51 protein-coding genes, 1 pseudogene and 1 riboswitch (2 of these 53 cut by a window edge) are annotated in these 56,216 nt (G+C 58.1%); of the genes and pseudogenes, 30 read left to right on the top strand and 22 right to left on the bottom strand.

Annotated elements, in window-relative coordinates; translation table 11 throughout:
* Positions 1-271, bottom strand: the 5' end (the start) of a protein-coding gene (locus tag AB4Z20_RS16065) for a KpsF/GutQ family sugar-phosphate isomerase (protein WP_018614011.1). 704 nt of this gene lie to the left of the window's left edge; the window shows 271 of its 975 coding nt (coding positions 1-271); the start codon lies at positions 269-271; the stop codon falls past the left edge of the window.
* A gap of 274 nt (positions 272-545) precedes the next feature.
* Here AB4Z20_RS16065 and AB4Z20_RS16060 point away from each other — a divergent pair, with 274 nt between their 5' ends.
* The 10 genes from AB4Z20_RS16060 (at position 546) to hisC (ending at position 8,521) form a co-directional block, all read left to right on the top strand.
* Positions 546-1,355 (top strand): ATP-binding cassette domain-containing protein, encoded by an 810-nt coding sequence (locus AB4Z20_RS16060; protein ID WP_003197859.1) that lies wholly within the window; start codon positions 546-548, stop codon positions 1,353-1,355.
* Positions 1,355-2,152 (top strand): lipid asymmetry maintenance ABC transporter permease subunit MlaE, encoded by a 798-nt coding sequence (gene mlaE, locus AB4Z20_RS16055; protein WP_046063856.1) that lies wholly within the window; start codon positions 1,355-1,357, stop codon positions 2,150-2,152. The genes AB4Z20_RS16060 and mlaE overlap by 1 nt, the downstream gene beginning before the upstream one ends.
* Positions 2,152-2,619 carry an outer membrane lipid asymmetry maintenance protein MlaD gene (gene mlaD, locus AB4Z20_RS16050; RefSeq protein WP_053118499.1) on the top strand — a complete coding sequence of 156 codons (468 nt, stop codon included), beginning with the start codon at positions 2,152-2,154 and terminating at the stop codon, positions 2,617-2,619. The genes mlaE and mlaD overlap by 1 nt, the downstream gene beginning before the upstream one ends.
* An 11-nt stretch (positions 2,620-2,630) precedes the next feature.
* Positions 2,631-3,284: an MlaC/ttg2D family ABC transporter substrate-binding protein gene (locus AB4Z20_RS16045; RefSeq protein ID WP_214511258.1), complete on the top strand. Its 654-nt coding sequence runs from the start codon at positions 2,631-2,633 to the stop codon at positions 3,282-3,284.
* An 8-nt stretch (positions 3,285-3,292) separates the two neighbouring features.
* The gene (locus AB4Z20_RS16040; protein ID WP_253471647.1) at positions 3,293-3,598 is read left to right on the top strand and encodes an STAS domain-containing protein; all 306 of its coding nucleotides are present in this window, start codon (positions 3,293-3,295) and stop codon (positions 3,596-3,598) included.
* A 115-nt stretch (positions 3,599-3,713) separates the two neighbouring features.
* On the top strand, positions 3,714-3,953 hold the full coding sequence (locus AB4Z20_RS16035; protein WP_018614022.1) for a BolA family protein: 240 nt from the start codon (positions 3,714-3,716) through the stop codon (positions 3,951-3,953).
* Positions 3,954-3,975: 22 nt separating this feature from the next.
* Positions 3,976-5,241: a UDP-N-acetylglucosamine 1-carboxyvinyltransferase gene (gene murA, locus AB4Z20_RS16030; RefSeq protein ID WP_018614024.1), complete on the top strand. Its 1,266-nt coding sequence runs from the start codon at positions 3,976-3,978 to the stop codon at positions 5,239-5,241.
* A 129-nt stretch (positions 5,242-5,370) separates the two neighbouring features.
* Positions 5,371-6,006, top strand: a complete 636-nt coding sequence (hisG, locus tag AB4Z20_RS16025) for an ATP phosphoribosyltransferase (RefSeq protein ID WP_003197870.1) — start codon at positions 5,371-5,373, stop codon at positions 6,004-6,006.
* 123 nt (positions 6,007-6,129) lie between these two features.
* A complete protein-coding gene (gene hisD, locus AB4Z20_RS16020) occupies positions 6,130-7,467 on the top strand; it encodes a histidinol dehydrogenase (protein ID WP_212797519.1) in 1,338 nt (445 codons plus the stop codon).
* A 1-nt stretch (position 7,468) separates the two neighbouring features.
* On the top strand, positions 7,469-8,521 hold the full coding sequence (gene hisC / locus AB4Z20_RS16015) for a histidinol-phosphate transaminase (protein ID WP_253471649.1): 1,053 nt from the start codon (positions 7,469-7,471) through the stop codon (positions 8,519-8,521).
* A gap of 321 nt (positions 8,522-8,842) precedes the next feature.
* On the opposite strand, the gene AB4Z20_RS16010 is transcribed toward hisC, so the two are convergent.
* Positions 8,843-9,586, bottom strand: a complete 744-nt coding sequence (locus AB4Z20_RS16010) for a methyl-accepting chemotaxis protein (protein WP_375538592.1) — start codon at positions 9,584-9,586, stop codon at positions 8,843-8,845.
* A 114-nt stretch (positions 9,587-9,700) separates the two neighbouring features.
* Positions 9,701-9,901 (bottom strand): annotated as a pseudogene (locus AB4Z20_RS16005) (HAMP domain-containing protein); the annotation flags it as partial.
* Positions 9,902-11,199: 1,298 nt separating this feature from the next.
* Here AB4Z20_RS16005 and AB4Z20_RS16000 point away from each other — a divergent pair.
* Entirely contained in the window at positions 11,200-12,015 is an 816-nt protein-coding gene (locus AB4Z20_RS16000) for a M48 family metallopeptidase (RefSeq protein ID WP_214511263.1), read from the top strand.
* Positions 12,016-12,141: 126 nt separating this feature from the next.
* Here the strand turns inward: AB4Z20_RS16000 and AB4Z20_RS15995 are convergent, their stop codons facing one another.
* From AB4Z20_RS15995 to AB4Z20_RS15985, 3 genes are all read right to left on the bottom strand, one after another.
* Entirely contained in the window at positions 12,142-12,726 is a 585-nt protein-coding gene (locus AB4Z20_RS15995) for a TMEM165/GDT1 family protein (protein WP_003197879.1), read from the bottom strand.
* An 88-nt stretch (positions 12,727-12,814) separates the two neighbouring features.
* A riboswitch (yybP-ykoY riboswitch) is annotated at positions 12,815-12,937 on the bottom strand.
* Between the two features lie 49 nt (positions 12,938-12,986).
* Positions 12,987-13,985: a class I SAM-dependent methyltransferase gene (locus AB4Z20_RS15990; RefSeq protein ID WP_253471654.1), complete on the bottom strand. Its 999-nt coding sequence runs from the start codon at positions 13,983-13,985 to the stop codon at positions 12,987-12,989.
* Positions 13,986-14,018: 33 nt separating this feature from the next.
* Positions 14,019-14,984: a 2-hydroxyacid dehydrogenase gene (locus AB4Z20_RS15985; RefSeq protein WP_253471656.1), complete on the bottom strand. Its 966-nt coding sequence runs from the start codon at positions 14,982-14,984 to the stop codon at positions 14,019-14,021.
* Between the two features lie 278 nt (positions 14,985-15,262).
* On the opposite strand from AB4Z20_RS15985, the gene AB4Z20_RS15980 reads away from it, so the two are divergent.
* Positions 15,263-15,892 carry a LysE family translocator gene (locus AB4Z20_RS15980; protein WP_072346960.1) on the top strand — a complete coding sequence of 210 codons (630 nt, stop codon included), beginning with the start codon at positions 15,263-15,265 and terminating at the stop codon, positions 15,890-15,892.
* 44 nt (positions 15,893-15,936) lie between these two features.
* Here the strand turns inward: AB4Z20_RS15980 and AB4Z20_RS15975 are convergent, their stop codons facing one another.
* A complete protein-coding gene (locus AB4Z20_RS15975; RefSeq protein WP_258690380.1) occupies positions 15,937-16,563 on the bottom strand; it encodes a CatB-related O-acetyltransferase in 627 nt (208 codons plus the stop codon).
* Entirely contained in the window at positions 16,560-17,474 is a 915-nt protein-coding gene (locus tag AB4Z20_RS15970) for a glycosyltransferase family 2 protein (protein WP_253471661.1), read from the bottom strand. Before AB4Z20_RS15970 ends, AB4Z20_RS15975 begins: the two co-directional genes overlap by 4 nt.
* A 269-nt stretch (positions 17,475-17,743) precedes the next feature.
* Between AB4Z20_RS15970 and AB4Z20_RS15965 the strand changes: the two genes are divergently transcribed.
* From AB4Z20_RS15965 to AB4Z20_RS15945, 5 genes are all read left to right on the top strand, one after another.
* Positions 17,744-19,426, top strand: coding sequence for a fatty acid--CoA ligase (locus AB4Z20_RS15965; protein WP_253471663.1), 1,683 nt, complete (start codon positions 17,744-17,746; stop codon positions 19,424-19,426).
* Positions 19,427-19,757: 331 nt separating this feature from the next.
* The gene (locus AB4Z20_RS15960; RefSeq protein ID WP_253471664.1) at positions 19,758-21,629 is read left to right on the top strand and encodes a DUF1302 domain-containing protein; all 1,872 of its coding nucleotides are present in this window, start codon (positions 19,758-19,760) and stop codon (positions 21,627-21,629) included.
* 25 nt (positions 21,630-21,654) lie between these two features.
* Positions 21,655-23,019 (top strand): DUF1329 domain-containing protein, encoded by a 1,365-nt coding sequence (locus tag AB4Z20_RS15955; RefSeq protein ID WP_214511270.1) that lies wholly within the window; start codon positions 21,655-21,657, stop codon positions 23,017-23,019.
* Between the two features lie 407 nt (positions 23,020-23,426).
* On the top strand, positions 23,427-26,162 hold the full coding sequence (locus AB4Z20_RS15950) for a LuxR C-terminal-related transcriptional regulator (RefSeq protein ID WP_442090222.1): 2,736 nt from the start codon (positions 23,427-23,429) through the stop codon (positions 26,160-26,162).
* Positions 26,163-26,336: 174 nt separating this feature from the next.
* Positions 26,337-26,837 carry a methylated-DNA--[protein]-cysteine S-methyltransferase gene (locus tag AB4Z20_RS15945; RefSeq protein ID WP_442090221.1) on the top strand — a complete coding sequence of 167 codons (501 nt, stop codon included), beginning with the start codon at positions 26,337-26,339 and terminating at the stop codon, positions 26,835-26,837.
* Between the two features lie 108 nt (positions 26,838-26,945).
* On the opposite strand, the gene AB4Z20_RS15940 is transcribed toward AB4Z20_RS15945, so the two are convergent.
* The 3 genes from AB4Z20_RS15940 to AB4Z20_RS15930 form a co-directional block, all read right to left on the bottom strand.
* On the bottom strand, positions 26,946-28,850 hold the full coding sequence (locus AB4Z20_RS15940) for an alkaline phosphatase D family protein (RefSeq protein ID WP_442090220.1): 1,905 nt from the start codon (positions 28,848-28,850) through the stop codon (positions 26,946-26,948).
* Positions 28,851-29,111: 261 nt separating this feature from the next.
* Positions 29,112-30,107 (bottom strand): TRAP transporter substrate-binding protein, encoded by a 996-nt coding sequence (locus AB4Z20_RS15935; RefSeq protein ID WP_253471671.1) that lies wholly within the window; start codon positions 30,105-30,107, stop codon positions 29,112-29,114.
* A gap of 450 nt (positions 30,108-30,557) precedes the next feature.
* Entirely contained in the window at positions 30,558-31,607 is a 1,050-nt protein-coding gene (locus tag AB4Z20_RS15930) for a hypothetical protein (protein ID WP_442090219.1), read from the bottom strand.
* Positions 31,608-31,724: 117 nt separating this feature from the next.
* Here AB4Z20_RS15930 and AB4Z20_RS15925 point away from each other — a divergent pair, with 117 nt between their 5' ends.
* Complete coding sequence (locus AB4Z20_RS15925) at positions 31,725-32,096, top strand: PH domain-containing protein (protein WP_024777581.1); 372 nt, start codon at positions 31,725-31,727, stop codon at positions 32,094-32,096.
* Between the two features lie 239 nt (positions 32,097-32,335).
* Here the strand turns inward: AB4Z20_RS15925 and aceE are convergent, their stop codons facing one another.
* On the bottom strand, positions 32,336-35,005 hold the full coding sequence (aceE, locus tag AB4Z20_RS15920) for a pyruvate dehydrogenase (acetyl-transferring), homodimeric type (protein ID WP_442090218.1): 2,670 nt from the start codon (positions 35,003-35,005) through the stop codon (positions 32,336-32,338).
* A 174-nt stretch (positions 35,006-35,179) separates the two neighbouring features.
* Here aceE and AB4Z20_RS15915 point away from each other — a divergent pair, with 174 nt between their 5' ends.
* Positions 35,180-35,632 (top strand): MarR family winged helix-turn-helix transcriptional regulator, encoded by a 453-nt coding sequence (locus AB4Z20_RS15915; RefSeq protein ID WP_442090217.1) that lies wholly within the window; start codon positions 35,180-35,182, stop codon positions 35,630-35,632.
* A gap of 11 nt (positions 35,633-35,643) precedes the next feature.
* Here AB4Z20_RS15915 and AB4Z20_RS15910 read toward each other — a convergent pair whose 3' ends face one another.
* Positions 35,644-36,726 (bottom strand): transketolase-like TK C-terminal-containing protein, encoded by a 1,083-nt coding sequence (locus tag AB4Z20_RS15910; protein WP_442090216.1) that lies wholly within the window; start codon positions 36,724-36,726, stop codon positions 35,644-35,646.
* A gap of 131 nt (positions 36,727-36,857) precedes the next feature.
* Positions 36,858-37,274, bottom strand: a complete 417-nt coding sequence (locus AB4Z20_RS15905) for a VOC family protein (RefSeq protein WP_024616242.1) — start codon at positions 37,272-37,274, stop codon at positions 36,858-36,860.
* 108 nt (positions 37,275-37,382) lie between these two features.
* Between AB4Z20_RS15905 and AB4Z20_RS15900 the strand changes: the two genes are divergently transcribed.
* Together AB4Z20_RS15900 and AB4Z20_RS15895 are read left to right on the top strand one after the other, a co-directional pair.
* Positions 37,383-38,036 (top strand): aspartate/glutamate racemase family protein, encoded by a 654-nt coding sequence (locus AB4Z20_RS15900; RefSeq protein ID WP_442090215.1) that lies wholly within the window; start codon positions 37,383-37,385, stop codon positions 38,034-38,036.
* Between the two features lie 41 nt (positions 38,037-38,077).
* Entirely contained in the window at positions 38,078-38,827 is a 750-nt protein-coding gene (locus AB4Z20_RS15895) for a hydroxypyruvate isomerase family protein (RefSeq protein ID WP_442090214.1), read from the top strand.
* A gap of 237 nt (positions 38,828-39,064) precedes the next feature.
* Here AB4Z20_RS15895 and AB4Z20_RS15890 read toward each other — a convergent pair whose 3' ends face one another.
* Positions 39,065-39,592, bottom strand: coding sequence for a GNAT family N-acetyltransferase (locus AB4Z20_RS15890; protein WP_258690388.1), 528 nt, complete (start codon positions 39,590-39,592; stop codon positions 39,065-39,067).
* Between the two features lie 69 nt (positions 39,593-39,661).
* On the opposite strand from AB4Z20_RS15890, the gene AB4Z20_RS15885 reads away from it, so the two are divergent.
* A complete protein-coding gene (locus AB4Z20_RS15885) occupies positions 39,662-40,207 on the top strand; it encodes a DUF4256 domain-containing protein (RefSeq protein WP_442090213.1) in 546 nt (181 codons plus the stop codon).
* 216 nt (positions 40,208-40,423) lie between these two features.
* Here AB4Z20_RS15885 and AB4Z20_RS15880 read toward each other — a convergent pair whose 3' ends face one another.
* Complete coding sequence (locus AB4Z20_RS15880) at positions 40,424-41,926, bottom strand: DUF6630 family protein (protein WP_442090212.1); 1,503 nt, start codon at positions 41,924-41,926, stop codon at positions 40,424-40,426.
* Between the two features lie 314 nt (positions 41,927-42,240).
* Here AB4Z20_RS15880 and AB4Z20_RS15875 point away from each other — a divergent pair, with 314 nt between their 5' ends.
* Together AB4Z20_RS15875 and AB4Z20_RS15870 are read left to right on the top strand one after the other, a co-directional pair.
* Entirely contained in the window at positions 42,241-42,666 is a 426-nt protein-coding gene (locus AB4Z20_RS15875; RefSeq protein WP_442090211.1) for a hypothetical protein, read from the top strand.
* Positions 42,667-42,851: 185 nt separating this feature from the next.
* Positions 42,852-43,478, top strand: coding sequence for a YopT-type cysteine protease domain-containing protein (locus tag AB4Z20_RS15870; protein ID WP_442090210.1), 627 nt, complete (start codon positions 42,852-42,854; stop codon positions 43,476-43,478).
* Between the two features lie 22 nt (positions 43,479-43,500).
* On the opposite strand, the gene AB4Z20_RS15865 is transcribed toward AB4Z20_RS15870, so the two are convergent.
* Positions 43,501-43,905: a DUF488 domain-containing protein gene (locus AB4Z20_RS15865; protein WP_442090209.1), complete on the bottom strand. Its 405-nt coding sequence runs from the start codon at positions 43,903-43,905 to the stop codon at positions 43,501-43,503.
* A 52-nt stretch (positions 43,906-43,957) separates the two neighbouring features.
* Entirely contained in the window at positions 43,958-45,601 is a 1,644-nt protein-coding gene (locus tag AB4Z20_RS15860) for an alkaline phosphatase D family protein (protein ID WP_442090208.1), read from the bottom strand.
* 355 nt (positions 45,602-45,956) lie between these two features.
* On the opposite strand from AB4Z20_RS15860, the gene AB4Z20_RS15855 reads away from it, so the two are divergent.
* The 3 genes from AB4Z20_RS15855 (at position 45,957) to AB4Z20_RS15845 (ending at position 47,581) form a co-directional block, all read left to right on the top strand.
* Positions 45,957-46,442, top strand: coding sequence for a hypothetical protein (locus AB4Z20_RS15855; RefSeq protein WP_442090207.1), 486 nt, complete (start codon positions 45,957-45,959; stop codon positions 46,440-46,442).
* Positions 46,443-46,503: 61 nt separating this feature from the next.
* Positions 46,504-47,199: a hypothetical protein gene (locus AB4Z20_RS15850; RefSeq protein WP_442090206.1), complete on the top strand. Its 696-nt coding sequence runs from the start codon at positions 46,504-46,506 to the stop codon at positions 47,197-47,199.
* Positions 47,200-47,347: 148 nt separating this feature from the next.
* A complete protein-coding gene (locus AB4Z20_RS15845) occupies positions 47,348-47,581 on the top strand; it encodes a hypothetical protein (protein ID WP_442090205.1) in 234 nt (77 codons plus the stop codon).
* A gap of 37 nt (positions 47,582-47,618) precedes the next feature.
* Here AB4Z20_RS15845 and AB4Z20_RS15840 read toward each other — a convergent pair whose 3' ends face one another.
* A complete protein-coding gene (locus AB4Z20_RS15840; RefSeq protein ID WP_442090204.1) occupies positions 47,619-47,873 on the bottom strand; it encodes a colicin E3-like toxin immunity protein in 255 nt (84 codons plus the stop codon).
* A 7-nt stretch (positions 47,874-47,880) separates the two neighbouring features.
* Entirely contained in the window at positions 47,881-49,110 is a 1,230-nt protein-coding gene (locus AB4Z20_RS15835; protein ID WP_442090203.1) for a colicin E3/pyocin S6 family cytotoxin, read from the bottom strand.
* A gap of 490 nt (positions 49,111-49,600) precedes the next feature.
* On the opposite strand from AB4Z20_RS15835, the gene AB4Z20_RS15830 reads away from it, so the two are divergent.
* Positions 49,601-49,960 (top strand): DUF6124 family protein, encoded by a 360-nt coding sequence (locus AB4Z20_RS15830; RefSeq protein WP_442090202.1) that lies wholly within the window; start codon positions 49,601-49,603, stop codon positions 49,958-49,960.
* Between the two features lie 371 nt (positions 49,961-50,331).
* Here AB4Z20_RS15830 and AB4Z20_RS15825 read toward each other — a convergent pair whose 3' ends face one another.
* Together AB4Z20_RS15825 and AB4Z20_RS15820 are read right to left on the bottom strand one after the other, a co-directional pair.
* Positions 50,332-52,845, bottom strand: coding sequence for a DEAD/DEAH box helicase (locus AB4Z20_RS15825; RefSeq protein ID WP_442090201.1), 2,514 nt, complete (start codon positions 52,843-52,845; stop codon positions 50,332-50,334).
* Positions 52,845-53,768: a HamA C-terminal domain-containing protein gene (locus AB4Z20_RS15820; RefSeq protein WP_442090200.1), complete on the bottom strand. Its 924-nt coding sequence runs from the start codon at positions 53,766-53,768 to the stop codon at positions 52,845-52,847. Before AB4Z20_RS15820 ends, AB4Z20_RS15825 begins: the two co-directional genes overlap by 1 nt.
* A gap of 465 nt (positions 53,769-54,233) precedes the next feature.
* Between AB4Z20_RS15820 and AB4Z20_RS15815 the strand changes: the two genes are divergently transcribed.
* On the top strand, positions 54,234-56,216 hold the full coding sequence (locus tag AB4Z20_RS15815; protein ID WP_442090199.1) for a DEAD/DEAH box helicase: 1,983 nt from the start codon (positions 54,234-54,236) through the stop codon (positions 56,214-56,216).
* Positions 56,213-56,216, top strand: the 5' end (the start) of a protein-coding gene (locus AB4Z20_RS15810; protein ID WP_442090198.1) for a hypothetical protein. Its footprint extends 641 nt past the window's final position; only the first 4 of its 645 coding nucleotides appear in the window; its start codon is at positions 56,213-56,215; the stop codon falls past the right edge of the window. Before AB4Z20_RS15815 ends, AB4Z20_RS15810 begins: the two co-directional genes overlap by 4 nt.

Here is a 56,216-nt window from a genome sequence, read left to right as displayed (position 1 = left end):
GGGTGATCATGCCCATGTCCCCGTGGCTGGCTTCGGCCGGATGAACAAAAAAGGCCGTGGTGCCGGTGCTGGCGAGGGTCGCGGCGATCTTGTTGCCGATGTGCCCGGACTTGCCCATGCCGACCACGACCACGCGGCCTTTGCTGGCCAGAATCATCTCGCAGGCGCGTACGAAATCAGCGTCGATATGGGGCAGCAAGCCTTGCACGGCTTCGAGCTCGAGGCGGATGGTACGTTGTGCCGATTGAATCAGGTCGCTGGATTGGCTCATGTCAGAAATCGTATAGCCCGATGAAAAGGCGGCGATTATAGCGGCAATGAACAATTCCCTCACGTAAGTTCGTCATGCTTTGTTCAAGGGGCCGCAAGGTTCGACATAAAATGTGGCTTTTTACCTTAAACCAGGCTTAACAGGCGGGGCGTTGGCCTTGGGCGCTTGGCTGTTGCAGTGATATAGTTCGCCGCCGGTTCGCGTGCCCGGCGGTACCGGCGCTTGTCGGCTGCCCAGGGCATTCGAATGTGAGGCTGCATCGCAAGGAGTTTAGATGAGTGCCGACAACGCCTACGCGGTCGAGCTGAAGGGACTGTCCTTCAAGCGAGGGACGCGCAGCATTTTCAATGACATCGATATTCGCATTCCGCGCGGCAAGGTCACCGGCATCATGGGGCCTTCCGGGTGTGGCAAGACCACGCTGCTGCGGCTGATCGGGGCACAACTGCGCCCCAGCGCCGGCGAAGTCTGGGTCAATGGTCAGAATCTTCCCGAGTTGTCTCGCAGCGACCTGTTCGATGCGCGCAAGCACATGGGCGTGCTGTTCCAGAGTGGCGCGCTGTTTACCGATCTTGATGTGTTCGAGAACGTGGCGTTCCCGTTGCGGGTCCATACCGAGCTGCCGGAAGAGATGATCCGCGACATCGTCCTGCTCAAGTTGCAGGCCGTCGGGCTGCGGGGTGCCCTCGACCTGATGCCCGACGAGCTGTCCGGCGGCATGAAGCGTCGGGTCGCGTTGGCGCGGGCGATTGCCCTCGATCCGAAGATCCTCATGTACGACGAGCCCTTCGTCGGGCAGGACCCGATCGCCATGGGCGTGCTCGTGCGCCTGATCCGCCTGCTCAACGATGCGCTGGGCATCACCAGCATCGTGGTCTCCCACGACCTGGCCGAAACCGCGAGCATTGCCGACTATATCTATGTGGTTGGCGATAGCCAGGTGCTGGGGCAGGGCACGCCCCAGGAACTGGCGGATTCTGATAATCCGCGCATTCGCCAATTCATGAAGGGTGATCCGGACGGGCCGGTGGCGTTCCATTTCCCGGCCACGGATTACCGTACCGATCTGCTGGGGAAGCGCTGATGCGCAAGAAATCACTGTTGGAAAGAATTCGCCTGTTTGGCCGCTCCGGCATCGATGTGGTGGCGGTACTGGGCCGTTCCTCGCTGTTCCTGATGCACGCCTTGCTCGGTCGCAACTCGACGGGCGGCGGTTTTGGCCTGCTGGTCAAGCAGTTGCACTCGGTGGGCGTGATGTCCCTGGTGATCATCGTGGTCTCCGGGATCTTCATTGGCATGGTGCTGGCGCTGCAAGGCTTCAGCATTTTGTCCAGCTACGGTTCGGAGCAGGCGGTCGGGCAGATGGTTGCGTTGACGCTGCTGCGTGAGCTCGGCCCCGTGGTCACGGCGCTGCTGTTTGCCGGGCGTGCCGGTTCGGCGCTGACGGCCGAAATCGGTAACATGAAGTCCACCGAGCAGTTGTCCAGCCTGGAAATGATCGGTGTCGACCCGCTCAAGTACATCATTGCCCCGCGCCTGTGGGCCGGTTTCATTTCCCTGCCGGTGCTGGCGATGATTTTCAGCGTCGTGGGGATCTGGGGCGGCTCGTGGGTGGCTGTCGACTGGTTGGGGGTCTATGAGGGTTCCTACTGGTCGAACATGCAAAACAGCGTCGACTTCCTCGACGATGTCCTCAATGGCGTGATCAAAAGTGCCGTATTCGCTTTCGTCGTGACCTGGATCGCCGTGTTTCAAGGCTATGACTGTGAGCCCACGTCAGAGGGGATCAGCCGTGCCACAACCAAGACCGTGGTGTACGCCTCGCTGGCGGTCCTGGGCCTCGACTTTATTCTGACCGCCTTGATGTTTGGAGATTTCTGATGCAAAACCGCACCCTGGAAATCGGTGTCGGCCTTTTCTTGCTGGCTGGCATCCTGGCTTTGCTGCTGCTGGCCCTGCGGGTCAGTGGACTGGCGCCGACGGCAAGCACCGATACTTATAAACTTTATGCCAACTTTGACAATATCGCCGGTTTGACGGTCAGAGCAAAGGTGACCATGGCCGGTGTCACTATCGGCAAGGTCACGGCAATCGATCTGAATCGCGAGGATTTCACCGGTCGGGTGACGCTGCAGTTGGAAAAGCGCGTGGATAACCTGCCGACTGATTCCACTGCATCTATCCTCACGGCTGGGCTGCTGGGTGAGAAGTACATTGGCATCAGCGTGGGTGGGGAAGACGCCGTGCTCAAGGACGGTGGTGTCATCCACGATACGCAGTCGTCCCTGGTGCTCGAGGACCTGATTGGTAAATTCCTGCTCAATACCGTTAGCAAAGACGCCAAATGAGGAGCTTTTGAATGATCTCTATCTTGCGACGTGGCCTGTTGGTGCTGCTCGCCGCGCTGCCGTTGATGGCTAACGCCGTGGCTGCGCCTTCGGCCCATGACATCATCCAGGACACGACGACCCGGCTGTTGGCGGACCTTTCCGCCAACAAAGAGAAATACAAGCAGGACCCAAGTGCGTTCTATGACGCGTTGAACGGCATCGTCGGCCCCGTGGTGGACGCCGACGGCATCTCCAGGAGCATCATGACCGTCAAGTACTCGCGCAAGGCGAGCCCGGCGCAGATGACCCGTTTCCAGGAGAACTTCAAGCGCAGCCTGATGCAGTTCTATGGCAACGCCTTGCTTGAGTACAACAACCAGGGCATCACCGTTTCGCCGGCCAAGGACGAAAGCGGCACCCGCACCAGCGTCGACATGCAGGTCAAGGGTAACAACGGCGCGATCTACCCTGTCTCCTACACACTCGAGAAAATCAACGACGAGTGGAAGGTGCGCAACGTGATCATCAATGGCATCAACATTGGCAAGCTGTTCCGCGATCAGTTCGCCGACGCGATGCAACGCAATGGCAACGATCTGGACAAGACCATCAACGGTTGGGCCGGTGAGGTCGCCAAGGCCAAGGAAGTGGCCGAAGAAGCCAAAGAGAAGCAGGCGCAATGATCGAGTCGGTGAGTGAGTCCGCCGTTCGTCTGGGTGAGGCTGGCGTGCTGATGCTCAGTGGCGTGCTGGATTACCGCACCGGCCCGGCCCTGCGCAAGGAGGGTCGGGCGCTGATCAAGTCCATCAGTGCCGCCGAGGTGGTCATTGACTGCTCGGCGGTACAGAAGTCCAGCAGCGTCGGGCTGTCGCTGCTGCTGTGCTTCATGCGGGACGCCAAGGCTGCCGGCAAAACGTGGAGCATCCGTGGGATGCCCGAAGACATGCGCGAAATAGCTCAGGTCAGCGAGCTGACCGAGTTGTTGGCGCACCCCTGACCCACATTGTTGGAAACGTCCCCCCGTCAGAGTCCTGCTTCGCGGGGTTCGCAGGCGCGGGGCTTTTTTGTATGATGTGCGACCCGCGCGCACAGGGCGCCGATTGAGGTTGAGCATGCAGGCTGTAGAAGTGAAGAGCTTCCTAGAAGGAAAGCTGCCTGGTACGAAGGTGGAAGTTGAAGGCGAAGGCTGCAACTTCCAGCTGAACGTGATCAGCGATGAACTGGCGACGTTGAGCCCAGTGAAGCGTCAGCAGAGCATCTATGCCCATTTGAACCCATGGATCGCCGATGGCAGCATCCACGCGGTCACGATGAAATTTTTCAGCAGCGCGGCCTGGGCCGAGCGCACCTGAGCCCAAGGGCCTCGAGATTCTTATGGATAAACTGATTATTACCGGCGGCGTTCGTCTTGATGGCGAAATCCGTATTTCCGGGGCAAAGAACTCCGCCCTGCCGATCCTGGCTGCGACCCTGCTGTGCGATGGCCCGGTGACCGTGGCCAACCTGCCGCACCTGCACGACATCACCACGATGATCGAGCTGTTCGGTCGCATGGGCATTGAGCCGGTGATCGACGAGAAGCTCAGCGTCGAGATCGACCCGCGCACCATCAAGACCCTGATCGCCCCGTACGAACTGGTGAAAACCATGCGTGCGTCGATCCTGGTGCTGGGCCCGATGGTCGCGCGCTTTGGTGAAGCCGAAGTTGCCTTGCCTGGCGGTTGCGCCATTGGCTCGCGTCCGGTGGACCTGCACATTCGCGGCCTGGAAGCCATGGGCGCGGTGATCGACGTCGAAGGCGGCTACATCAAGGCCAAGGCGCCGGAAGGCGGCTTGCGCGGCGCGCACTTCTTCTTCGATACCGTCAGCGTGACCGGTACCGAGAACATCATGATGGCCGCCGCACTGGCCAAGGGCCGCAGCGTGCTGCAAAACGCCGCGCGCGAGCCTGAAGTGGTCGACCTGGCGAACTTCCTGATCGCCATGGGCGCCAAGATCAGCGGCGCTGGCACCGACACCATCACCATCGATGGCGTCGAGCGCCTGCATTCGGCCACCTACAAAGTGATGCCGGATCGGATCGAAACCGGCACCTACCTGGTCGCCGCTGCCGTCACCGGTGGCCGCGTCAAGGTCAAGGACACCGATCCGACCATCCTTGAAGCCGTCCTGGAGAAACTCAAGGAAGCCGGTGCCGAAGTCACCTGCGGCGAAGACTGGATCGAAGTGAACATGCACGGCAAGCGGCCAAAAGCCGTCAACGTGCGGACCGCTCCGTACCCGGCGTTCCCGACCGACATGCAGGCGCAGTTCATCTCCCTCAACGCCATTGCCGAAGGCACGGGCGCTGTGATCGAGACGATCTTCGAAAACCGTTTCATGCACGTCTACGAACTGCACCGCATGGGCGCCAAGATTCAGGTCGAAGGCAACACCGCCATCGTTACTGGCACCGAGAAACTCAAGGGCGCGCCAGTGATGGCCACCGACCTGCGGGCCTCGGCCAGCCTGGTGATCTCGGCCCTGGTTGCCGAAGGCGATACCCTGATCGATCGCATCTACCACATCGACCGTGGCTATGAGTGCATCGAAGAAAAACTGCAGATGCTCGGCGCCAAGATCCGCCGCGTACCGGGCTAGTTCCGGTTGCATAGGCACAAGGATGTGCCCGTTGATTTCGTTTCAGGTCGAGGGTGTTTGCACCCTCGATGTGTGTCCGGCGCCGCTTGCGACCGGGCATGAGTACCTTGATAAGGACTGACGTTTCCCATGTTGACCATCGCACTGTCCAAGGGCCGCATCCTTGACGACACCCTGCCGCTTCTGGCTGAAGCGGGCATCGTGCCGACCGAGAATCCGGACAAGAGCCGCAAGCTGATCATCCCCACGACCCAGGCCGATGTGCGCTTGCTGATCGTGCGTGCCACCGATGTGCCGACCTACGTGGAACATGGCGCCGCCGACCTGGGCGTTGCCGGCAAGGACGTGCTGATGGAATACGGCGGCCAGGGCCTGTACGAGCCCCTGGACCTGCAGATCGCCCGCTGCAAGCTGATGACCGCCGGTAAAGTCGGCGCGCCGGAGCCCAAGGGGCGTTTGCGCGTGGCGACCAAGTTCGTCAACATTGCCAAGCGTTACTACGCCGAGCAGGGTCGTCAGGTCGACATCATCAAGTTGTACGGTTCGATGGAGCTGGCGCCGCTGATTGGCCTGGCGGACAAGATCATCGACGTGGTCGACACCGGCAACACCCTGCGGGCCAATGGCCTGGAACCCCAGGACTTCATCGCTGACATCACCTCCCGGCTGATCGTCAACAAGGCTTCGATGAAAATGCAGCACGCCCGTATCCAGGCTCTGATCGATACCCTGCGCAAGGCAGTGGAATCGCGACACCGCGGCTGATTCACCTGCGCGACCTTGAGTCGCGCCCGTCTATCCGTGTCATAGCCAATTTTCTCAGGTGCCCACGCGAATGGACTGGTAGCTTAGGGCGCCTGAGCATTTGCCATTAATGAGGCCCTCGCTATGACCGCTCCCACTTCGATTCGCCGTCTCAACGCTGCCGACCCGGATTTCGCACATCATCTGGATCATCTGCTGAGCTGGGAAAGCGTGTCTGACGACTCGGTCAATCAGCGGGTGCTGGACATCATCAAGGCTGTGCGCGAGCGTGGCGATGCGGCCCTGGTGGAATTCACCCAGAAGTTCGACGGCCTGCAAGTGGCGTCCATGGCCGACCTGATCCTGCCGCGCGAGCGCCTGGAACTGGCCCTGACCCGGATCACCGTGCCCCAGCGCGAAGCCCTGGAAAAAGCCGCGTCCCGGGTGCGCGACTATCACGAAAGGCAGAAACAGGACTCCTGGAGCTACACCGAAGCCGACGGCACCGTGCTGGGCCAGAAGGTCACGCCGCTGGACCGCGCCGGCCTGTACGTGCCGGGCGGCAAGGCGTCCTATCCGTCCTCGGTGCTGATGAACGCCATCCCGGCCAAGGTCGCCGGCGTGACCGAAGTGGTCATGGTCGTCCCCACCCCGCGCGGTGAAATCAACGAACTGGTGCTGGCCGCCGCCTGTATCGCCGGCGTGGACCGGGTGTTCACCATCGGCGGTGCCCAGGCCGTGGCTGCGCTGGCCTATGGCACCGAAAGCGTGCCGCGGGTCGACAAGGTGGTCGGGCCGGGCAACATCTATGTCGCTACCGCCAAGCGCCACGTGTTTGGCCAGGTCGGCATCGACATGATCGCCGGCCCTTCGGAAATCCTCGTGGTGTGCGACGGCCAGACTGACCCGGACTGGATCGCCATGGACCTGTTTTCCCAGGCCGAGCACGACGAAGACGCCCAGGCGATCCTGGTCAGCCCGGACGCCGAGTTCCTCGACAAGGTCGCCGCCAGCATCGACAAGCTGCTGCCGACCATGGACCGCGCCGAGATCATCAACACCTCGATCAACGGTCGTGGTGCGCTGATCAAGGTCCGCGACATGGAGCAGGCCATCGAAGTCGCCAACCGCATCGCGCCGGAACACCTGGAATTGTCGGTCGCCGACCCGCAGGCCTGGTTGCCGCAGATCCGTCACGCCGGTGCGATCTTCATGGGTCGCCACACCAGTGAGGCCCTGGGTGACTACTGCGCAGGCCCCAATCACGTGCTGCCGACTTCCGGCACCGCGCGCTTCTCGTCGCCGCTGGGGGTGTATGACTTCCAGAAACGTTCGTCGATCATCTTCTGCTCCGAGCAGGGCGCATCCGAACTGGGCAAGACCGCTTCGGTGCTGGCCCGTGGCGAATCGCTGAGCGCCCACGCGCGCAGTGCCGAGTACCGCATTCTTGACGAGCCATCCATTGAAGGGCAGGGGAACTGAAATGAGTAAATTCTGGAGCCCGTTCGTCAAGAACCTGGTGCCCTACGTGCCGGGTGAACAGCCGAAGCTGACCCGGCTGGTCAAGCTCAACACCAACGAAAACCCCTACGGCCCGTCGCCCAAGGCCCTGGCGGCGATGCAGACCGAGCTGAACGACAACCTGCGCCTGTATCCGGACCCCAACAGCGACCTGCTGAAAGGCGCCGTGGCCCGCTATTACGGCGTGCAGAGCAACCAGGTGTTCCTGGGTAACGGCTCGGATGAAGTGCTGGCGCACATTTTTCACGGTTTGTTGCAACACGACCAACCGCTGTTGTTCCCGGACATCAGCTACAGCTTCTATCCGGTGTATTGCGGGCTGTACGGCATCCAGTTCGATGCGGTGCCGCTGGATGCGCAATTCCAGATCGACCCGGCAGACTACGCCAAACCCAATGGCGGGATCATTTTCCCCAACCCGAACGCGCCGACCGGTTGCCTGCTGGCGCTGGAAGCGGTCGAGCAGATCCTCAAGGCCAGCCCGGATTCGGTGGTGGTGGTCGACGAGGCCTATGTCGACTTCGGCGGCGAGACGGCCATCAGCCTGGTGGATCGCTATCCGAACCTGCTGGTGACCCAGACCCTGTCCAAGTCCCGTTCCCTGGCGGGGCTGCGCGTGGGCCTGGCGGTGGGCCATCCGGACCTGATCGAAGCGCTGGAGCGGATCAAGAACAGCTTCAACTCCTACCCGCTGGATCGCCTGGCGAATGTCGGCGGCGCGGCGGCGTTCGATGATCGTGAGCATTTCGACCGGACCTGCCAGTTGGTCATCGAGCACCGTGAATGGGTCGTGGCCCAACTGCAAGCCAAGGGCTTTGAAGTGCTGCCCTCGGCGGCCAACTTCATCTTCGCCCGCCACCCCCGACACGATGCGGCAGGATTGGCGGCGAAACTGCGCGAGCAGGGTGTGATCGTGCGGCACTTCAAACAGGAGAGGATTGCCCAGTTCCTGCGGATCAGCATCGGCACACCGGAGCAGAACCAAGCGCTGGTAGAAGCCCTCGGCGAACTCTAAACCCTGCGTTGAACCTGTGGGAGTCTGTGGGAGCAAAGCTTGCTCGCGATAGCGGTTTTGTTGTCCGTGACGACGCCATCGCGAGCAAGCTTTGCTCCCACAGTTGTTCTGCTGTGTTCGCAAGATCGGCATTCCTCCGCCGATCCCCCTGTGGGAGCGAGCTTGCTCGCGAAGGCGGTGTGTCAGTTACTTCAATGTTGGCTGATCCGACGCTATCGCGAGCAAGCTCGCTCCCACAGTTGTTTTGGGGTGTTCACAAGATCGGCGTTCCAGTGCACTTCCCCCTGTGGGAGCGAGCTTGCTCGCGATTGGGCCTTTGGATCAGACCCTGAACTGATTGATCAACCGCCGCTGCTGCTCCGCCAGTTTGGTCAACCCGGCGCTGGCCGCGCTGGATTCGTCGGCGCCGCTGGCGACTTCGTTCGCCACTTGCCCAATGTTGATCACGTTACGGTTGATGTCGTCGGCTACGGCGCTTTGTTCCTCGGCGGCGCTGGCGATCTGGGTGTTCATGTCGTTGATCACCGACACGGCCTGGGTGATCGTTTCCAGGGCCTGGGCCGCTTTCGCCGCATGCTGCACGCTTTCGTCGGTGCGGTTCTGACTGTCTTCCATCACCCGCACCACGTCCCGGGTGCCTTGTTGCAACTGTTGGATCATCGTCTGGATTTCTTCGGTCGCCTGTTGCGTCTTCTGCGCCAGGTTGCGCACTTCATCGGCGACTACCGCGAAACCACGGCCCTGTTCACCGGCTCGGGCGGCTTCGATGGCCGCGTTGAGGGCCAGCAGGTTGGTCTGCTCGGCAATTCCGCGGATGGCGGTGAGGATCGCGTTGATGTTCTCGCTGTCCTTGGCCAGGGTCTGTACCACGCCCACCGCCTTGCCGATTTCCACAGCCAGGGCACCAATGGAGGTGGAGGTGTCCCGCACGATCTGCATGCCCTGGCTGGCAGCCTGGTCTGCATGGCTGGCGGCCTGGGCGGCTTGGGTCGCATTACGGGCCACGTCCTGGGCGGTGGCGGTCATTTCGTGCACGGCAGTGGCGACTTGATCGATCTCCGACATCTGCTTGTGCACGCCCTGGTTGGTGCGGATCGCGATATCGGCGGTGTGCTCCGACGAATCGCTGACGCTCTGCACCGAGGTCACCACCTGGGTGATCATGCCCTGCAACTTGCTCAGGAAGGTGTTGAAGCCCCTGGCGATCGCCCCCAGTTCATCGGCGCGGTCGCTGACCAGGCGACGGGTCAAGTCGCCTTCGCCCTGGGCGATGTCATCGAGCATCGCCACCATTTGCTTGAGCGGTCGGGCAATGCCGTGGCCCACCAGCCAGATCACCAGCAGACCGATGCCGGCAATCACCAGGCCGACTATCGCCATGCCGAAGATGTCGGCCTGGCGCTGATGGTCGAGGTCTTTTTGCAGCGCTTGCAGGTCGGCCATGACCGCGTTCAGCGGCAGCTGCAACATCAGCGTCCAGCGGGCGTTGGTCTCGCCGATGCCGAACGGCATGTACACCTCGATATGCCCGTGTTCTTCGTCGATGTCATAGCGCACTTCACCGGGGCCCAGCTTGGCGAGATTATCCAGTGCACTGGCGTCCAGCAGGTCGCTGGCCTTTTCTCCGAGTTTGCTCGGGTCCTTGGTGAAGGCCACCAGTCGATTGTTGCTGGAGAGCAAGGCCATCTCCCCTGCGCCGTCGTACAACTTGCCATCGGCGGCCACGAGCATGTCCTGGATGAAGTTCACTGACAGGTCGGCGCCGACGATGCCCTGGAACTTGCCATCGATCATGATCGGCTCGATGAACGAGGCGAGCATGGTCATCGTGCTGCCAACGCGATAGGGTGCCGGGTCGATCACGCAGGCTTTCTTGCTGTCCTGCGAGCACAGGTAGTACTCACTGGCGCGGATGCCGGTGGAAAGCAGTTTCTGGTCGGTCACGTCGGCGAGTTTTTCCAGGCCCAGGGAGCCGTCCTGGTTACGGAACCACCACGGCAGGAAACGCCCATTGGTTTCCATGCCCACCACCTGGCTGTTCACATAGTTGGCGTCGTCATGGTCGATGGCGTTCGGTTCCCAGGCGATGTAGGCACCGAGGATCTTCGGGTTGCGCACCACGGTTTCGCGCAACAGGCTGATCATTTGCTCGCGGGGCACCTTCAATTGCGGGTTGCCGTCCGTGCCGTTCATGCCCATCAAGGCGTTGCTGGTGGCCAGGCCACGGGCGAGCAGCAGCGGGGCTTCCAGTTCCCGCTGGATCAGGCTCGCCTGGGTGCGGGCCAGGGCAGTGAGGCGTTGTTCGATGAGTTGTTCGAACTGCGCCTTGGTCCGCTGTTGCACCATGTCCTGGGTGCGCGCGCCGGCAAACAGCGCGTACAGCACCAGGGCGCCCACCACGCTGAGCACGATGGCACCGGCCAGGGCGGCTACGGAAAACTGGATCGATCTGAATTTCATAAAGGCTCCGGACGCGAAAGTGACGTCTGGAGCCGTTATCGGCGTTTCTATGGCGCGGCATGAGGCGTTGTTCGTCGGGTGACTGTTTTAGCTGCGTAGGTGTCGCAAATGGACTGTGTGGGGTCTGTCCGAAAAATCTGTAATCCTTCGTTATGTATCTGGCGCCGATACAAATCAAGGCCTAGGATACGCCCACGTTTCCAGGGAGCTTTTTTTACATGAACAAGACATTGATGGTGAGTGCTCTGAGCGCGGCTCTGCTGCTCACCGGTTGCCAGTCGGTCAATACCACCAGCGGCGGAGCCGTGGGCGTGGAACGCAAGCAGTACATGTTCAGCATGCTGTCGACCGATGAGGTCAACCAGATGTACGCCCAGTCCTATCAAAAGACGATGGGTGAGGCGAGCGCCCAGGGCGCGCTGGACAAGACCAGCAACGAAGCCAAGCGCATCCAGGCCATTGCCGACCGCTTGATTGCCCAGGCGCCCGTGTTTCGCCCGGATTCGGCGCAGTGGAAATGGGAAGTGAACCTGATCAAGAGCGATGAGCTCAACGCCAATTGCGGTCCTGGCGGCAAGATCATGTTCTATACCGGCCTGATCGACAAGTTGAAGCTGACCGACGCTGAAATCGCCGCGGTCATGGGCCACGAAATCGCCCACGCCCTGCGCGAGCACGGGCGCGAAGCGATGTCCAAGGCCTATGGCATCGAGATGGCCAAGCAGGGCGCTGGTGCCTTGTTCGGCCTGGGCCAGGACAGCCTGGCGTTGGCCGACACCGTCGCCAACTATGGCATGACCTTGCCCAACAGCCGTGGCAACGAGAACGAAGCCGACCTGATCGGCCTCGAACTGGCCGCCCGCGCCGGCTACGACCCGAACGCGGCGATCACCTTGTGGAACAAGATGGCCAAGGCCTCGGAAGGCGCGCCGCCGGAATTCATGAGCACCCACCCGTCGTCGAGCAGCCGTATCGCTTCGTTGCAGGCGGCGATTCCGAAGGTGATGCCGCTTTATCAGCAGGCCAAGAAGTAAGCCTCATCATGCGGTGAAACTGTTTTTGTGGCGAGGGAGCTTGCTCCCGCTGGGCTGCGAAGCGGCCCCAAAATCTTGCGGTCGCTGCGCAACCGAGCGGGAGCAAGCTCCCTCGCCACAACAGCCTCAAACCCACCCACTGCTCTGCATCGCCTTGTACACCGCCACGATCGCCAGGACGAAGAATGCCGAGGCGGCCAGGCGGCGGATCAGGGTCAGGGGCAGCTTCTCGGCGGCGAAATTGCCCGCCAGGACCACCGGCACGTTGGCAATCAACATGCCCACGGTGGTGCCGATGATCACCAACCACAACTCCGGGTATTGCGCGGCGAGCATCACCGTGGCGATCTGCGTCTTGTCGCCGATTTCCGCCAGGAAGAACGCAATCAGCGTGGTCAGGAACGGCCCGAACTTGCGGGCCGTGTTCGCTTCCTCATCGTCCAGTTTGTCCGGGACCAGGGTCCACAGCGCCGTGGCCGTGAAGCTTGCCGCCAGTATCCAGTGCAGCACCGCATTGGAGAAAAATCCGCTGACCCAGGCCCCTACTGCCCCGGCGGCTGCGTGGTTGGCGAGTGTTGCGGCAATGATGCCGGCGATGATCGGCCAGGGTTTGCGAAAGCGAGCGGCCAGGATAAGTGCGAGCAATTGCGTCTTGTCGCCGATTTCGGCCAGCGCAACGATAGCGGTAGGTACGAGGAGTGAGTCCAGCATCAGGAATTCCTAAAGGGGCGGGTCGACACGGCTATGACACGTACAGCCTTCCCGCCCCGGGTAAGGTGTGCGTGTCATAGGTCTTGTCAAACCCAGCGACCATCTGCGTGGACGCTTGGGCCGCATACGCCATGGTCTGCTGACCAAGTATGTTGACGTATGCCGGGCGAGCATGGCGCTCGCGGGAGACTACTCCCCTAGGACGGAGCGGATTCTGCCTAGGCAAATCCGATTGAGCAAGTGCTGTTGCCTAAAAGATTTCAACCGCGCTTGGCCCGGTAGATGCGAAAGCCCTGGCCTTCGGCCTTGATGGCGCAGACGCCCAGATGCTCCTCGATCAGTGGCTGGTACTTGAGGAAACTATTGGCAACCAGCCGCAGTTCACCACCGTTTTTCAGATGTTTGGCGGCTTTTCGCAGCAGGTTTTCCGTGGCGTGGTAATCGGTGTGCACGCCGACATGGAACGGTGGGTTGCTCAGGATCGCGCTCAAGCCCATCGGCGCGGCGTCGATGCCGTCACCCGTCAGCACCTCGGCCTCCAGGCCGTTGGCGGCCAGGGTCAGGCGACTGCTGGCGGCGGCAAATGCGTCCACGTCCAACAGGGTGACGGTGTTGTGCGGATAGCGTCGCTTGACCGCGGCCCCCAGCACCCCGGCACCGCAGCCGAAGTCCAGCAAATGCCCGCTGGGCAGTTTATCCAGGTGTTCCAACAGCAGCGCACTGCCGCGGTCCAGGCGACCATGGCTGAACACCCCCGGCAGGCTGATGACCTTCAACGGGCCTTCGGCCAGGGGCAATTCGTAGGTCTGGGCCAGACTTTCCAGGGACTTGGCCTCGGGCGCGTTGGCGACGGTGACCTGCCACAGTTGGCAATGCCGCGCACTGTCGAGCTTGCGTGGCTTGCCGAACGGGTTGAGCTGCTTGGACGCGCCTTCGATGCCGCTGCGCTTTTCCCCCACCAGGTACACCTCGCGCCCGGCCAGGCGCGCCGCCACGGCATTGAGGATGTAGTCGGTCAGGTCCTTGGCCTTGGGCAGGAACACCACGGCCGTGTCGAACCCACGCTCGGGTATGTTCACGCCAAAGTGGCTGCGCTCGGGGAAGCGAGCGTCCAGCGCGGCCTGATCACCAGCGTGCCAGCACCAGCCATGGGCCTCTGGCAAACGGCCGAGCAGGTCATCGGCGGGCAGGCCGGCCAGCAAGACCGAACCCTGGAATAACTCGGCCTGACGAAGCAGTACTTCACTGCGCGGATCCATGGTCTGCTCCTTGAAAAAAAGTGCGGCAGTTTATCAACTGACGACACGCCGCGCTGTACCGCTGAAAAAGCCCTGGGCGTTTTCGCTCATTTGCCCGACGATCCGTTGCCGTGCCTCGCGGCTGCCCCAGGCGTTGTGCGGTGTGACGATCAAGCGTGGAATATCGCCGGCCAGCAGCGGGTTGCCTTGGGCCGGCGGCTCCACGCTGAGCACGTCGGTGGCGGCGCCCCCCAAGTGACCGTTGCGCAGGGCTTCGGCCAGGGCCTGTTCGTCGATCAGGCCGCCACGGGCGGTGTTGACCACGAAGGCACCGGGCTTGAGCTGCGCCAGTTCGCGGGCGCCGATGAAGTTCCGAGTGTGCTCGTTGAGCGGGCAGTGCAGGGTCAAGGCATCGACTTGCGGCAACAACTGCTCCAGCGGCAAGCGGTCGGGGCGGGCCGGGCGCCCGGGGATCTGCCCCAGCAGCACACGCATGCCAAAGGCTTCGGCCAGCCGCCCGACGGCACTGCCCAATTCACCATGGCCCAGCAAGCCCAGGGTCTTGCCTTCCAGTTCGACAATCGGATAATCCAGCAGGCAGAACTGCGAAGCCTCTTGCCAGCGACCTTCACCCACCGCTTTTTGATAATCGGCCAGGCGCGTCGCCAGGTTCAGCAACAGCATGATGGTGTGCTGGGCCACCGACGGTGTGCCGTAACCCTGGCAATTGCACACCGTGATGCCATGGCTGCGGGCGGCGGCCAGGTCGACATTGTTGGTGCCGGTGGCGCTGATCAGGATCAGCTTCAGTTCGGGGCTGGCCGCCATGGCCTGTGCGTCGATCACGATTTTGTTGGTGATCGCCACGGTGGCGCCTTTGAGCCGCTCGATGACCTGGTCCGGCGTGGTCCGGGCGAACAGTTGCAGGTCACTGAAGCAGTTACGCAGCGGGCCCAGGTCCAGGTCGCCGAGGTCCAGGGAAGGGTGGTCGAGGAAAACTGCACGAGCGGTGTTCGTCATCAGCTGTACCTTTTATGTGAAGAACCGAAGGCGTAATGTGACGAGCCTATCAGATGAAATGTGGCCATGGCGGCGTATACCTGTGGCGAGGGCGCAAGCGCTGGGCTCTGTAGGAGCTGGCGAAGCCTGCGATCTTTTGATCTTCGCTTGAGATTCAAGTGTCTGGGGAAAGATCGCAGCCTCGTTGCACTCGTCAGCTCCTACACGCAGTCGAGCGGGAGCAAGCTCCCTCGCCACGGGATTTCATCCAACAAAAGCTTGTCGCAAGGAGCTCCACCATGTACCTCACCGAATTCCTCACCGTCGCCCTGATCCACCTGCTGGCCGTTGCCAGCCCCGGGCCGGATTTTGCCGTGGTGGTGCGCGAAAGCGTGACCCATGGCCGGCGTGCCGGGACCTGGACGGCGCTGGGCGTCGGCACGGCGATTTTCCTGCATGTAGGGTATTCGCTGTTGGGTATCGGCCTGATCGTGTCGCAATCGATCGTGCTATTCAACGCGCTGAAATGGGCCGCCGCCGCGTACCTGCTGTACATCGGCTTCAAGGCACTGCGGGCGCAACCGGCCAAGCCCACCGAGGACAACCTGCACAAAGAGGCCGGTGAGCGTACCCCTCGCGGCGCGTTCACCTCGGGCTTCGTCACCAATGGCCTGAACCCCAAGGCGACGCTGTTTTTCCTGTCGCTGTTCACCGTGGTGATCAACCCACACACGCCGTTGGCCGTCCAGGCCGGTTACGGTGTGTACCTGGCGGTTGCGACGGCTGCCTGGTTCTGCCTGGTGGCGCTGCTGTTCAGCCAGCAACGGGTGCGCGCCGGTTTTGCGCGCATGGGCCACTGGTTCGACCGGACCATGGGCGCGGTGCTCGTCGCCATTGGGGTGAAGCTGGCGTTTACCGAGGCGCATTGACCGTTTCGCCTTTCCTGCGATCGCCCCATGCGGATGTGGGGCGATCAATGCCGTTGGCGGACGTAATCCATGAAAGCGTCGATGTTGTCATTGCATAGCAGTGGCGACACCGCCTTGACTTCCTCCGTCGGCCACGCCCACCAGGCCGACTCAAGCAGGGCCTGACGCACGGGTTCCTCGAAGCGCCAGCGAATGAACCGGCACGGGTTGCCACCCACCATGGCATAAGGCTCGACATCGCGTGTCACTACCGCCCCGGCCGCGACCACGGCGCCATGGCCGATGGTCACGCCCGACAGGATCATCGCTCCAGCGCAGATCCAGCAGTCGCTGCCAATCACCACGTCGCCCTTGGTCGGATTGCTGCCGGGAATGTCCCGGGCTTCGTCGATCATCAGTGGAAATGGAAACGTGCTGATCCAGTCCGTGCGATGCCCTCCGCCCAACAGGATCTTCACCCCTTGGGCGATCGACGTATAAGAGCCGATCTTGAGCGTCGTGTCGTCGCCGAACTCCATCACCTCGGGAATGCCATACGTGCCCACCCCGACCTGGTATTTGGGATAGCGCAGACGGATCTTTTCCGGCGCTCTTTCGAGTTTCTCCAGACGCCTGAGGTGCTTTCGCTCCTTTCGCTCCTTTCGCTCCTTGAGTTTCTGCAAGAATTTCATGATTGGAACCTTGTCATCGGCCATCGCAAGACCAGTCGCTTGAAGCGCTTGAAACTGGTTTTGTTCCAGTGACGCCACGGGATGCTGCGCAACAGTTGCCAGGCTTCCTTCCGGTCTTCGACTACGGCGTACTTCAGCGCTTTGTGCACCAGCACCGTGCGGGCCGACTCGTAGGCGGGGTGGTCCCGATAGGGCTCGATGGCCTGCAGGTCCGACTTGAGCATCAAGCGGTATTTCCTTGACAGGTTATTGGGGTGGCGCCGATAGCGCGTGACGCTGATCGGTAATTCATGGATTGCATACCCCAGGCGGGCGATCCGCAGGGTGATCTGGAAATCCTGGACCCTTAGCTGCGGATCATAAAAATCGGCGTGCTGCAGGGTGCTCATGCGATACAGGGCCGTGGGTGCGCCGATGACCGTGGCGTCGCGCAGCAGATCATCGAAGGTATGCACCTTGATGTGGTCGCGCTGTTGCTCCTTGATGGTCCGGCCCTCGCTGTCCATGTAGATGACCAGCGCGCCGACACAGCCCACCTGCGGATGCTCGTCCAGGTATTGGGCACGGACCCGGATCGAATGGGGCAACATCACATCGTCAAGGTCCGGGGTTGCGACATAAGTGCCCTTGGCATACTTCAGCCCGTGGTTGAGTGCCGCACTGACGCCCTGGTTCTCCTGAGAGTAGAGCTGGAAATCGTAGGTTTGCTGCAACTGCCGCAGCATGACGAGGCTGTTGTCGGTGGAGCCGTCGTCGACCACGATGACCTCAAGGTTCCGGTAATCCTGGGCAAAGAGGCTGTGGATCGCTTCTTCCAGGTATTTCTCGGCGTTGTAGCAAGGGGCCACGATCGACACAAGTGGCGCACCCTGAGGCTCGGTGGCCTGGGATGAGGTCGGTTCGTTGTTCATTATTCTCTGCCAAAAAGTGGTGGCATGCTGGAAACCTGCCAGGGCATTTTTCCCACAGGTTTTTGTAACTAGCCTGATACCTATGCTCGCTGTTGGATCCCGATCTGACAAGGTTTGGCTCCGCAAGGTTTGCGAAACCCTGCGAGGGATGGCCCAAGGCTAGTATTTGCGTGCCAATCAAATCATTCCTTTGGCTGATTTGATCGGTGTATAAGCGCTCTAGAGTGCTAACTTCCAGCCAAGACCGTGCAGTCAGAAAAGGGACTCTTATGTTGCAGACTCGCGTTATTCCTCCAGCCGAAGGCGCCTATCAATACCCGCTGCTGATCAAGCGGCTGCTGATGTCCGGCACGCGTTACGAGAAAACCCGCGAGATCATCTACCGTGACCAGTTGCGCTACAGCTATCCGACGCTGATCGAACGGGTCGCGCGGCTGGCCAACGTGTTGACCGAGGCGGGGGTCAAGGCCGGTGATACCGTGGCGGTGATGGACTGGGACAGCCATCGCTACCTGGAATGCATGTTCGCGATCCCGATGATCGGTGCGGTGATCCACACCATCAATGTGCGCCTGTCACCGGAACAGATCCTCTACACCATGAACCACGCCGAGGACCGCTTCGTGCTGGTCAACAGCGAGTTCGTCGGCTTGTACCAGGCGATTGCCGGGCACCTGACCACGGTGGACAAGACCCTGCTGCTGACCGACCTGCCGGAAAAAACCGCCGACTTGCCGAACCTGGTGGGTGAATACGAGCAACTGCTGGCCGCCGCCGCCCCTACCTACGACTTCCAGGATTTCGACGAAAACTCCGTCGCCACCACGTTCTATACCACCGGCACCACCGGCAACCCCAAGGGCGTGTACTTCACCCATCGGCAACTGGTGCTGCACACCATGGGCGTGGCGACCATCATGGGGTCTATCGACAGCGTGCGGTTGCTGGGCACCAACGACGTGTACATGCCCATCACGCCGATGTTCCATGTCCACGCCTGGGGCCTGCCCTATGTCGCGACCATGCTCGGGCTCAAGCAGGTTTACCCGGGGCGCTACGATCCCGAATTCCTGGTCCAGCTGTGGCGCAAGGAAAAGGTCACCTTTTCCCATTGCGTGCCGACCATCCTGCAAATGGTCCTCAATTCCAAGGGGGCTCAGGACACCGATTTCGGCGGTTGGAAAATCGTCATCGGTGGCAGCGCCCTGAATCGCAGCCTGTACGAAGCGGCCAAGGCCCGGGGCATCCAGCTCACTGCCGCCTATGGCATGTCGGAAACCGGCCCGCTGGTGTCCTGTGCCCACCTCAACGATGAACTGATGGCCGGCAGCGAAGACGAACGCACCACCTACCGGATCAAGGCCGGTGTGCCGGGCCCGCTGGTGGAAGCGGCGATCGTCGACACCGAGGGGCGTTTCCTGCCGGCCGACGGCGAGACCCAGGGCGAACTGGTACTGCGCGCGCCGTGGCTCACCGAGGGCTATTTCAACGAGCCGCAGAAGGGCGCCGAGCTCTGGGCCGGAGGCTGGCTGCACACCGGTGACGTCGCCACGCTGGATAACATGGGCTTCATCGACATCCGTGATCGCATCAAGGACGTGATCAAGACCGGTGGCGAATGGATCTCGTCCCTGGACCTGGAAGACCTCATCAGCCGTCACGTGGCGGTACGCGAAGTAGCAGTGGTCGGCATTCCCGATCCGCAGTGGGGCGAGCGGCCGTTTGCCCTGCTGGTGATTCGCGAAGGGCATCAGATCGGGGCTCGTGAACTCAAGGAACACCTCAAGCCGTTCGTCGAGCTGGGGCACTTGAGCAAGTGGGCGATCCCGAGCCAGATAGCCCTTGTTACGGAAATTCCCAAGACCAGCGTCGGCAAGCTCGACAAAAAGCGCATCCGCGTCGACATCACCGAATGGCAGAGCAACAACAGCACCTTCCTCTCCACGCTTTAGGCCTTTTTGCCGTGCCCGAAAGGGCACGGCAGCCCCACCAAGCAAGCGCTTGACTTGTCAAACCGCAAATTTCAGCCATCCTTGCCGTGCCGACACCTGTCGGCCTGGCGAAAGGACTGTTCCAGAGTGGTTGAGGGCTGCAAATCACACTTTAGAGGGATCAAGCCGTACTACCTGCTGGCTATAGTCCGCTCACGGATTCTCAGGAACGGGGCGCACGCACGAAAGGGCGATGCGACCTTGATGGATGTCGGGACGCTGCCGCTCCCAGCCATCGAGGTGTTCTTGAAATGTCCACTGCCATAACAATAATGCACATGGAGTAGCGTCGATGACCTCAGCAACCACGTTCTGGCGCCGGGCAAAACTGCCTCTGGCGGTCAGTCTCGCCTCTTCGCTCGCCGGGCCAGCATTCGGCGTCAGTTTCAACATCGGTGAAATCGAAGGCCAGTTCGACTCGTCCCTGTCGGTCGGCGCGAGCTGGTCCACGGCCAACGCCAACAAGGACCTGATCGGTGTCAACAATGGCGGCAAGGGTTTGTCGCAGACCTCCGATGACGGCCACTTGAACTTCAAGCGCGGGGAAACCTTCTCGAAGATCTTCAAGGGCATCCATGACCTGGAACTGAAGTACGGCGATACCGGCGTGTTCGTGCGCGGCAAGTACTGGTACGACTTCGAACTCAAGGACGAAAACCGCCTGTACAAGGACATCAGCGACAACAACCGCAAGGAAGGCGCCAAGTCCTCCGGCGGACAGATTCTCGATGCATTCGTCTACCACAACTACGCCATCGCCGATCAGCCGGGTTCGGTCCGCCTGGGCAAACAAGTGGTCAGCTGGGGTGAAAGTACCTTCATCCAGGGCGGCATCAACTCCATCAACCCGGTCGACGTGTCCGCGTTCCGTCGCCCTGGTGCCGAGATCAAGGAAGGCCTGATCCCGGTCAACATGTTCTATGTGTCCCAGAGCCTGACCGATAATTTGTCGGCTGAAGCTTTCTACCAGTTGGAGTGGGACCAGACCGTTGTGGATAACTGCGGTACGTTCTTTTCCCAGCCGGATGTGATTGCTGATGGGTGTACCGATAATTTGCGGGTGTTGAGCAAGCGTTCCACGCTCCCAGCCGCCGCGTTGGGCCCAGCGGCCGCACTGGGTGTCGACGTCAACGAAGAAGGCGTACTGGTACGCCGCGGGCCGGATCGCGACGCCCGTGACAGTGGTCAGTGGGGCGCTTCGTTGAAGTACATGTTCGAGCCGCTGGACACCGAGTTCGGTGCCTACTTCATGAACTACCACAGTCGTGCGCCGATTTTCAGTGCCACGGGTGCCTCGCAGTCGGTCTACAACATAGCTGCAGGATTGCCCCCTCCGTTTGCCGGACTGGCGCCTCTGCTGGTTGCAGGCAACTCGCAATATTTCGTCGAATATCCGGAAGACATTCGCCTCTACGGCCTGAGCTTCTCCACGACGCTGCCTACCGGTACGGCGTGGAGCGGTGAATTGAGCTATCGCCCGAATGCACCGGTGCAATTGAGCACCACCGATATCCTGTTCGCCGGCGTTCGCCCGCTCGGTGGTCCTACGTTGGGCAATGCGTCGCTGCTCACGGGTGTGCCAGGCCAGGATCTGCATGGTTATCGCCGCAAGGAAATCACTCAGTTCCAGACCACCTTCACCCACTTCTTGGATCAGGTCATGGGCGCCAGTCGCCTCACACTGGTAGGTGAAGTCGGCGTTACTCATGTTGGAGGCTTGGAAAGCAAGTCGGACGTTCGCTACGGTCGTGACCCTGTCTTTGGTCCGGGTCAACTGCCCGCCGGAGCCTGTGACAGGCTCAACGGCGCTACCGCCGCAGGTGGCGGCCAGACCATCAACGACGTGAACAGCAACTGCAACAACGACGGCTTCACCACCTCCACCTCCTGGGGCTACCGCGCGCGCGCCATCTGGGAATACCCGGACGTCTTCGCGGGTGTGAACCTCAAGCCCAACGTGGCCTGGTCCCATGACGTCAAAGGCTACTCGCCAGGCCCTGGTGGCAACTTCGAAGAAGGCCGCAAAGCCGTCAGCCTCGGGCTGGATGCCGAGTACCAGAACACCTACAACGCCAGCCTGGCCTACACCAACTTCTTTGGTGGCGACTTCAGCACCGTGGACGATCGCGACTTCCTGGCGCTCAGCGTCGGCGTGACCTTCTAAGCACCGTATTTCAGGACGACACACTATGAAAATAACAAAGAATCTGTTGCAGGCCGGTGTTCTGGGGCTCTCCCTGCTGGCCGCCAGCGTCATGGCGGCAGTGCCTGCGGCCGAGGCCGATAAACTCGGCAAGAGCCTGACACCGATGGGCGCCGAGATGGCCGGCAATGCCGACGGCTCGATCTCGGCCTGGAAAGCCATGGCCAAGAATGCCGGCTCCGTGGACAGCAAGGGCTTTCTCGCCGACCCATACGCCAGTGAAAAACCGCTGTTCACCATCACCGCGCAGAACGTCGACCAGTACAAGGACAAGCTCGCGCCGGGCCAGTACGCGATGTTCAAGCGTTACCCGGAAACCTTCAAGATGCCGGTCTATCCGACCCATCGCGGTGCCACCGTGCCGGACGAGGTGTTCGCCTCCATCAAGAAAAACGCGGTCAACACCAAGCTGGTCTCCGGCGGCAACGGCCTGGAGAACTTCGAGACGGCCGTGCCGTTCCCGATTCCCCAGAGCGGCGTGGAAGTCATCTGGAACCACATCACCCGCTATCGTGGCGGCAGCGTGACGCGCCTGGTCACCCAGGCCACTCCACAGCCCAACGGTTCGTACAGCCTGGTGTACTTCCGCGACCAGTTCGTGTTCCGCGACAAGATGAAGGATTTCGATCCGGCCAACCCGGGCAACATCCTGTTCTACTTCAAGCAGCAAGTGACCGCGCCGGCGCGCCTGGCCGGTGGTGTGCTGCTGGTGCACGAAACCCTCGACCAGGTGAAGGAACCGCGTTCGGCGTGGGTCTACAACGCTGGTCAGCGCCGTGTGCGCCGTGCCCCGCAAGTGTCCTACGACGGCCCGGGTACCGCCGCCGACGGCCTGCGTACCTCCGATAACCTGGACATGTACAACGGCGCGCCGGACCGCTACGACTGGAAGCTGGAAGGCAAGAAAGAGCTGTACATCGCCTCCAACAGCTACAAGATCGATTCGCCGCAACTCAAGTACGCCGACATCCTCAAGGCCGGCCACATCAACCAGGACCTGGCACGCTACGAGCTGCGTCGTGTCTGGCACGTGACCGCGACGCTGAAGGAAGGCCAGCGCCACATCTACGCCAAGCGTGACTTCTTTATCGATGAAGACACCTGGCAAGCTGCGGTGATCGACCACTACGACGGCCGTGGCCAACTGTGGCGCGTGGCCGAGGCCCATGCCGAGAACTACTACGACAAGCAAGTGCCGTGGTACGCCCTGGAAACCCTCTACGACCTGCAGTCCGGCCGCTACCTGGCACTGGGCATGAAGAACGAAGAGAAATCGGCCTACGACTTCGGCTTCACCGCCACCACCGCCGATTTCACCCCGAACGCCCTGCGTCAGGACGGCATCCGCTAAACCGCTTTACCCGAGGCCGCATCCTCGAAGAAACGCCCCGACTGGTTCGGGGCTTTTTTTTGTTCGATCAGTCAACACAAAACCCTGTGGCGAGGGAGCTTGCTCCCGCTGGATTCTGTAGGAGCTGGCGAAGGCTCGGGCCGCGTTCGGACGATCTTTTGATCCTGATCTTTCGCTTTGAGATTCAAGTGTCTGGGGAAAGATCGCAGCCTCGTTGCACTCGACAGCTCCTACACAGCTCCTACAACCCAGCGGGAGCAAGAGCGGTGGCTGCCTGAGTTTTTTCAAATCGGTCGGCTTGTAGTCTTTTTGTAGCCATTTGTAGCACTCCCTTCAATACCTCCTCGTTTACCGCTAGTCTGCGGACATCTGCAACGCCGCCACCCGCCTTTCAACAAGAGCCGGCCATGACTGATTTGTCTTCACTTCCGGATTCTGCCCGCGCAGCCATCGCGGTACAGGACGGGCGTTTCTACCGCCCGCCCTTGCCCGACGGCCATGTCGTGCGGCCGCGGTTGTGCGAGCGTTTGAGCGCAGGGCTCGGAGGCCGGTTGCTGTTGGTCAGTGCCCCGGCGGGGTTCGGTAAAAGCTCCCTGGCGGTGGAGTTCTGCCAGAGCCTGCCGGCCCATTGGCAAAGCCTCTGGCTGGGGCTCAGCGCCCGGGACAACGATCCAGGCCGCTTCCTTGAACGGTTGCTCGAAGGGCTACAGGCCTTTTTCCCGCAACTGGGCGGTCGGGCGCTGGGGCTGCTGAAAATGCGCCAACGTCATCAACCCTTTGCCTTCGAAGAATGGCTCGACGGCCTGCTGGACGAACTGTCCACGCACTTATCGCCCCACGAGCCCTTGCTGCTGGTGCTCGACGATTACCACCTGGCCCAAAGCCCGGTGCTGGATCGCTGCCTGCAATTTTTCCTCAATCACCTGCCCGACGGGTTGCTGGTCCTCGTCACCAGCCGCCAGCGCCCGGACTGGCATCTGGCGCGCCTGCGCCTGTCGCGGCAACTGCTCGAACTCAATGAGCAGGACCTGCGCCTGACCCATGACGAAGCCTCGACGCTGCTTCAGCATCACAGCAGTTCGTTGCGCGGTGAGGCGCTGGAAAATCTTATCCGGCGCAGCGAAGGTTGGGTGGCCGGGTTGCGTTTCTGGTTGCTGGCCGCCTCCGAAGCCGGTCCCGAAGGCCTGCTGCCCCAGGCCTTGCACGGCGGCGAAGGGCTGATTCGCGATTATCTGCTTGAAGAGGTCATCGACTGCCTGCCCGCCGAGGTGCAGGCATTTCTCTACGACACGGCGCCTCAGGAGCGCTTTTGCAGCGAACTGTGCGACGCGGTGCGCGAGGCCCATGACAGCGCCGAAATCCTCCGCTACCTGGCGGCCCACCAGGTGTTCCTGGTACCGCTGGACGAGCACGGCCATTGGTACCGATACCACCACCTGTTTTCCGACCTGCTGCGCAGTCGCCCCAGCGCGCCGGCCATGGTCCCGGCCGCGACCCTGCACCTGCGGGCCTGTCGCTGGTTCAACGCCCAGGGCCTGATCGACGAAGCCGTGGAGCAGGCGCTGCGGGCCGGGCACCTGGACGTGGCGGCGAACCTGGTGCAGAACCTCTCGGAGGAGCAACTGCTGGCCGAGCAGAACGTCGGCATGTTGCTACGCTGGAAAATGGACTTGCCCGACAGCCTGCTCATCAGCACCCCGCGGCTGATCGTGCTCTACAGCTGGGCGTTGGGGCTGGCCTGCCAGTTGGACGCTGCCGAAGAGCTGGCGGCGCACTTGAGTCGTTTCCTGCCGGCTCCCTCGGCCACTGCGCAAAAATCCATGCTCGCCCAATGGCTGGCCCTGAGTGGGATCGTCGCCCGTGGCCGGGGGGATCGCGAGGCCACCGTGCGGTATTGCAGCGAAGCTTTGGAGAGCCTGCCGCAAAAACGCTACGGCCAGCGCCTGATGTGCCTGTCCACACTGTCGAACCTGGCGATTGCCGACGGCGACCTGTGGCGCGCCCGGAACCTGAACCGCGATTCCCTGGAGCTGGCGCAACGGGTCGGTAATCCACTGTTCGAGGCCCTGGCCCATTACGATCGTGCCCGCGTCCTGCAGGCGCGGGGAGAGATCCTGCGGGCGCTGGATGAAGTGCACCAGGGCCTGCAACGTTTGCACAAGCTGTCGCCCCAGCGGCTTTATGCGGTGCGGGCGCGCTTGATCATGTACGAAGGTTTTTTGCTGACCTTGCGCATGCAGCCCCAGGTTGGCCTTGCGCGGCTACAGGCGGGTCTCACCGAAGCCCGCGCCTGCCGCGACATCAGCGTGCTGATCGGCCATTGCGTGATCGCGCGTATCGAAGGCTACAGCGGCGAGTTCGCCCGGGCCTTCGCCGAACTGGCGGAAGCCGAGCGGCTGATGCATATCTGGGACGTTCCGCCGATCTACTATCTGGCGATGATCACCCTGGTCAAGTGCGAACTCTGGTTGGCCCAAGGCCGCACCGACCTGGCCGAAGCCTGGCTGGCCCGGCTGGGCCAGACCTACACGGGCGAACGGGCCGCCGCACCACCGGAATTCCACCCGCAACTGCCGCTGCATGTCGAGTTGCAACAGGCGGTGCTGGAGTCCATCCGAGGCCAACCGATACTCGCGCAAGGACGGCTCGATGCCTTGCTTGAACACGGTCAGCAAAGTGGCCGGCAGATGCTCAGCGTGATGGCGCTCAATCAGAAAGTCGCCTTGCTGCTGAGCATAGGGCGTGAACCCGAAGCCCGTCGCACCCTGGCCCAGGCTTTCGAAGCTGCCAGCGGCGGAGTATTGCAGCCCTTCGAGTGGTTGTTCGGCGAGCACCGTGAATGGTTGCGCGAACAGCTGCTGCAAGCACCGCCCAGTACCTTGCGCGAGCACCTGCTCGAACGCCTGCCCTCGACGGTGGCCCAGCCTGCCGACCCGGCGGCGCCGGTCGAAACCCTCAGCAGTCGCGAGCGGGCGGTGTTGCAGTTGATTGCCCAAGGGTGCTCGAACCAGGAAATCAGCGAGCAGTTGTTTATCTCGCTGCACACCGTCAAGACCCATGCCAGCCACATCAACAGCAAACTCGGCGTCGAGCGCCGCACCCAGGCGGTGGCGCGGGCGAAGGCGTTGGGGTTGTTGGGCTGAGCAAGATTTGGGAGCGGTGAGAAAAATCTGTGGCGAGGGAGCTTGCTCCCGCTGGGCTGCGAAGCAACCCCCCAACTAATAACCTGACACACCGCGGTGCCAAGTGTAGGGTCGCCTCGCAACCCAACGGGAGCAAGCTCCCTCGCCACAAAGGCTTTGACAAGGAATCCCTCGATGTTGCCCCAGTACAAAACCATCCAATCCCCCGTTGGCCAACTGATCCTCGTCGCCCGGAAGACACGGCTGGCGGCCATCCTCTGGGAAAACGAGCGGCTCAATCGGGTGCGGCTGGGGCCTTTGGAGGAGGACACCCAGCATCCGGTCCTCAAGGAAACCGAGCGTCAGTTGCTGGAATACTTCGCCGGCCAGCGCCGTCGTTTCGAGCTGGAGCTGGACTTCGCGGGCACTGATTTCCAGGTGCGGGTCTGGCAAGCCCTGTTGACGATCCCCTTTGGCGAAACCCGCAGCTACCGCGACATCGCCATCCAGATTGGCCAACCGACGGCGGTCCGGGCGGTCGGCGCCGCCAATGGCCGCAACCCCATCTCGATCATCGCCCCGTGTCACCGCGTCATCGGCAGTTCCGGCAGCCTTACCGGCTTCGCTGGCGGCCTGGCGGCGAAACAGTTGCTGCTCAGCCTTGAAGGCCAGCAGAGCCTGCAATTGGCGTTCTGACCTGCCACCTCCCCTGTGGGAGCGAGCTTGCTCGCGATAGCGGAGTGTCAGCTTGCGAAAATACTGATCATGCCGCCGTCATCGCGAGCAAGCTCGCTCCCACAGATTTCAGGCTGATGGGGATTTGGGCGGCCGCATCCGCGTGGGCGGTTGGCCGTTGGCGTTGTGCTGGTAGATCTTCGCGGGCTGCCCTTGTTCATTGAAGAACACCTGGCCAATGCCGGCGCTGTTCCACAGCCGCTCACCGGCCTCGGCGTGTTCCGGGGTGTGAGGGACGATGCGCATGCTGCGGCGCTTGGTGAACCAGTTCAGGGGCGAGCGCGGCGAATAGAGCCAGCGGTTCAGGCGATCGAACCATTCCAGCAGCGCAGGGGGAAATTCATTCTTGATGCCACTGCTGGTGATCTGCCAAATGCGCGGACCGCCCTTGCGGTGTGGGATCAATACTTCGTAAACGAAGGAATAATGCACGTCCCCGGACAGCACCACGTAATTACCAGGCGTACGCGAGTGGCGGAAAATGTTCAGGATCACCTGGGCAGCGCCGCGATGGGCCATCCAGTTTTCCGCATCCACCAGCAGCGGATAACCGCACCAACTGAACACCCGCTGCACAGTCTCGATCAGCTTCACACCGAAGATCGGCGCCGGTGAGACGATAATCGCCGACGGGTGATCCAGCAATTCCTGCTGCAACTCGCTCAGGGCTTCCCAATCCAGCAGGCCGGAAGGTTGCTTGAGGTTGTTCTCGCTGCGCCAGCGGCGGGTGCGGGTGTCGAGCACCACCAGGGCCGGGGTGCTCGGCAGCACGTAATGCCATTGCTGGAAACCCAGCAGGGTGTCGATCAGTTGGTCCTGGGGTTCGCTGTCGAGGTAACGGTCCCGGGCGGTGTCGCTCAGGGCCAAGGTTTGCGGGAGCACGTCAGCGAAGGCATCCGGGTTGTTGCCCCAGCCCTGGCAGAGCATGTAGGCGATCAACGCATTGCCGATGATGCGTTTGGAGAACGGATGGCCGTAGGCCGTTTCCTCCCACTGCGCAGACAGGTTCCAGTCATCGGTAATGTCGTGGTCGTCGAAAATCATCAGGCACGACAGGTGTGCAAACACTCGCGCCACGCCGCCCAGCCCGGTCTTGAACGCCACGATGCGCTGCTGTTCCAGGTCGTAGCGCTGGCGCCGTTCCACGGTCAGTTCGGGCGGTTGCACCGCGATCAACGTCCAGGGCACGGGCGACCACACCAGCAGGTACATCGCCATGACCTCGGCGAAGGTCACCAGGTGATTGTCGGCGCTGCTGCTGGTGAAAATCGGCTTGCGGGCCCCGCCGAAAAATCGTTCGCGCAGGGTTTCGTTACTCTCATGTGCGGGCAACAAATCGGCACGATGGTAATAACTGGCCGGGTGCTGATAGAGCTTGGCGCTGTCTTCCACCACGGCACCGTCCAGGCATTCCTCGAACAGCCCCAAGCATTCGATCAGCGCATGAATCGCCCGCAACATGGGCCCGGCAACGTCGTCGGCATAGACCTGGTCGCCGCTCATCATCAGCAATGCCGGGCGTTGCTCAGGGGCTTGCGCCAACAGCCGATCGACGCATAGCAGGCCGTCGTTGGCTGGGTAATGGGGTTTGCGGCAAGAGCCGTGGACCAGTTGCTCGATGCGCGAATGCAGCATGAAATTCGGGCACTGTGCGCCGTCATACAGCAGGTGCGGCGCCCATTCGGCGATGGGCGCGCCGTTCACCAGCAAGTCGTAGTCAATCGTCACGTCCCGGGGCAGGGGGCTGTCGAGCCGCACATCGATCAAGTGTACAAACGCCCGCTGCCCCACCGGCACCACGGTGCAGCGCGTCGCATCCAGTGCAAGATCGCCCACGCCGGCCACGCGCAACGTCAACGCCAATGCTCGCGTGCCCACCAGCCACATCACCAGCCGCGTGGGCTCCAGCCGTCGCAACAGTGGACCGACCAGGACGGCGGGCAGGGTGGGGGTGTCGGAGGTGGACGGTAGCATTCGTGGGTAAAAGCTCTGTTCAGGGAGAGGCGGGGATCATAACGCAATGTGCTGGGTTGCTGGGGACGGGGAGGCATTGTGGCAACCCTGCTTTTGTGGCGAGGGAGCTTGCTCCCGCTGGGGCGCGCAGCGCCCCTAAAACCTGACAACGCGGTGTGTCAGGCAAATATTTGGGGGCTGCTGCGCAGCCAGCGGGAGCAAGCTCCCTCGCCACAGATAGTGTTCAGCCAGGGGCACCAAGTTACCCCCGGCCTTGTTACATCATTGGACCTTGTTTGAAGCCTCCGCCGCCTTGATCAAATCCGGCCCGATTTGAGTTTCAAACTTGGCCCATACCGGCTTCATCTTCTCGCGCCAGGCATTTCGCTGCTCCGGTGTGAGGGTAATGATTTCGGTGGTCTTGGCATCGAGTACATGCTGCTTATCCAGCTGGTTGAACCGCTCCGCTTCCTGGTTGGCATGGGCGGTGGACTCGACCACGATCTTGTCCAGTTCGCTGCGAATATCCGGCGGCAGGCCGTTCCAGAAGTCCGAGGTGGTGATCAACATGTAGTCGAGTATGCCGTGGTTGGACTCGGTGACGTATTTCTGCACTTCATTGAGTTTCTGGTTGTAGAAGTTCGAATAGGTGTTTTCCGTGCCGTTGACCAAACCGGTGCGCAAACCCTGGTACACCACTGAGAAAATCATCGGTTTAGCCTTGGCGTCCACCGCCTTGAACTGTTCCTCCAGCACTGCGGAGGTCTGGATCCGGAACGTCAGGCTGCGGGCATCCTCGGGTGTGCGCAGGGGCTTGTTGGCCGATAGCTGCTTCATGCCGTTGTGCCAATAGGCCAGGCCGGTGATGTTCTTGCTTTCCATGGACTTGAGCAGCTTCTGGCCCTCGGGGCTCTGCTGAAAACGGTCCACGGCGGCGATGTCGTCGAATAAAAACGGTAAGTCGAACAACTGCACGGTCTTGGTGTACTGATCGAACTTGGCCAGCGACCGCGCAATGATCTGCACTTCCCCGAGGAGCAAGGCTTCCAACTCCTTGTCATCGCCATACAGCGTGGAGTTGGGGTACACCTCGACCTTCACCTTGCCCGGCAGCCGCTCTTCCGCCAGCTTCTTGAACATCAACGCGCCCTGGCCCTTGGGCGTTTGGTCACCTACCACGTGGGAGAATTTGATGACGATCGGCTCGGCCGCCACCACCGTGCCCCACGCCCCAAAAGCCAGCGTGCAGGCAAGCGCTTTCCACATAGGTTTGAGCATTGCGAAGTTCCCTTTGCATTTTATATTTATCGTACGGGTCTCTTCGAAACCCGACGTACAGCAAACAGCGATAAGTCTAGGAGAAAAATCACCCGTCGCAGGGTTCACAGATCTTATGCCCGCCGCAATCCTCTTGTGGGAGCGAGCCTGCTCGCGAAGACGGCGGCACATTCAGCATCACCGGCCCGGGCAGACCGCTATCGCGAGCAAGCTCGCTCCCACAATTTTGATCTCGGCTGTTCACTGATCCTGGGCCCACCGCAATCCCCTGTGGGAGCGAGCTTGCTCGCGATGACGGCGGTACATTCAGCATCACCGGCCCGGGCAGACCGCTATCGCGAGCAAGCTCGCTCCCACAGTTTTTGATCTCGGGTGTTTGCAAATGCTGCGTCCAGCACCAACCCCCTGTGGGAGCGAGCTTGCTCGCGAAGACGGTGGCCCATCCTCTTGCTAGTTGCGCTTCCAGCACTCCGCAAACCGCGCACATACCCCGTAACGCTCATCCATCTGCGCCATCCTCTCCAGGTGATGACCTACCGCTTCGACCATCACCCCATTCCCGATCCGGAAGTACTCCACCATCATCGCGACGTCCAGGTCGACCTCGGCTTTTTCCGGTTTGGCGTTGGCGGTTTTGGGCAACGCCCACTGCTCCAACTGCTCGTCCTTCAACTGCCGCAGGCGGGTCTGGTATTCGTCCTTGAAGCGTTCCATCGAGTGCGCCTTGTTCTGCGCCATGTCATCGCCAAACGTCTTCAGGTTTTCCCGGTACAGCGTCCAGTAGTCAGCCGGCAGCTCGAAGCCGAGCTTGGCCTTGCGTTCGCTGATCAGGGTGTCCAGCTTCTCTGGCGAATAAGGCTCGACTTTTTCCTTGGCCGGATCGCTCTTCACCGTGACGACCAGGCTTTTATCGATGACTCGGTTCATCAGCTCCAAGCGATGGGGCGTGTCCGGGTAGATCTTGGGGAACAGCGCATTGCGACCAGCGCAGGCGGGAAAGTCTTTTTTCAGGAGCGGGATCGGTGTGCGCACGTCCTTGCCGTCGATCCGTTGCAAGCGTTGCAACCGAGTCAGGCAGAAGTTCTTCTCGGACTTGAACGTCACCTCGTACTCGGCATTGGCCTCGGGCGTAAAATTGAAGCCCTTGCCGCACACGGCATAACCGCTGTTCATGTTGGTGCGCAGGTGAATCTGCTCACCGGGCTTGAGCTTGACCTCCAAATAACCCCTGGCATCCTTGGGTGCCGGAACGCTCATCCCCACCCGCCGCGCGGTATCGCTCAGCAGCATATTGTTGAGAATGCCGGTGGTTTGCCCGTCGCAATGGGCCGCGTCGAAATAATCCAGCGTGGCGTTGCTGGTATTGGCGACGAACCGCAACTTGGCGGCGTCTGGTTCGATGGCATCGGGATAAGTGCCATTGACGCTGCAGCCGCCGAGCAATACAAACAACGCGGACAATGCTAACAACGGGGCAGGACAGTGAGGCAGGGCGAGCATAGGTCAACCTTGAAGGATCGATAAAGTCGGCGAATGCTACTAAAGTGCCACTATTGCGTCCATCACCTGCCGCCGGGCTGTAGGCAATACCCTCTTCTTCTCGACAAGGACTTATGGATGATCGACTTCAACAACAAAGGCTTCTTCAAGCTCAAGCAAAACGACGAATACGCCGAACGTGTCACGGCCCTGCTACTGGACGGTGAACAGGTCATCGACGCTTATAAATCCATGCGCGACGGTGTGGTTTTCACCAACAAACGCATCATCGCGGTGAACGTACAGGGCATCACCGGCAGCAAAAAAGACTTCACCTCCTTGCCCTACAAAAACATCGTCGCCTACTCGGTCGAAACCTCCGGCACCTTCGACCTGGACTCTGAACTGGAGATCTACTTTTCATCCCTGGGCAAAGTGAAATTCGAATTCACCGGCAAGACCGGCATTGTGGAAATCTCCAAGGTGATCTCCAAACACCTCCTGGCCTGATCGGCAAACTCAGTGTCCACCGCCAATCCCCTGTGGGAGCGGGTGTTTGCAAATGCAGCGTTCACCACCGCCCCTCCTGTGGGAGCGAGCTTGCTCGCGATGACGGCGGCACAGCCAACATCACCGTCTCAGACAGACCGCCTTCGCGAGCAGGCTCGCTCCCACAGTTTTGATCTCGGATGCTTGCAAATACGGCGTTCACCACCGACCCCGGGGACGCCGCTGCAAGCGGGAAGGGCTCAAACCGCTGTCGGGTTCTGTTTCTCCGGGTCAATGCCATAAAGCACAATCGCCTCGGCGACTTTTTCCCGCGCTATCGCCCCGTCATCGGCCAGCGCCTTCAAGGCCGCCAATACGATGAAATGGCGATCCACTTCGAAGAACCTGCGCAGCGATTCACGGGTGTCCGACTGGCCAAAGCCGTCGGTGCCCAAGGCCACGAAGCGGCGTTTGGGCACGAACGGGCGGATCTGGTCAGCGAATATCTTCATGTAGTCGGTCGCGACCACCACCGGCCCCTGCTTATCCAGCAAGCAGCTTTCAACATGGCTGATACGAGGTACCTGCTGTGGATGGAGCAGGTTCCAGCGTTCGGCATCCTGGCCGTCCCGACGCAGTTCGGTCAGGCTGGTGACGCTCCACACTTCGCTGCTGACGCCGAAGTCCTGCTCCAGCAACTGCGCGGCGGCGGCGACTTCGCGCAGGATCGAACCGCAGCCCATGAGTTGCACATGCTTGCCTTCGTTGGGCTGCGCAGGGGCTGAGAGCCGGTACATGCCTTTCAGAATATCTTGCTCGACCCCTTCGGGCATGGGCGGATGGGCATAGTTTTCGTTGAGCAGGGTGATGTAGTAATAAATGTCCTCGTTGTCGACATACATTCGCCGCATGCCGTCCTGGATGATCACCGCCAGTTCATAGGCGTAGGTCGGGTCGTAGGACACGCAGCAGGGGATGGTGGAGGACAGCACATGGCTGTGGCCGTCGTCATGTTGCAGGCCTTCGCCCATCAATGTGGTTCGGCCGGACGTGGCGCCGAGCAGGAACCCCCGGGCGCGGGCATCGCCAGCGGCCCAGGCGAGGTCGCCGACGCGCTGGAAGCCGAACATCGAGTAGAAAATGTAGAAGGGCACCGTCATCACGCCATGGGTGCTGTAGGAAGTGCTCGCGGCAATCCACGAAGAAATCCCGCCGGACTCGTTCAACCCCTCCTGCATGATCTGGCCATCCCGGGCTTCCTTGTAATAGCTCAACTGGCCGGCGTCTTGCGGCGTATACAGCTGGCCGACGTGGGAGTGGATACCGATCTGGCGGAACAGGCTTTCCATACCGAAAGTGCGTGATTCGTCCGGGACGATCGGCACGATCAGCTTGCCGATGTTCGGGTCCTTGAGCAGCGTGCCGAGGATGCGCACGAAGGCCATGGTGGTGGAGATCGCCCGCTCGCCGGTGCCTTTGAGCTGGGTGTCCAAGGTCGATAATGGCGGGATCTGCAAAGGCTCCACCGCACTGAAGCGCGCAGGCACGTAGCCGCCCAACTGAGTGCGCCGGGCTTGCAGGTAAAGCGCTTCGACGCTGTCCGCTGCCGGCTTGAGATAGGGCATGTCGCCCAGTTGATCATCCGTGAGGTCCAGGCCGAAACGATCACGGAACGCCTTGACCGCGTCCTCGCCCATCTTCTTGAGTTGGTGGTTGATGTTCTGGCCTTCGCCCGCTTCGCCCATGCCGAAGCCTTTCACGGTTTTCGCCAGGATGACCGTAGGCCCGCCGGTGTGGCGCATGGCGGCGGCGTAGGCGTTGTAGACCTTCTCCGGGTCATGGCCGCCGCGCGACAGCTTCCAGATGTCGTCATCGCTCAGGTCACTGACCAGCGCCTGCAACTCGGGGTATTTGCCGAAGAAATGCTCTCGCACATAGGCGCCGTTCTGGGACTTGTAGTTCTGATAGTCGCCGTCGACGCACTCCATCATCCGCTGGCGTAGCAGGCCGGTCTTGTCCTTTTCCAACAGCGCATCCCAACCGCTGCCCCAGATCACCTTGATGACGTTCCAGCCGGCTGCGCGGTACAGGCTTTCGAATTCCTGGATCACCTTGCTGTTGCCGCGCACCGGTCCGTCGAGGCGCTGCAAGTTGCAGTTGACGACAAAAATGATGTTGTCGAGCTTCTCCCTGCCCGCGAGGGAAATTGCCGCCAGCGATTCCGGCTGGTCCATTTCACCGTCACCGAGGAACGCCCAGACTTTACGCCCCTGATGTTCCTTCAGCCCGCGATCTTCCAGGTAACGCATGAACCGCGCCTGGTAGGCGGCGGTGATCGGCCCGAGCCCCATGGACACCGTGGGGAACTGCCAGAAATCCGGCATGAGCCTTGGGTGCGGATAGGACGAAACACCGTCGCGGTCGGCCTCGCGGCGGAAGTTGTCCAGCTGTGCTTCGTCCAGGCGACCTTCCAGATAGGCGCGCCCGTAGATGCCCGGCGAGGAGTGGCCCTGGATGTACACCATGTCGCCACCGAACTGCTCGGTGCGGCCACGGAAGAAGTGCTCGAAGCCCACATCGTAGAGAACGGCCGCCGAGGCATAGGAGGCGATGTGCCCACCCACGTTCGAATGCTTGCCGGCGCGCAACACCATGGCCAGTGCGTTCCAGCGGATATAGGCATTGATCCGACGCTCCACGGCCAGGTCGCCGGGGTAGGGCTGTTGACGCTCGACCGGGATCGTATTGACGTAAGGCGTCGTCACGCGCCCGTAGAAATTACCGTGGCGGTTGGCGTCGAAATCCAGCATCTGGTCAATCAGGTAGTGGGCGCGAGACCGCCCCTCGACGCTCGCCACCGATTCAATGGATTCGAGCCATTCGCGAGTCTCTTGTGGATCCTCGTCGAGAAACATGGATTGTTGTGCCATCGTTGTCGTCTCCTGGACAGTGCTGCAGCACCGAGTCGTTTGGTGCCTGACTAAGGGGCGTGGGTCGACGCCAACCTTCGAGAATTTTGTAGTTGCACTTGCAACTACGTGCGAGAACTTAGCCTGCCGCGCGCTACAATTGCAACTAAATCGATTTCTTGAGAAAGGTGCTGCATGTCTTCCAGCGAGCCGGATACCTGGTTCAGATTCGTCAGGGCCCACCGTTGCCTGATCCGCGAAATCGAGCGTCGGCTGGCGGCCGCCGGGCTGCCGGCCTACGCGTGGTACGACGCGTTATGGGGCCTGGAGAGCGGTCCCGACGGCGCACGGCGCATGAGCGAACTGGCCGATGTCATGGCCATCGAACGCTACAACCTCACCCGCCTGGTGGACCGCCTGGAGGCCGAAGGCCTGGTCACCCGCAGCCGTGCCAGCGATGACGGTCGAGGTGCGTACGCCGCCATCACCGAGAGCGGGAAGGTATTGCGCAAAAAGATGTGGAACATTTACGAAGGGGCGGTGGACGAATTGTTCTTGGCGCAATTCGATGACGCACAGCAGCGCGTCTTCAGCGACGCGCTGGAGCGAGCGGCCAGTGCCGCGCGCAACAGCGGACGAGCGCGCTGACGCCGGCCTGCTCATCCCAACTGATACCGCGCCATGGCCTGTTCGACATGTGCCTGGGTGATGGCGCCCTCCTGAACCAAGGCTTGCAGGGCCAGTACCACGATCCAGTGCTTATCCACCTTGCCCATGGCCGGGCCGGTCGAGTCAGCGCCGAGCGCCACGAACCGTGATCTGACATGGGCTCCGATCTGCTCGGCGACATGCTGGGCATACCCGGTCACGGCCACCACCGGCCAGTCTTCGGTGTCGAGGCAATCGAGCAAATGCGCCGACCGTCGCGGCATCCCCGGATGCAAGCGATTCCAACGTTGTGTTTTGTCTGCGTCGCGGGCCAGGCGGGTGTAGCTGGGGCAACTCCACAACTCGCTGGCGACGCCCCAGTCGTCGCGCAACATGTGCGCCGCCGCTATCACCGACTGCAAGGCCAACCCTGCACCCAGCAAGCGCACCCGAGGAAGCGCTGAATCGGTATCGATCCCGGCGAGCCTGTACATGCCCTTGAGGGCCTGGCTCGCGCAGAGGTGCTCGGTGGGCGCGATGAAGTCATCAGGTTGGTCGTGAAGCGCCATGTAGTAAAAGCCGTCATTGCCTTCCACATACAAACTTTGCAAAGCCGCCAGCGCAATGGCGTGCGCCTCGGCACCACTGGCGGGGTCGAACGGCAGGCATTGCGGGTTGGCGACCAACCAGAGCGGTACCCAGGGATGGGCGCCCTTGGGCCAGCGCGAAGGCGAGGTCTCTATGTCATTGCACAAAATGCCCCGGTTGGCCGATTCATTGGACAGTGCGCAAAGCTCGGCCGACGTCGCGGAACGGGTCAGGTACAGCAGTGGTTTTTCACTGGCGCGGGCCGTGGCGCTGAAGCGCAGGGGCCAGGCGCTGATAAGCGATTGCTTGATGTCGTCCGACCGCAGGTGGGGGCGTATGACCCAGATATTTTGGGCGGCGCCCGAATCACTTTCCAATCGGTTGGCAATATCGATCATGGTGCAGAGCGGAGATGCGCAAGCCGTGTACGTTCGGATTTTTTCGATGCAGACCTGAGCCGCTCGCCCTGTGTCAGGTGTTTTTTTGAAAGTGGAAAAACCGATCATGAACCAAGGCGCTCCGTGCATTGGGTAATGCCGGGACCATACTGCACTCTTCAATGTAATTGCAAATGCAATGGTTTTTCCTTGGTGCCAGTGTTCGCAGCAAGCGCGAGCGGGCACCGAGTCTGTTGAACTCAGGGCTCCAACGCCGGCCCCTTCAACTCGATCTGGTTGCCATCCGGATCGAAGCAGTAGATCGACCAGCCCTTGCCCTCCGCGCCATAGCGCATCTGCGCTTTCTCAACGGACAGGCCGGCCGAGGCCAAATGCGCGAGGAGGGCCTGTTCATCAAACGGCTCGATACGCAGGCAGAGGTGATCGACGTTGTGCCCTTGCTTACCGGGCGCCGGTCCACCTTGGCGACCGAGAGGCCCGTCGACGGCCACCAGGTCAATCATCGAAACACCGGTGCCCAGATGAAGCATGCCAAGATCGTCCCGGCGCTTCTTGAGCTCGCAACCAAGCACCGACGTGTAGAAAGCGAGGCTGCGCTCGAGGTCTTTTACGCGCAGGACGATGTGGTCGATACGTTGAATCGTGAAGTTCTTCATACAGGCCTCATGTGCTCAGTGCCGCATTGTTTTTTGCCACAGGAATTCCGCACGCTATCGGGGCTTCTGATACCGTGCAAAAAACATGATCTGGAGAATGGCATAAGCATGAAGGCTCCACGAATTTTTATGATCCACGCAACCCCTTTGGCAATCGAGCCCATCACGGCAGCCTTTGCCCGGCATTGGCCGCAGGCGCGGATCATCAATCTGCTTGAGGACTCGCTGCCCCAGGACCGGGTGGAAGAGGGCGAGTTGACCACGAGCATGAAGGCGCGCTTCCTGACGCTGTCCCACTACGCCGTACAAAGCGCGGCGGATGCCATTCTGTTTACCTGCTCGGCGTTTGGCGATGCCATCGACCTGGTGAAACCCGAAGTGGCCATTCCCGTGCTCAAGCCGAACGAAGCCATGATCGACCAGGCGCTGAGCCAGGCATCGCGCATTGCTGTGCTGGCAACGTTCGAACCCACCATTACCTCGATGATGCCCGAGTTCAAGCAAGCGGTAGAGCGCAGTGGTCGCGCGGTGGAAGTGGTGCCCTACTTCGTTCCGGGTGCATTGCAGGCGTTGAAAGACGGCAACCCGCAAGCCCACGATGCCGCCATCGTGGAAATGGCCGCTCAGGTTAAGGATTGCGACTTGATCTGCTTCGCCCAGTTTTCGATGACCGGTGCTGCCGAACAGGCCCAGGCTCGCTCCGGTCTGCCAGTACTGACCACACCCGACAGTGCCGTGCTGGCGCTGCGCAAGTTGCTCTAAACGGACGATTTCGTTTCTTCCCAGGATGGATGATTTACCCCATGCCCAAGTTCAACGCTCACCTCGGTTTTCAATTCAATGAAGTGCCTTTTCTACAACGCATCGAAGCCGCCGCCGCTGCCGGGTTTCGCGCGGTGGAATTCCCGTCGCCCTACGAGTTCGACGCCAGTCTCCTGGCCGATCACCTGACTCAACACAACCTGCCACTGATCCAGTTCGCCGCACCGGCTGGCGTGACCAAAGGCATCGCAGCCTTGCACGGCCAGGAAGAGGCGTTTCGCAGCGGCTTGCTCCAGGCTGCTCGCTATGCCAAGGCGCTGGCGTGTTCGGATGTCCACATCATGTCGGGCGTTACGACCCAGGAAGACGCCGCGCTGATCTATGGGCGCAACCTGGAGTACGCCGTCAAATTCCTTGAGGACCAGGGGCTGCGGCCGCTGATTGAAGTCATCTGCGTGCAGGAAATGCCGGACTACTACATGTCCGACTTCAGCAAGGCGCAACAGGTGCTGGAGACGTTCCCGAGTGTTGGGCTGATCCTCGATCTTTACCACGCCCAACGGTTGACCGGGGACGCGGCGGATATCCTGGCTCGCTTCTATGACCGAACCGTCCATGTGCAAATTGCCGACTGCCCGGGGCGTCATGAACCGGGGACGGGGAATATGGATTTTGCGGCTTTGTTCGCAGACCTGGAGCTGCGCGGCTATCAAGGCTGGATCGGCTGTGAATACCGTCCCACCGACTCTACCGTGGCAGGCCTTGATTGGATCAAGCAGTTCAGCGCCTGACAAACAGCTAAGCAGGCCTCCAACCCCCTGTGGGAGCGAGCTTGCTCGCGATAGCGGATTTACAGTCAACCAATCTGCTGGCTGATACGCCGCCATCGCGAGCAAGCTCGTTCCCACAGGGGCTGCGTTCGATGTCTTTTACCCGCAGGACGATGTGGTCAATACGTTGAATCGTGAAGTTCTTCATAGGGGTCTCATGTGTTCAGTGATGGACGCTACGGGTGACTTCATCTTAGGTCATACGGTTGCCGCCACCGCCGAGCTAATGGGCTTTTCCATCAAGCGCAGCTCTGGCTTATCTTGCCTGGGTCCGATATCAGCCCAGCCATGGTGACGATAAAACCGCGCCGCCCTTTGGTTCGTTTCGCTCACCGACAATCTCATCCGCTCGCAGCCCAGCCCTGCAAGAAAGTGGGTCGCGTAAGCCAGCAACAACTTTCCTGCACCGCGGGATCGCCACTCAGGGGTGAGATAGAAGAAGTGGATGTAGCCCACTGCAGGTTCTGTCTTCAGCAGCGACATCTCTATCTGCCCCACGATCCGTGTTTCATCCCAGGCATGGACAACGCTGCCAGGAGCCTCGGCTGCTGTTTCTTGCAGCGACTGAAGGTATCGCTGCCTACCATCGGGGCCGTGAAGCTGTTGTGCAGAACCAAACGCACACAGCAGCATGTCCTCAAAGAAGCGCACGCAAACATCGCTGTCCTGGTTGAGGTTAACCGGACGAAAGCTCAGCAGAGCGTCTGACGCATTTCCTATAACCATTTGGGCATGACTCAGCGTCTCTAGAAGTCACTATCATTGATCAACCGATCACCGGCGGACACCCGAACCATGAAAAAACAAGAACAAGACAACCTCATCCAAATCCTGAAAACCCGCTTCGAAAAAAACCTGAACCGTCACCCAGACATCCTCTGGGCCGACGTCCAGGTCAAGCTCGAAACCAACCCCAATGCCCTGAAGTCCCTCCAGGCCATGGAAGCCACCGGAGGCGAGCCAGACGTGATCGGCCTCGATCCGAAAACCGCTGCTGTCACCTTCTGCGATTGCGCCAAAGAAAGCCCAACCGGTCGCCGAAGCCTCTGCTACGACCGCGCCGCCCTGGACGCACGCAAGGAGAACAAGCCCAAAGGCAGTGCCGTCGAAATGGCCGAAGAGATGGGTATCGCCCTGCTGACGGAAGAGCAGTACCGAGCCCTGCAAACGCTCGGCGAGTTTGATGCAAAAACGTCCAGTTGGCTGGCAACCCCTCCAGCGCTTCGCTCCCTCGATGGGGCGATTTTTGGCGACTATCGTTATGGCCGGGTGTTCATCTACCACAATGGCGTGCAGTCGTATTACGCGGCGCGTGGGTTTCGTGGGGTGCTAAGCATCTAAGCAAATCTGTGGCGAGGGAGCTTGCTCCCGCTGGGTTGTGTGTAGGAGCTGTCGAGTGCAACGAGGCTGCGATCTTTCATTGCCCGTTGAGTCTGGAGCGAACGCTCAAGATCAAAAGATCGCAGCCTCCGGCAGCTCCTACAGAGCCGAGCGGGAGCAAGCTCCCTCGCCACAAAAGCTGATGTGTTCGAAGGATCGCGGTGAGGCAAAACCGCCTCACTCAAACACCAGAATCTCACACCCCTTGGCTTCAACCATCTCACTGAACTCCGGCAACCGCGCCACAAACTCCGTCTCAAACGCCAGATAGCGATCCTGCGCCGGCACATAACGAACATCCGGCTTAATACGCGGGATGTCCTTGCTCGACAGCTTCACCACCTCATCACTGCCCTGATTCCAAAACCACGCCAGCGTCTGCGACCCAAACGTATTGGCGCGATAACTCCACACCCACCAATCCCCATGCCCCCGGGACACATGAAGCTGCCCATGAAACGTGCGCAAGGTAATGACCTGCTTGGGCTGCGTGACAAGCAGGCGCGTGTCCTGGCGTAGCTCACTGCCGAAACCATCCAATGTCGCCTTCGTCGCAGTGCCGGTCATGAAGTTGAAGCGCCACGCCAACAGCACCGTCTCCTGATAACCCGAATGCTCGACGTTCTGCCGCGCGCCTTCACTGAACAGCAGAACCTCGTTCCCCCCCAGGTACACGGTTGACGCCCGCAGCTTGTAAGCCTCAGCGGGCATCGGTTTGGCGGCGATGGCTTGGTGCGGCGATTCTTGACTCCAAGTCCAGCAGCGCGGGCCGTTGTGCTGCATGAACAGCAAGCGACCAGGGCCGACGGGCAGGATCGTCAGTTCATCCGCGTACTCGAAAATCACCTCGCTGCTGTCCGCCGTGATCAGCCAGATCCGCGTCAAATGCTCGGGTTCGTAAATACGCTGGCGTTCGAATATCTCCGAGCCCACCACCACGCAAGGCTGTTCAAAATCCGGCCACTGCACCCCGGCAGGCCCGAATGCCGCGATCTCATCGCCTTGCCGAATTTCGTATTGGTAACGGTCGTCCGCACTGTAGTCGCCGCGTATCACCCGACGTTTCCACAGGCTGCGCTGGGCGTCGGCATCGATGAGCTGCAAGTCCGCGCCGTCCACGCCATCGGTCCGGTGTTCGAGCATGTCCTGCTCGGCGGGCGGCCATTGGTTGTAATCGATCAGAAAGCACAACCACTGGTCTTCGTCCTGCTCGGTGATGGCAGCCCAACCGTTGCGGTAGTTGTATTCATGCACATAGGTGGCGCCGGGATAGTCATGGACTTCCTGCAGCCAGTTCAACTTGCTGCGCTTGGGTTTGGCCGGCTTGCGTGCTTTCACCGCAGTGGGCTCGATCAACGTTGCCGTGAACCTCAGCTCCCCGCGCGGGCTTTGCCAGTGCTTGGCAAACGCCTCGCGCTGATCCGAGGGAAAAACCACCGGCCGATAATCATCGCCACCGGCATCCAGGTTCCACAAGTCATAACCCTGAGCCGCCAACACCGGCGCCAGCGCCTCGAAGCAGACCTCGGGCATCTCGTTGGACAACTCATCCAACAGCGCCTCGAACCCCGGGCCGGCAAACACGCCGATGTCGGGATAGTAATGCTGCAACAGAGCCAGCAACTCGCCGCCGGGTGTTTTCCAATCGATATGAACCAACGGATCAAAACGAGCTGCCATCACGCCTGCCTTTCCCTGTGATTTTTACCTGCGCCATCTTAGCCGTTCCTCAGCGACATCACCCAGCCCAAGCAAACAAACCCAGTGTGGCGAGGGGATTTAGCGAAGCGTCGCACCGTCCCGCTGGGCCGCGTAGCAGCCCCAAAAAATTATCCAGCGCCGCGATCCACTGCCGATGCTCAAAGGCAGGCACTGAGACAGTGTGAGCGTCGTCTATTCAGACTCTTCCACCCACCCAGCCTGCGCTCTAAACTGCGCGGGCCCAGTTGGGCAAAACAACGCCGGTTCGTTCCGGCCAATCAGGGAAGAGAGTGATGAGAGTTGTTTTTGTGGTGCTGTGGATGCTTAGCGGTTATGCCTTTGCTAGCTGCGGCAGCATAACCGACAGCGACCAGCGTTATTACTGTGATGCCAAGAACGGCAATGGCAGCTGCGGCTCGATCTCCAACAGCGACCTGCGTTACGCCTGCGAGGCCGAGACCGGCAACGGCAGTTGCGGCAGCATCCGCGACAGTGACCAACGTTATTACTGCGATGCCAAGACCGGCAACGGTAGCTGCGGTTCGATCTCCAACAGCAACCTGCGTTACGCCTGCGAGGCCGAGACCGGCAACGGCAGTTGCGGCGGCATCACCGACAGTGACCAGCGCTATCTCTGTGAAGCCAAGACCGGCAATGGCAACTGCGGCTCGATCTCCAACAGCGACCTGCGCGCTCAATGTGATGCCTTGAAGCACTGACTGAACGACTCGCTGAATGAAGCTGCCCCCCCTTCAACAATGCTCAACAAAACCGTGGCGAGGGAGCTTGCTCCCGCTGGGCTGCGCAGCAGCCCCAAACCCTCCAACACAACACACCCGAAAAATGGCGCCCAGGCTACCCCTCGTCTACCGTTGACGGAAACCGCCCCCTGGAGAAAACCCCCATGTTCACCTTCCCCCGAGCGCATCAGAGCACCAGATGGGAAGGACAAGGCGCTCTATTCGGCGGGGCGATTCCCTGGTTTGGCGGGGACGGCCTGGGCGTGTGCTTCGGTTTCAGTACGCTCTGGGTCGCGATCGGTGCGCCTTATGACTGTGTCGATGCGTTGCGGGCCAGAAGGGGGGAGATCACCGAGGCTCAGCAGGTGCTGACTGCCAATATGTTTCTCGGCGTGATCATGGCACTGGACATCACCGCCGAGGCGATCATCGAACGAGGCTCGACCAGAGACGCGAGCTACCTCGACGGGGTCGCCAGCCACATCATCCTCGACATCCTCCAGCGGCCCGGGGCCCATCACTTCATTATTTCGTTCTACTACGTCGATGGCCCGGAGGGCGGCGGTGGTCACGCCGTCGCAGCGTCCTTTGACGACGGCCAGACGGGGCGACTCTTCGATCCCAACTACGGCGTCGGCGCCTACCAATCGCGAACCGACCTGTGTAACGACCTGCACGCACTGCTGGCGAGCTACGTCGCTCCCGGCGGGCATGTGACCGAGAGCTACCTGTTGGAGTTTGATCACGATGATGGATTCGGTGCGTTCCAAGGAGCCGCAGCACCGCACTGATCGGCGATGAATTCAGTTGACATCAATGGCCGGGGAACTCGGATCGATAGCAAACCGGTGAACTCGCGTCTGCCCGTTTCTCCACCTCATCCTCCAACCATTCAGCCAACACCACGGCATTGTTCTCGACCGTGGACTTAGCGGCATACACCAGGGTGAGGTGGCCGCCCTGGGCAACATCCACCAACCGCCACCAACACTGCGGCTGCGCGGCCAGCTCTTTGCGGTAGGCGACTTTGAACTGCTCGAACGAAACAGCCCCCGCCTTGAATGCCTTGCGCAACTCATGGGAAGGCCCGACCTCCGGCAGCCACTCGGCTATGGCGAGTTCGTCCTTGCGACAATTGCGTGGCCATAGGCGATCCACCAAAACGCGCACGCCATCCTCGGGGCTGGCTGTTTCATAGGCGCGTTTGCACTGGATCATGGAGGCTTGCCTGTGGAAGAGGGGACTGCGTCAGAATAGGTGATCGATTCGGCTATCGAAGTCGGAGTGTCTTCACCACCGCCTCTCCTTGGGTGCCACCAGGCCAACACAGGTCTACAGAAGCTGAAGCACCGCCCGTCACATGGAAAATCGCAAAGTTTTTATCTTCCGAGTGACTGAAAAGATGCTCGAAATAGATCGAGTCATGGCCGCTGATCTTTCCAGAATTTGCGATCCCGGTTCCGGCGAACTGCCCGGCGGGCATTCGGGAAATAGCGCTGGAGGTCACCTGATAAATACTGGCTTTACGATATTTATCATGACTCAGTCGAAACGCAGCGGCACAGTGAACGTCGCCACTGATGAACACAAGTGTCTTGCCGCCTTTGTCCAGCGCTGGAAAGATGGAGTCGAGCAGGATGTTTCGCTCTGCATGGTTGCTGCTATGGTCCCACTCATCCATGCAATCATCTTTGGCGGAGTCAAGCCAGGATCCAGCCGTCAAGAGCACCGATTTCCAGTGAACGAATGGCACCGGGCTAACCACAAATAACAAGGGGGAGGATGAGTTCGCGCTACTTTTCAACCATCCTTGGAATCGTTCGATTTGTTTTGTGCCGAGAAGAAAGTTCTTCTTTTCTGGGGTTTCGACGTCGTGATGTCCACGCATGTCAAGCATATAAAATGGAATGCCTCCTTTTTCAAAACCGTAATCCCAGATACAGGTCTCTGGTTTTTTCAAGGAGTCTTTGGAAACGCCAGTCTCGGGATTGTGGCTGTGCGCATATTCAAAGTAAGCCGTCCGCGCCGCCGTCCACATTGAATTAACCAATTTTCTATCTATTACCTTGTCATCGCGTTCGAAGTATCTGGAAATTATTGCGATTCGCTCTTCGTCGGTACGAGAACCCCAGCCATCCATGATTTCATGATCATCCCAGATCATGTATTGCGGGTATTTGGAGAACGCTTCCTGGAGGTGTGGGAATTTCCAATACACTCGATAGTACCAGCGATACAGATTGAGCAGGTACGCGTCGAGCTTTTTAAGGTCAAGCTTACCTTTTGTGGAACACTCTGCGATCAAGTCGTCCTTGTTGTCCTTCAACCACTCCCAGATGTCAGGAAAGTGCTTGCTTTCCTGACAATCGACATACACCTGATCGCCACCGCCTATAGCGAATCTAGCGCTTGAAACATCCATTTTTTCCAGAAATAGAGGCCAGGCGCCATAACTCCCATTGGCATTAAACGGATCATGGCAACTATAGAACCCAAAGCTGAAATCAAGCATCTCGTCAGCCATGGTCCTGAAGGCGAGTGACTTATGACAACCGATTTCGGTCCTGCGGAATGTGTCCGTACCGTCCGTCTCGTCGGTCATTAGATAGTAGAAATAAGCCGTGTCTTGATCCAGGCCCTGAAGGTCGAAGGTGTGGGTCAGATCATCTTCCCAGCTGAATGCATATGACTCATAAGCGCAGTTATACGGTTTCAAAAACTCGGCCAGCGGTTTGCCATCCAGCTTTACCAAATCTCCTTCGATTGCTTTCTTTGACCAAACCAAGCTCCAGTTTCCTGGTGTATAGACGCGAATCCAAATGCGTGCAGACTGAGTGGTAACGTGTCCGATAATGCTTGCACTTTGTAGTTTGGAAACGTCGTACTCGTTATTTCTAGGGTCGACCAATGCCATGGGGAATTCCTTTGTCCGAGCATAGTTATCTCAGAACAGGAGATGAGTCCGGTTCGGATGCTTACGTCCCTCCGGCAGGATCTACAGCGAAGGATTCAAATCCAATCAGGATGGAGGCATTGTGAATATAGCCGCGCCGCTTCGCTTGTCGAATCGACTCGCCTGTTTTTGGCGATAATGGAAAGAGCTAACGGCGTGCTGTTAAGTAAATGAAACACTTGGTAGGATAACAATCCATTGAAGCCTGCTTATCGACAAGCCGACAGCAACGAACGGGTCGTGGCCTCAATAAAAATTCAAGTCGCTCGGTCGAGCGCCGATAGGCTTGCGGAAGATTTTACGCGAAGGATCGAGTATGTTTTACCCACGCGAAGCTGAAAAAGACCACCTGTATAACCGAATCGTCCTGCTTACCGTAGCTTGCTGCGTGCTGTTGCTTCTAGCCTCCCTGGCAAAACACTCAGGGTCCATTTATGGGGCCATTCGGTGGAGCGCTGTCGAGGTGAACGGCACCGTGACGCAACTGGAAAGCATCCCGATGAATGAAAACGGCATCATCATTTATTACCGGTATACCGACGGTGATCAACAGGTCCATGAAGATGAATACGTGGACCAACGCTATAACGAACATGCTCAGTACGAGGTAGGGGGTGACGTTCCCCTGCTGTACTCACGCTGGTTCCCCCAGATCAGCAGCATCGCCACCGAGCTACACACTTATCGCGCCAGCTTCTTCGTCATGGCTGGCGGGGTGTTGCTGACATTGGTGTTCTTCGGAATTTCCTTCATGACGTTCGGAAGCATTTATCGCATGAAGGAAGAAGACCGCTTCTATTGAAACGGTTGTCGGTCATGATGCCCAGAGCCCTCATTCATCCAGGTAATCGGTTTTCCCACCCATGAAAAAGTTGATCCTCGCGTTGCTTTCGCTCGTCCTGCTGTCCGGGTGTGTAACCAAGTCTTTGAGCGTTGAAGACCGCCACCAGATCAAAACGATCAAGATCCTTCCCGTGTACTTTGCGGTAGAAAACTTCCAATACACCAGCATGACTCAGGCGTGGGGTGCAGGCCTGGGGGCCGGAGCAGGCGCAGCGACTGGCATGGCCGCCGGGGCATCGAGCGCCGGCACGAGCGCATTGGCGGGCGCCGGTTCGGTCGCGGGCACCAAGGCGGCCGACGGCGCGACGGTAGATATTTCCCAGGCGATTCTGAACAACATGCAGGCCCACGGTATCGATGTGGGCCAACTGGTGCGTGAAAGCTTCGAGAGGCGCATCAAGCAAGAGGGGTTGTTCACCCTCGTGGCGCAAGGTGAGAGAGCGGACGCTGACGTTGAAATCATGGTCGCGCAGTGGGGGCTTAGCCTGAAAAACTACAGCACCGTGCTTTACCCCGTCATTGGCGTCAACGCCTCCATGAAACGCAGCGGCAGCTCGGTTTGGCGCAACTTCAATACCATTTCGGTATTCAATGAAAGCAACACCATCGCTTACACCCCGGAGCAGTACGCCACCGATCCTGAAGCTGCGCGTGCGGCGTTTTTCCGGGTGGCTGATTTGGCTGTGGGTAAGCTGATTGAAGACCTGAAGCGATAACGGCACAGGCAAACCGGAGTGCTCTACGACAAAATGCTCGTCAAGGATTTACCCTGCCAAATGATGGTCGGGATTTCCAAACCCTTGACCCGGCAGCAGGGCGATTTACTCAACATCCAACGAACGCGTTCTCAAGGCGGCTAGAACTATGAATGAATATGGCCTATACGCCTTGGCATACGCGGTGTTCCTGCTGCTGTTTTTTTATATGAAGTCCTACGGCCTCAGGAAATGGCTCGGCATAACCCTGCTTGCGTTGGGATTCGCGAGTATTTTTGCGCTGCCATCTTTCATCTCGGGCTTTGATGTGGGTATCGCTTCAACCAGTGCTATTGCTATCGGAGCGGCACTGTTTTTTAGCCGGGCACGGTATGTGGAGTGAGTCTGTATTCCTCTTTAATTGACCACTCACTCCGTGCCTACCAGCTGTCTCGATAGTCGAAGGAGACCTGATAGACGTAGGTGGGCCAATCAATTGAATGCTGAAAATAAGGTTGGAGGATTTTTATCCATTCTTGTGGGACATTAAATCCTCCGTTATTTATGTTGTTTTCGATTGGAATCCCTAGGGCTTCAATGACAGAGCCGTCCTCGCCCAAGTCTTTTGAATATTCTTCTCCTTCGTAGGATTCGGTTTGCTTGCTAAACCATTCAAGTCTGAGTTTGAGTCCCATTTGATCCTCACAAATATTTTTTGATATTACGGTTTTTTTTGGGGCCCTTTGTCTGCTCGCCAGTAATATGATCGAACGCCCCTAAGTGGCTTCCATCACTTGAGCGATAGGCTTCCAATTCGCCATGTGAAGAATCCCATTCATAAATTGTTCTGCCCTTAGCATCAAGCCAGCGATGCCGTAGGCCTCCACCTCCTTGCACGGGTGTCTTTTTTATGCCTGTTTTCAAGCCAGGAAAGCCAATAATTTCATGTGTTTTCGGGGCTGGATGATAGTCGTGGCCGGCCTCGGTCATGCCCTTTCGACGAACACTCAAAACCACATAAACCGGCCGAACCCCCGAATCCGCCGGAAACACCAGAATGAAATCCTTGTACTCCGGCGGATAGATCGGGTCGACGATGATGCTGTCGGCCATCGGCGTCGGCGGGTAGATCCAAATAGGCGGTGCCTGGGGCGCCGCTTCCAGGGCCGGAATGCCGAGGGTGTCGGACGGGTTGGTGGCCGGCGTCCAGATCAGCTCGATGCCATCCCCCAGGTCGGCGATAAACTGATCGGCTCGCGGTATGAACTGAACAACATCAACCATTTCCCAATCGGGATGCTGGCCGGTATAGAAGCCATACCCCTTGAGACTGCCATCGGCCTGCTGCTCGACGCTCAGGCGCATGCGGCTGCGGGCCTGCTTGAGGTCGCGTAGCTGGTCTTCGCTATAAAGTGCGCTATCGCCCAGATTGGACGGCCAGAGCAGGGCAACGATGCCTGTCAGCAGGGCAGCGCCGACGGTGCCGCCAGCAACTGCGGCCGAGGAGGTTGCCGAACCGCCCAGCGCGAGCCTGCCCAAGGTAACGGGAACCGTGCCAGCGCCGATCCGCTTGAGGGGGATCGTGCCGGATGGATCGGCGCTGCGACCGCCGAGCCACATGAGTTCGCCGTACTGCTTGACCAGATCTGCCGGGACGTAGCCGCAGGGGTTGCTGTAATCGATGATGCCGTCGGGGAGCTTGCAGCTCTTGGCAAACACGCTTCCGGTCACGCTGAATACGGGCTTTTTATCCACCGTGGCCCAGCGCTCTCGTTCATAGGCTGCCTGCCGGGCAAGCATGGCTTCGTAAGCCAACTGCCGGGCTTCGCGCTCGGCCAGTTCGCTGGCGGTCATGTCCCGATAGGTGACGTGATGCCCGTCGCCGCCGGGCGGGTTTCGGACCTGGGGGATGTCTTTTTTGCGTGTCGCCACGTAGTGAGTCTCGTCCGCTAAATGCAGCGCAAACGCTAACGCGGGAAGAGAGGGGTGCGATGTAGGAGGTTTCTTGAAGTGGTCGTTCCGGTTTCCTCAAAACAGGTAGGGCTGGCTATGTGGGGCCGGAACAATGTGAAGTGTCAGATGGGGCTGTCAGTCAGTGGGCAACCGCAACTCGCGAGCCGACGTCGCCTTGCGCCTTTGCCTACAACTACGCCAGAATCCGCCGGCTTGTTCGCCTTGGGTTGCGCCGGTAGTTTGGGACCTGTCACTGCTCATCAGTGATCGGGTTTAGCAGCTCGTGGTGAAACAGGTTGTGCAAGGCGTCATCCAGTCGGGACTCCCCTCCTGCACTTGATGGTGGCTGTGCGCAGGGCGTCCCCGGACGCGCCGGTTTCTTGTTTCCCCGGTCTGCTAACCTGCGTACAGCTGCCTCCCATCGTTTAGCAGCGAGTGGGTGATGGCTCCAATTACAGGAAGCAAGATAATGGCAAAAGATACTCCGAACCCTCCTGATACGAACGAACACGTCTCCCGTGCTCAGTCTGCCCGTAACAAGAAAATCGATGACGCTGCCACGCGAGCGTTGGATTTTTACCTGAAACCCAAGCCTAAGAGCGAAACGTCTGACAAGTCCGACTCCATTTTTCGGATTGATCCGAGTGTGGATTCTGAGTGTTTGCTTGCGAATCTCAGTGAGAACCTGGCTTCGGCGAATGCCATGATCAGTGATTTGGCGTTTGATCTGGATGGGTCGAGGCGGCGTGTTGCGATGGGGATTTTGCAGGTGATTGAGGTGAGTGAGTTGTTGGCGAATCGGGCTTTGGATATTGTTGAGGTGAGGTAGGGCGGCAATGCTACGTGCCGTCTGGATCAAAAAAGGTCTTGCTAGCAAGACCTTTTTTGTTTCCGAGGGAGACTCGTGCATTCCATATAATACTTGGCTTACAGCTGTATTCTTTCCAGAGGGATACAAGCTGGGATACAGCTAACCAGCTCCTGCGCCCAATTGTAATGCATGGCCTACGGAAGCAATAAATATTCCTCCTCGACACCGCACCTAGCCCAGCAGGGAAGCAGGGAAAATGTGTACCTTTGGGTTCATGAGTCGGCAGCGGCAACAATACCGAAAACGCCCTTTAACAGCACGATGATCACGTTGGCTCTTCGTTGCTTTCATGTCATGGATTTGAGTCTGAGCGGCCTTTCTGGATCGAATCACTTTAATCCCAGGATGTCTTCGATCTCGTATTGACACATCTTTGGAATCCCCAACTTTGAGATATCATACCTCATCAAAATTTCGAGATAGTCTTCAGGTTCGGAAGAGTCAGCCCAATTGAGCTTGTTTTTTAGCCGTAACGCAGTGAATCTAGAAAACCCTAATGCCATTAAGCTTAGATTTACTTTGTCGCAAGAGCCAAACTCTAAAAATGTGTGATAGGGAGCGATTTTTATATTTTTTGCTATCTGGTGTCTGTCAATCATCGCTTGTCTTAATATGTCCTCATAGGCGCTAAAATATTTGACGAGGCTAAATCTAACTTTCTTTTCAATGACGGAGAGTATATTTCTAATTATTGGAGATGCTTTCGCCATAGGGTCCTCCTTACGCAACCTTATTACTCTATCGCGAATGAGCTGGCTAATAGGGGTTCCTGTGACCCATTTGTGAGCTAGTCCGCCATACCAAAGACGTTGCATCTCAGTTAGTTTCCAGTCGAAAGCTTCACAAATAAGCTCAATGGCTTTTTCCATGCGTGCCTTTCCACCAGTCTCATAAGGGGATATTAATGTAAGTTGGTTTGTGTCGATCTCTTCCATGAAGCGGTTATATAAATTCTGAAGGTGATCTGGTCGCAGCACTCTGTGGGTATCCAAAATGTGTGCTGGCAGACTAATATCTAATGACTCAATGATCTCTAGCGTTTGAGCTAAGTACTCAGAGTTTAAATCTGATTCATATTTTTGTGTGATTTCGTCAATGGTGCTTTGTTGGCTTTCATGGAAAAGTCGTCCGAGGCCGGCTTCTGCAAGTTCTTTTTGATTTTCACCTTCGACTTTTCCGGTCATTAAGCTTTGGATTAAAGTGCCCCCGTCTGCCATGATTTTAGACATGGATGATTGGATTTCCTGTAGTCCATCGCCTGTATAGGACGGCTCCTCCCATGATTCGGGCGTTAGACACCATACGTTCCCGTGAAACTCTTTCAGTAAGCGTCCTGCTCGTCCTGCTAGATTTAAGAAGTCCGGGCGATGCATCGGTGTCGTGCCACTTTTAGGGTTTTCAATGACGATATGTTTTGCTGGAAGATTCACACCTTGTAATAGTGTGCTAGTGCTACAAATATATTTTATCTCACCGGATTTAAACAATGACTCTACGCCTGATCGAACGATCGAAGGCAAATCGCCATAGTGAAAAGCAACGCCCTTGGGGAGCGTCAATACAAGCGGATGCTCCTCATGGATTTCAGTCTTTATAAAAGATATGAAATCTTTAACGTCTTCAGATATATCTTGTTCGGCTAATGACTTGGCTAGGAATCTAGCTAAGTCTTCAGCTTCAGCGGGGCCGTTCGAAAATATGATTGTCGACTCATTTTGCTTTGTTATGAGCTTGGCGAAGGCAGATCTCCGTTGAAAAATTGGAGGCCTGAACGAGATACCAAGATCATAGTTGCCAACATCAATAATTCCAAATCGCGTATGTAATTTGAAATTTGCAAATTTAGGTTGTCTTGTTATTTGTGAAACCAGGATGATGTTTTGAGATACAGGTGAAATTTGTTCAGTGAAGAAATACCCATTGTCCATTCTGTTGAATAGATGCAAAAAATATCCGGGGTTCTTGATCAATGGGCTTGCAAAAAAAATTGAAGCGGATGGGTATTTTTTTAATGTAAGGTCTACAGCGTTCTGTAGCACTATCCCTCTTTTACCCTTATGGATCTCGTGAGCCTCATCTACGAAGACTGAGTCTATCCTCGTCACGTCATTTTCGGGTTTCAAAAGACTCAGCAAACGCTCTTGCGTTAACACGTAGACAACACTTTTGGATTTAAGATGGCTTTCGAGAGGGAATGGAGCAGATCTTATGATTACGTCACTTAAGCCTTGATGACGGACCGTGGAACGAATTCTGGACGTAACTTCTGAAATTAAGGCTCGAGTCGGGACAATATAAACGATACATTTATCTGTCTGTGATGAAAGTCTTCTCAATAGGTCCATATTTAAAACAAATGACTTTCCCGCCGATGTAGGCGCGGAGACGCTTAAAGAGCGTTCGGCAGTTAGTGATGTGAACAGTTTGTATTGGAAATTAGTTAGTAATGTATCATTGCTTACGGAGTTTTCAGTCTCTCTAGCAAGGCGCTCTAGCGAGAGGGTGAAAGGTATGTCAGGACTGGCTCCATTTGTGTATCGCGATCTTAATAGCGATCTCCCTGGGAAATTACCTATCCGTGAAAAAATAAGGTCAGCTGCTCCGTTTATTTTTGGTAATTTGTCAGAGTAGTTTTCTAAGAGTCTTGTTATTATTTCGTACGAAAGATTGATTTTATCGCTTTCTTCAGAAATAGATAATGCTGAAGCTAATCCAATTAGGCGATTGCATTCGTTGTCAGAAAGTATATCGCCAGCTTCTTTTGTGATGGCGAATAGTTTAAGGATGCTGCCGCGATATAGTTTTGTTAGTGGGATGTAAAAGTCTTCATCAGAAAGGTCCATTAGTTAAGCGCCTCGTTGAATGCATCACGAAACTCTTGGACCGAAGGGAAGGGGATAAAAAACACCTCGAATCTTAGATGTTTTTTTTCAAATTTCGAGAACTTGTTATTGAGTATTTGGGAAAGACGGCTGCTGTCCTGAAGGAGGCGAGAGCGAAAATCTTCTATATTCTTTTTCAGGCTCGCAGTTGGGTCGCTGCTGAATTCAGCCCAATCATATCCTATTAAACATGCGTGATTTATTCTTACGCCGGGCCCTGGTTCACCAAACTTTATTAGATCCATTACAGCTGTGCGAACTTTTTCGTCAGCATATTTAAAGTGTTTAGTAACCATGTTGAATTCATGTTTGTACATTTTTCCTTCGTGAAAGCTATCTACGCTTTCGAGTGCAGCACTCACTGCGCGATTAACGTCCTGATACATTTTCGATTCTCCGAAGTAAAAATCGATCATGTTATCTTCTGCGCACCATTTTATATGAATGCCGTCGGAACCTTTTACCTCATCCTTGCGATTTGTTTTAAGTTCCATTTTGGCGACTATTTGAGGTGCCTCAAGAATGGCTTCATTCAAGAAAAAAAGTAAAGCCTCACCAGCTTCACCGCTTGTGTCAGGAGTTTTTGGAGTGTTCGGTGGATGCCTGAAAAGCTCCCTAGCTTCTTTAGTAAGTTTTGCCGCCTGCCTGGTATTCAGCTGTTCTGGTCTGTTTTTGCAGGAAATACAGTATTCAATAATGTATTGGTAGAGTGCTTCTGCTAAAGGCTTAATTGCCGGTCTGCCATTACCATCAAAACGCATGTGATGTACGCGCATATTGGCGGCAATCCCTCCGATCCTTTCGCTATGCTCTATAACATCTAAGCATGATTCAAGATCAGACTTAGCGACAGAAAGGAAACGAGCAAAATCAAGTTCTTCCATAAACCTTCCGATAAACATTTACTACCAAGTTTTTTATTTGAATATAGCGCCTTTTCGTTCGGATTCACGGCTCGCCATAGCGGTAGCAAAAATATGGCGTTTTGCTATACGTCGACAGTATCCTGATGATTGTCAGCCGTAAAGGGATAGTGGCCGCCAGCGTCAGAGATGAGGGCTGAGAGCTGAGAGCTGAGGGCTGAGGGCCGAGGGTCGGCGAGGCTTCCACCGAGCTCGGAGTAAGCCATTCCGAAACCGGCGCCGAAGGCTGGCTGGTGGCGGGATGAGAGTCACTCTCATTTCCGGATTTTCCTTGGAAGGGCTCCGTTAACTCGGCGTAGACGCACAAGCTAGCAAAACTGTGCGAATGACTTACTATCAGTAGATTGATTTACGAAAAAGCTTTGTTTAGGCCAAGCATCCAGGATACGCCCACGAGCGTGATAGGGAATTACGAGGAAAGACGTTATGTCGGATTACTGTTTTTATGCCACAGATGCGCAAGAGCTCGTTGAGAAAGCAGGCGTTAAAGACCAAATCGAAGCATTTGCAGAGCGAAACAAAAAGCAGACATACGTTTTGCGCCGGCCACTGTCTAAAGATGACGCAGTATATGATTATGAAGACGCTGTAGCAGTTTTTATTTCAGGTATGCGTCCATTTTTTCTCAATGTGGGCGATGATGAAGTTTTATTTTCGGAATATATGGATGATTTTATTGAGGATATTTCATTTCTTTCTGAGAAGTTTAAATACAGGGAGAAGATAGGCAGGAAAAAACATTGGGAAACTTTATTTGATTCTTGCGGCGGAAGCGAGATTGATTTTGAGAGTAGAAAAGCGGAATCACCAGCAAGCGGTCGCTTGGTGGATTTGATCACATCGCTGGTAGTTGGAAGTATCAATGATGTCTCCAAGGTTAACCTAGAGGCAAGGGATCTACTTGACTCAATAAAGTCTAAAATTATTCTGTTTGATACTGATCAGACAAGCTTTGTCTTTCGCTCGGGTGGAGGCAAGAAATTTGTAATTCAAGGACTTGCAGGATCAGGAAAGACCGAGCTGTTATTGCATAAGATGAAAGAAATATACTCTCGGGATCAGACGGCCAGAATTGCGTTTACTTGCTTTAACAAAATATTGTCGTCCTCCATGAAAAGCAGGATTCCTAGTTTTTTCGACTTTATGCGAGTGGAACGCCAAATAGACTGGGGTAATAAACTTTTTTGCTTTCACTCTTGGGGTAGCTCAAGAGATCCGTTCTCTGGCATGTACAGATATATTTGCCATTGTTACGGAATACCTTTTGGAAGCCTTCAATCGGGAAGCTTTGACTTCCTTTGCAAAAGAGCCATAACTGATATTAAAGCGCTTTCGGGTGATCGAAAAACTATATTCGATTATGTCTTTGTCGATGAGAGCCAGGATTTTACACCTAGCTTTATTGAACTATGTGAGCTTGTTACTGCTAAGAAGGTTTTTGTTGCTGGTGATGTTTTCCAGAATATATTTCGCCCGATTGATGAGGGTGTCAATCGGGCAGATATGGTTCTTAAGAAATGCTATCGAACGGATCCCAAAAACTTAATGTTTTCACATGCTCTAGGCATGGGGTTGTTCGAAAAGCCAGTATTACGTTGGTTGAAACCTCGAGAATGGGATGCATGCGGTTACCTTTACACTGAAAAAGAGGGTAACGCTATAGTTTCACGTGATCCGTTACGTCGGTTCGAAGATATTCCACCAGACTTCAAAAGCACTACGATTCAGACGTTACGGGAAGGTGCTTCGATAGCGGAGCAGTTGGTTGACGTAGTGTTGGCGATCATCGCTCGGCACCCGAGTGCAAAACAAGGTGATGTCGCGATAATATTTTTGGATAAAGATAATTATATCTATGAAGTTATCACGCAGCTAAAGGGTGTAGTGGCCGAGCGGTTAGGATGGCAGGTTAACGTTTCTTTCGAGACCAAAACTAGTGATCCTGAAAAGTTTTTTGTCTCAAATATAAATAATGCTAAAGGTCTGGAGTTTCCATTTGTAATCTGTTTTGCATTGAATTTGAATAGGCAACCATCATTCCGAAACGCGCTTTATACCATGATGGCTCGTTCTTTCTTGGAAAGCCATTTAGTGATTGGACGCAGAGCTGACTTAGAAACGGTGCAGAATATCAATTTGGGCTTGACTTATTTGACAGAGAATAATTGCATGAATTTGCGCGTGCCCTCTGCGGAAGAAATAAATAACCAACAAGAATTTATTGTCCTTGATCAGATGCAAACGGTAGAGGAGGTAGTTAGGCAATTCTGTTCCGAGAGAGGCGCAAGCCCGCGTTTGGTCGCGAAACTAATAAATAGAATAAATACTATGATCGGAGATTCGGAATATGATGATGGATATCTTGATACGTTATTAAACATGGAATACGAGAGGCATCGGATGCTATGA

Origin of the sequence: Pseudomonas sp. KB_12 (genome assembly GCF_052114545.1) — a bacterium.
GTDB lineage: Bacteria > Pseudomonadota > Gammaproteobacteria > Pseudomonadales > Pseudomonadaceae > Aquipseudomonas > Aquipseudomonas brassicacearum.
Note: the sequence above shows the minus strand (reverse complement) of the source record. Positions and strands in the feature narration are given on the sequence as shown.

Excerpts from the sequence above, each read along its gene's own strand:
- AB4Z20_RS16060 (WP_003197859.1), top strand. The coding sequence starts at position 546 with ATGAGTGCCGACAACGCCTACGCGGTCGAGCTGAAGGGACTGTCCTTC.
- mlaE (WP_046063856.1), top strand. The coding sequence starts at position 1,355 with ATGCGCAAGAAATCACTGTTGGAAAGAATTCGCCTGTTTGGCCGCTCC.
- mlaD (WP_053118499.1), top strand. The coding sequence starts at position 2,152 with ATGCAAAACCGCACCCTGGAAATCGGTGTCGGCCTTTTCTTGCTGGCT.
- AB4Z20_RS16045 (WP_214511258.1), top strand. The coding sequence starts at position 2,631 with ATGATCTCTATCTTGCGACGTGGCCTGTTGGTGCTGCTCGCCGCGCTG.
- AB4Z20_RS16035 (WP_018614022.1), top strand. The coding sequence starts at position 3,714 with ATGCAGGCTGTAGAAGTGAAGAGCTTCCTAGAAGGAAAGCTGCCTGGT.
- murA (WP_018614024.1), top strand. The coding sequence starts at position 3,976 with ATGGATAAACTGATTATTACCGGCGGCGTTCGTCTTGATGGCGAAATC.
- hisG (WP_003197870.1), top strand. The coding sequence starts at position 5,371 with ATGTTGACCATCGCACTGTCCAAGGGCCGCATCCTTGACGACACCCTG.
- hisD (WP_212797519.1), top strand. The coding sequence starts at position 6,130 with ATGACCGCTCCCACTTCGATTCGCCGTCTCAACGCTGCCGACCCGGAT.
- hisC (WP_253471649.1), top strand. The coding sequence starts at position 7,469 with ATGAGTAAATTCTGGAGCCCGTTCGTCAAGAACCTGGTGCCCTACGTG.
- AB4Z20_RS16010 (WP_375538592.1), bottom strand. The coding sequence starts at position 9,586 with ATGTCGGAGATCGATCAAGTCGCCACTGCCGTGCACGAAATGACCGCC.
- AB4Z20_RS16000 (WP_214511263.1), top strand. The coding sequence starts at position 11,200 with ATGAACAAGACATTGATGGTGAGTGCTCTGAGCGCGGCTCTGCTGCTC.
- AB4Z20_RS15995 (WP_003197879.1), bottom strand. The coding sequence starts at position 12,726 with ATGCTGGACTCACTCCTCGTACCTACCGCTATCGTTGCGCTGGCCGAA.
- AB4Z20_RS15990 (WP_253471654.1), bottom strand. The coding sequence starts at position 13,985 with ATGGATCCGCGCAGTGAAGTACTGCTTCGTCAGGCCGAGTTATTCCAG.
- AB4Z20_RS15985 (WP_253471656.1), bottom strand. The coding sequence starts at position 14,984 with ATGACGAACACCGCTCGTGCAGTTTTCCTCGACCACCCTTCCCTGGAC.
- AB4Z20_RS15980 (WP_072346960.1), top strand. The coding sequence starts at position 15,263 with ATGTACCTCACCGAATTCCTCACCGTCGCCCTGATCCACCTGCTGGCC.
- AB4Z20_RS15975 (WP_258690380.1), bottom strand. The coding sequence starts at position 16,563 with ATGAAATTCTTGCAGAAACTCAAGGAGCGAAAGGAGCGAAAGGAGCGA.
- AB4Z20_RS15970 (WP_253471661.1), bottom strand. The coding sequence starts at position 17,474 with ATGAACAACGAACCGACCTCATCCCAGGCCACCGAGCCTCAGGGTGCG.
- AB4Z20_RS15965 (WP_253471663.1), top strand. The coding sequence starts at position 17,744 with ATGTTGCAGACTCGCGTTATTCCTCCAGCCGAAGGCGCCTATCAATAC.
- AB4Z20_RS15960 (WP_253471664.1), top strand. The coding sequence starts at position 19,758 with ATGACCTCAGCAACCACGTTCTGGCGCCGGGCAAAACTGCCTCTGGCG.
- AB4Z20_RS15955 (WP_214511270.1), top strand. The coding sequence starts at position 21,655 with ATGAAAATAACAAAGAATCTGTTGCAGGCCGGTGTTCTGGGGCTCTCC.
- AB4Z20_RS15950 (WP_442090222.1), top strand. The coding sequence starts at position 23,427 with ATGACTGATTTGTCTTCACTTCCGGATTCTGCCCGCGCAGCCATCGCG.
- AB4Z20_RS15945 (WP_442090221.1), top strand. The coding sequence starts at position 26,337 with ATGTTGCCCCAGTACAAAACCATCCAATCCCCCGTTGGCCAACTGATC.
- AB4Z20_RS15940 (WP_442090220.1), bottom strand. The coding sequence starts at position 28,850 with ATGCTACCGTCCACCTCCGACACCCCCACCCTGCCCGCCGTCCTGGTC.
- AB4Z20_RS15935 (WP_253471671.1), bottom strand. The coding sequence starts at position 30,107 with ATGCTCAAACCTATGTGGAAAGCGCTTGCCTGCACGCTGGCTTTTGGG.
- AB4Z20_RS15930 (WP_442090219.1), bottom strand. The coding sequence starts at position 31,607 with ATGCTCGCCCTGCCTCACTGTCCTGCCCCGTTGTTAGCATTGTCCGCG.
- AB4Z20_RS15925 (WP_024777581.1), top strand. The coding sequence starts at position 31,725 with ATGATCGACTTCAACAACAAAGGCTTCTTCAAGCTCAAGCAAAACGAC.
- aceE (WP_442090218.1), bottom strand. The coding sequence starts at position 35,005 with ATGGCACAACAATCCATGTTTCTCGACGAGGATCCACAAGAGACTCGC.
- AB4Z20_RS15915 (WP_442090217.1), top strand. The coding sequence starts at position 35,180 with ATGTCTTCCAGCGAGCCGGATACCTGGTTCAGATTCGTCAGGGCCCAC.
- AB4Z20_RS15910 (WP_442090216.1), bottom strand. The coding sequence starts at position 36,726 with ATGATCGGTTTTTCCACTTTCAAAAAAACACCTGACACAGGGCGAGCG.
- AB4Z20_RS15905 (WP_024616242.1), bottom strand. The coding sequence starts at position 37,274 with ATGAAGAACTTCACGATTCAACGTATCGACCACATCGTCCTGCGCGTA.
- AB4Z20_RS15900 (WP_442090215.1), top strand. The coding sequence starts at position 37,383 with ATGAAGGCTCCACGAATTTTTATGATCCACGCAACCCCTTTGGCAATC.
- AB4Z20_RS15895 (WP_442090214.1), top strand. The coding sequence starts at position 38,078 with ATGCCCAAGTTCAACGCTCACCTCGGTTTTCAATTCAATGAAGTGCCT.
- AB4Z20_RS15890 (WP_258690388.1), bottom strand. The coding sequence starts at position 39,592 with ATGGTTATAGGAAATGCGTCAGACGCTCTGCTGAGCTTTCGTCCGGTT.
- AB4Z20_RS15885 (WP_442090213.1), top strand. The coding sequence starts at position 39,662 with ATGAAAAAACAAGAACAAGACAACCTCATCCAAATCCTGAAAACCCGC.
- AB4Z20_RS15880 (WP_442090212.1), bottom strand. The coding sequence starts at position 41,926 with ATGGCAGCTCGTTTTGATCCGTTGGTTCATATCGATTGGAAAACACCC.
- AB4Z20_RS15875 (WP_442090211.1), top strand. The coding sequence starts at position 42,241 with ATGAGAGTTGTTTTTGTGGTGCTGTGGATGCTTAGCGGTTATGCCTTT.
- AB4Z20_RS15870 (WP_442090210.1), top strand. The coding sequence starts at position 42,852 with ATGTTCACCTTCCCCCGAGCGCATCAGAGCACCAGATGGGAAGGACAA.
- AB4Z20_RS15865 (WP_442090209.1), bottom strand. The coding sequence starts at position 43,905 with ATGATCCAGTGCAAACGCGCCTATGAAACAGCCAGCCCCGAGGATGGC.
- AB4Z20_RS15860 (WP_442090208.1), bottom strand. The coding sequence starts at position 45,601 with ATGGCATTGGTCGACCCTAGAAATAACGAGTACGACGTTTCCAAACTA.
- AB4Z20_RS15855 (WP_442090207.1), top strand. The coding sequence starts at position 45,957 with ATGTTTTACCCACGCGAAGCTGAAAAAGACCACCTGTATAACCGAATC.
- AB4Z20_RS15850 (WP_442090206.1), top strand. The coding sequence starts at position 46,504 with ATGAAAAAGTTGATCCTCGCGTTGCTTTCGCTCGTCCTGCTGTCCGGG.
- AB4Z20_RS15845 (WP_442090205.1), top strand. The coding sequence starts at position 47,348 with ATGAATGAATATGGCCTATACGCCTTGGCATACGCGGTGTTCCTGCTG.
- AB4Z20_RS15840 (WP_442090204.1), bottom strand. The coding sequence starts at position 47,873 with ATGGGACTCAAACTCAGACTTGAATGGTTTAGCAAGCAAACCGAATCC.
- AB4Z20_RS15830 (WP_442090202.1), top strand. The coding sequence starts at position 49,601 with ATGGCAAAAGATACTCCGAACCCTCCTGATACGAACGAACACGTCTCC.
- AB4Z20_RS15825 (WP_442090201.1), bottom strand. The coding sequence starts at position 52,845 with ATGGACCTTTCTGATGAAGACTTTTACATCCCACTAACAAAACTATAT.
- AB4Z20_RS15820 (WP_442090200.1), bottom strand. The coding sequence starts at position 53,768 with ATGGAAGAACTTGATTTTGCTCGTTTCCTTTCTGTCGCTAAGTCTGAT.
- AB4Z20_RS15815 (WP_442090199.1), top strand. The coding sequence starts at position 54,234 with ATGTCGGATTACTGTTTTTATGCCACAGATGCGCAAGAGCTCGTTGAG.